Origin of the sequence: Actinomadura harenae (genome assembly GCF_003696215.1) — a bacterium.
Lineage (GTDB): Bacteria > Actinomycetota > Actinomycetes > Streptosporangiales > Streptosporangiaceae > Spirillospora > Spirillospora harenae.
Map to the genome: position 1 here is coordinate 1 of NZ_RFFG01000031.1, position 56,909 is coordinate 56,909.

At 73.1% G+C, this 56,909-nt stretch carries 50 protein-coding genes and 2 pseudogenes (1 of these 52 running past the window's edge); 38 read left to right on the top strand and 14 right to left on the bottom strand.

The window, feature by feature from the left end; genetic code table 11:
• The 4 genes and pseudogenes from EBO15_RS18530 to EBO15_RS18540 form a co-directional block, all read right to left on the bottom strand.
• Window positions 1-533: pseudogene (locus EBO15_RS18530) on the bottom strand (DUF4253 domain-containing protein); the annotation flags it as partial.
• 85 nt (window positions 534-618) lie between these two features.
• Window positions 619-789, bottom strand: a complete 171-nt coding sequence (locus EBO15_RS44255) for a hypothetical protein (protein WP_158628271.1) — start codon at window positions 787-789, stop codon at window positions 619-621.
• Window positions 790-826: 37 nt separating this feature from the next.
• Complete coding sequence (locus EBO15_RS18535) at window positions 827-3,217, bottom strand: ABC transporter permease (RefSeq protein ID WP_122195666.1); 2,391 nt, start codon at window positions 3,215-3,217, stop codon at window positions 827-829.
• Window positions 3,214-3,942, bottom strand: coding sequence for an ABC transporter ATP-binding protein (locus tag EBO15_RS18540; protein ID WP_199744645.1), 729 nt, complete (start codon window positions 3,940-3,942; stop codon window positions 3,214-3,216). Before EBO15_RS18540 ends, EBO15_RS18535 begins: the two co-directional genes overlap by 4 nt.
• A gap of 145 nt (window positions 3,943-4,087) precedes the next feature.
• Here EBO15_RS18540 and EBO15_RS18545 point away from each other — a divergent pair, with 145 nt between their 5' ends.
• The 3 genes from EBO15_RS18545 to EBO15_RS18555 are packed head-to-tail and all read left to right on the top strand — an operon-like array spanning window position 4,088 to window position 6,866.
• The gene (locus EBO15_RS18545; RefSeq protein WP_122195737.1) at window positions 4,088-5,326 is read left to right on the top strand and encodes a sensor histidine kinase; all 1,239 of its coding nucleotides are present in this window, start codon (window positions 4,088-4,090) and stop codon (window positions 5,324-5,326) included.
• Entirely contained in the window at window positions 5,314-5,952 is a 639-nt protein-coding gene (locus tag EBO15_RS18550) for a LuxR C-terminal-related transcriptional regulator (RefSeq protein WP_122195667.1), read from the top strand. The genes EBO15_RS18545 and EBO15_RS18550 overlap by 13 nt, the downstream gene beginning before the upstream one ends.
• Before the next feature lie 32 nt (window positions 5,953-5,984).
• Complete coding sequence (locus tag EBO15_RS18555; RefSeq protein WP_122195738.1) at window positions 5,985-6,866, top strand: alpha/beta hydrolase; 882 nt, start codon at window positions 5,985-5,987, stop codon at window positions 6,864-6,866.
• Here the strand turns inward: EBO15_RS18555 and EBO15_RS18560 are convergent, their stop codons facing one another.
• Window positions 6,867-7,799: a LysR substrate-binding domain-containing protein gene (locus EBO15_RS18560; RefSeq protein ID WP_122195668.1), complete on the bottom strand. Its 933-nt coding sequence runs from the start codon at window positions 7,797-7,799 to the stop codon at window positions 6,867-6,869.
• A 138-nt stretch (window positions 7,800-7,937) separates the two neighbouring features.
• Between EBO15_RS18560 and EBO15_RS18565 the strand changes: the two genes are divergently transcribed.
• The 10 genes from EBO15_RS18565 to kynU all read left to right on the top strand — a co-directional run bounded on the left by EBO15_RS18565 (window position 7,938) and on the right by kynU (window position 17,658).
• Window positions 7,938-9,374 carry a 2-hydroxymuconic semialdehyde dehydrogenase gene (locus EBO15_RS18565; RefSeq protein ID WP_122195669.1) on the top strand — a complete coding sequence of 479 codons (1,437 nt, stop codon included), beginning with the start codon at window positions 7,938-7,940 and terminating at the stop codon, window positions 9,372-9,374.
• Window positions 9,375-9,384: 10 nt separating this feature from the next.
• On the top strand, window positions 9,385-10,200 hold the full coding sequence (locus tag EBO15_RS18570; protein ID WP_122195670.1) for a 2-keto-4-pentenoate hydratase: 816 nt from the start codon (window positions 9,385-9,387) through the stop codon (window positions 10,198-10,200).
• Complete coding sequence (locus EBO15_RS18575; RefSeq protein ID WP_233616281.1) at window positions 10,197-10,943, top strand: 2-keto-4-pentenoate hydratase; 747 nt, start codon at window positions 10,197-10,199, stop codon at window positions 10,941-10,943. The genes EBO15_RS18570 and EBO15_RS18575 overlap by 4 nt, the downstream gene beginning before the upstream one ends.
• Window positions 10,943-11,371 carry a RidA family protein gene (locus EBO15_RS18580; protein WP_122195671.1) on the top strand — a complete coding sequence of 143 codons (429 nt, stop codon included), beginning with the start codon at window positions 10,943-10,945 and terminating at the stop codon, window positions 11,369-11,371. Before EBO15_RS18575 ends, EBO15_RS18580 begins: the two co-directional genes overlap by 1 nt.
• The gene (locus tag EBO15_RS18585; RefSeq protein WP_122195672.1) at window positions 11,368-11,940 is read left to right on the top strand and encodes a 3-hydroxyanthranilate 3,4-dioxygenase; all 573 of its coding nucleotides are present in this window, start codon (window positions 11,368-11,370) and stop codon (window positions 11,938-11,940) included. The genes EBO15_RS18580 and EBO15_RS18585 overlap by 4 nt, the downstream gene beginning before the upstream one ends.
• 127 nt (window positions 11,941-12,067) lie before the next feature.
• On the top strand, window positions 12,068-13,138 hold the full coding sequence (locus EBO15_RS18590) for an amidohydrolase family protein (protein ID WP_122195673.1): 1,071 nt from the start codon (window positions 12,068-12,070) through the stop codon (window positions 13,136-13,138).
• Window positions 13,135-14,493, top strand: coding sequence for a carboxylesterase/lipase family protein (locus tag EBO15_RS18595; RefSeq protein WP_122195674.1), 1,359 nt, complete (start codon window positions 13,135-13,137; stop codon window positions 14,491-14,493). Before EBO15_RS18590 ends, EBO15_RS18595 begins: the two co-directional genes overlap by 4 nt.
• Window positions 14,436-15,353, top strand: coding sequence for an acetaldehyde dehydrogenase (acetylating) (locus EBO15_RS18600; protein WP_122195675.1), 918 nt, complete (start codon window positions 14,436-14,438; stop codon window positions 15,351-15,353). Before EBO15_RS18595 ends, EBO15_RS18600 begins: the two co-directional genes overlap by 58 nt.
• Entirely contained in the window at window positions 15,350-16,378 is a 1,029-nt protein-coding gene (gene dmpG / locus EBO15_RS18605) for a 4-hydroxy-2-oxovalerate aldolase (RefSeq protein ID WP_122195676.1), read from the top strand. The genes EBO15_RS18600 and dmpG overlap by 4 nt, the downstream gene beginning before the upstream one ends.
• Window positions 16,375-17,658: a kynureninase gene (gene kynU / locus EBO15_RS18610; protein ID WP_122195677.1), complete on the top strand. Its 1,284-nt coding sequence runs from the start codon at window positions 16,375-16,377 to the stop codon at window positions 17,656-17,658. Before dmpG ends, kynU begins: the two co-directional genes overlap by 4 nt.
• Window positions 17,659-17,683: 25 nt before the next feature.
• Here the strand turns inward: kynU and EBO15_RS18615 are convergent, their stop codons facing one another.
• Complete coding sequence (locus tag EBO15_RS18615) at window positions 17,684-18,094, bottom strand: luciferase domain-containing protein (RefSeq protein ID WP_147481543.1); 411 nt, start codon at window positions 18,092-18,094, stop codon at window positions 17,684-17,686.
• A gap of 131 nt (window positions 18,095-18,225) precedes the next feature.
• Window positions 18,226-19,689: a threonine/serine exporter family protein gene (locus EBO15_RS18620; RefSeq protein ID WP_233616282.1), complete on the bottom strand. Its 1,464-nt coding sequence runs from the start codon at window positions 19,687-19,689 to the stop codon at window positions 18,226-18,228.
• A gap of 239 nt (window positions 19,690-19,928) precedes the next feature.
• On the opposite strand from EBO15_RS18620, the gene EBO15_RS18625 reads away from it, so the two are divergent.
• Window positions 19,929-21,431, top strand: coding sequence for a S15 peptidase family protein (locus tag EBO15_RS18625; protein WP_122195679.1), 1,503 nt, complete (start codon window positions 19,929-19,931; stop codon window positions 21,429-21,431).
• On the opposite strand, the gene EBO15_RS18630 is transcribed toward EBO15_RS18625, so the two are convergent.
• The gene (locus EBO15_RS18630; protein WP_122195680.1) at window positions 21,425-22,165 is read right to left on the bottom strand and encodes a TetR/AcrR family transcriptional regulator; all 741 of its coding nucleotides are present in this window, start codon (window positions 22,163-22,165) and stop codon (window positions 21,425-21,427) included. The genes EBO15_RS18625 and EBO15_RS18630 overlap by 7 nt on opposite strands.
• Entirely contained in the window at window positions 22,162-23,385 is a 1,224-nt protein-coding gene (locus EBO15_RS18635; protein WP_122195681.1) for an acyl-CoA dehydrogenase family protein, read from the bottom strand. Before EBO15_RS18635 ends, EBO15_RS18630 begins: the two co-directional genes overlap by 4 nt.
• 46 nt (window positions 23,386-23,431) lie before the next feature.
• Here EBO15_RS18635 and EBO15_RS18640 point away from each other — a divergent pair, with 46 nt between their 5' ends.
• Window positions 23,432-24,229, top strand: coding sequence for an SDR family oxidoreductase (locus EBO15_RS18640; RefSeq protein ID WP_122195682.1), 798 nt, complete (start codon window positions 23,432-23,434; stop codon window positions 24,227-24,229).
• Between the two features lie 55 nt (window positions 24,230-24,284).
• On the top strand, window positions 24,285-25,241 hold the full coding sequence (locus EBO15_RS18645; RefSeq protein WP_122195683.1) for a quinone oxidoreductase family protein: 957 nt from the start codon (window positions 24,285-24,287) through the stop codon (window positions 25,239-25,241).
• 44 nt (window positions 25,242-25,285) lie between these two features.
• On the opposite strand, the gene EBO15_RS18650 is transcribed toward EBO15_RS18645, so the two are convergent.
• Complete coding sequence (locus EBO15_RS18650) at window positions 25,286-25,954, bottom strand: response regulator (protein WP_122195684.1); 669 nt, start codon at window positions 25,952-25,954, stop codon at window positions 25,286-25,288.
• Between the two features lie 56 nt (window positions 25,955-26,010).
• On the bottom strand, window positions 26,011-27,303 hold the full coding sequence (locus EBO15_RS18655; RefSeq protein WP_122195685.1) for a sensor histidine kinase: 1,293 nt from the start codon (window positions 27,301-27,303) through the stop codon (window positions 26,011-26,013).
• 230 nt (window positions 27,304-27,533) lie between these two features.
• Here EBO15_RS18655 and EBO15_RS18660 point away from each other — a divergent pair, with 230 nt between their 5' ends.
• The 4 genes from EBO15_RS18660 (at window position 27,534) to EBO15_RS18675 (ending at window position 32,716) form a co-directional block, all read left to right on the top strand.
• The gene (locus EBO15_RS18660) at window positions 27,534-29,006 is read left to right on the top strand and encodes a sugar porter family MFS transporter (RefSeq protein WP_122195686.1); all 1,473 of its coding nucleotides are present in this window, start codon (window positions 27,534-27,536) and stop codon (window positions 29,004-29,006) included.
• A gap of 295 nt (window positions 29,007-29,301) precedes the next feature.
• A complete protein-coding gene (thrS, locus tag EBO15_RS18665; protein WP_122195687.1) occupies window positions 29,302-31,269 on the top strand; it encodes a threonine--tRNA ligase in 1,968 nt (655 codons plus the stop codon).
• A 38-nt stretch (window positions 31,270-31,307) separates the two neighbouring features.
• Window positions 31,308-31,913: a hypothetical protein gene (locus EBO15_RS18670; protein WP_122195688.1), complete on the top strand. Its 606-nt coding sequence runs from the start codon at window positions 31,308-31,310 to the stop codon at window positions 31,911-31,913.
• 266 nt (window positions 31,914-32,179) lie between these two features.
• Window positions 32,180-32,716 carry an HIT family protein gene (locus EBO15_RS18675; protein ID WP_233616289.1) on the top strand — a complete coding sequence of 179 codons (537 nt, stop codon included), beginning with the start codon at window positions 32,180-32,182 and terminating at the stop codon, window positions 32,714-32,716.
• 13 nt (window positions 32,717-32,729) lie between these two features.
• Here EBO15_RS18675 and EBO15_RS18680 read toward each other — a convergent pair whose 3' ends face one another.
• Together EBO15_RS18680 and EBO15_RS18685 are read right to left on the bottom strand one after the other, a co-directional pair.
• The gene (locus EBO15_RS18680; RefSeq protein WP_158628272.1) at window positions 32,730-33,596 is read right to left on the bottom strand and encodes a polysaccharide deacetylase family protein; all 867 of its coding nucleotides are present in this window, start codon (window positions 33,594-33,596) and stop codon (window positions 32,730-32,732) included.
• Between the two features lie 138 nt (window positions 33,597-33,734).
• A complete protein-coding gene (locus EBO15_RS18685) occupies window positions 33,735-35,903 on the bottom strand; it encodes an elongation factor G-like protein EF-G2 (protein ID WP_122195690.1) in 2,169 nt (722 codons plus the stop codon).
• Window positions 35,904-36,148: 245 nt separating this feature from the next.
• Here EBO15_RS18685 and pgsA point away from each other — a divergent pair.
• From pgsA to EBO15_RS18775, 18 genes and pseudogenes are all read left to right on the top strand, one after another.
• Window positions 36,149-36,754: pseudogene (gene pgsA / locus EBO15_RS18690) on the top strand (phosphatidylinositol phosphate synthase); the annotation flags it as partial.
• Between the two features lie 227 nt (window positions 36,755-36,981).
• Window positions 36,982-37,890, top strand: a complete 909-nt coding sequence (locus EBO15_RS18695; RefSeq protein WP_199744648.1) for a phosphatidylinositol mannoside acyltransferase — start codon at window positions 36,982-36,984, stop codon at window positions 37,888-37,890.
• A complete protein-coding gene (locus EBO15_RS18700; protein WP_122195692.1) occupies window positions 37,887-39,059 on the top strand; it encodes a glycosyltransferase family 4 protein in 1,173 nt (390 codons plus the stop codon). Before EBO15_RS18695 ends, EBO15_RS18700 begins: the two co-directional genes overlap by 4 nt.
• Window positions 39,060-39,184: 125 nt before the next feature.
• On the top strand, window positions 39,185-39,721 hold the full coding sequence (locus EBO15_RS18705; RefSeq protein WP_122195693.1) for a LemA family protein: 537 nt from the start codon (window positions 39,185-39,187) through the stop codon (window positions 39,719-39,721).
• 96 nt (window positions 39,722-39,817) lie between these two features.
• The gene (locus tag EBO15_RS18710; protein WP_122195694.1) at window positions 39,818-40,843 is read left to right on the top strand and encodes a DUF3048 domain-containing protein; all 1,026 of its coding nucleotides are present in this window, start codon (window positions 39,818-39,820) and stop codon (window positions 40,841-40,843) included.
• Between the two features lie 182 nt (window positions 40,844-41,025).
• Window positions 41,026-41,949, top strand: coding sequence for a pyridoxal 5'-phosphate synthase lyase subunit PdxS (pdxS, locus tag EBO15_RS18715; RefSeq protein ID WP_122195695.1), 924 nt, complete (start codon window positions 41,026-41,028; stop codon window positions 41,947-41,949).
• Between the two features lie 197 nt (window positions 41,950-42,146).
• Window positions 42,147-42,770 carry a DUF6928 family protein gene (locus EBO15_RS18720; RefSeq protein ID WP_122195696.1) on the top strand — a complete coding sequence of 208 codons (624 nt, stop codon included), beginning with the start codon at window positions 42,147-42,149 and terminating at the stop codon, window positions 42,768-42,770.
• Between the two features lie 103 nt (window positions 42,771-42,873).
• Window positions 42,874-43,491 carry a pyridoxal 5'-phosphate synthase glutaminase subunit PdxT gene (pdxT, locus tag EBO15_RS18725; RefSeq protein ID WP_122195697.1) on the top strand — a complete coding sequence of 206 codons (618 nt, stop codon included), beginning with the start codon at window positions 42,874-42,876 and terminating at the stop codon, window positions 43,489-43,491.
• Between the two features lie 2 nt (window positions 43,492-43,493).
• Window positions 43,494-44,246 (top strand): YebC/PmpR family DNA-binding transcriptional regulator, encoded by a 753-nt coding sequence (locus EBO15_RS18730; RefSeq protein ID WP_122195698.1) that lies wholly within the window; start codon window positions 43,494-43,496, stop codon window positions 44,244-44,246.
• An 83-nt stretch (window positions 44,247-44,329) separates the two neighbouring features.
• Window positions 44,330-45,487, top strand: a complete 1,158-nt coding sequence (locus EBO15_RS18735; RefSeq protein ID WP_122195699.1) for a GNAT family N-acetyltransferase — start codon at window positions 44,330-44,332, stop codon at window positions 45,485-45,487.
• Between the two features lie 108 nt (window positions 45,488-45,595).
• On the top strand, window positions 45,596-46,207 hold the full coding sequence (ruvC, locus tag EBO15_RS18740; RefSeq protein ID WP_122195700.1) for a crossover junction endodeoxyribonuclease RuvC: 612 nt from the start codon (window positions 45,596-45,598) through the stop codon (window positions 46,205-46,207).
• Window positions 46,204-46,809, top strand: coding sequence for a Holliday junction branch migration protein RuvA (gene ruvA, locus EBO15_RS18745; RefSeq protein WP_122195701.1), 606 nt, complete (start codon window positions 46,204-46,206; stop codon window positions 46,807-46,809). The genes ruvC and ruvA overlap by 4 nt, the downstream gene beginning before the upstream one ends.
• Window positions 46,806-47,876, top strand: coding sequence for a Holliday junction branch migration DNA helicase RuvB (gene ruvB, locus EBO15_RS18750; RefSeq protein ID WP_122195702.1), 1,071 nt, complete (start codon window positions 46,806-46,808; stop codon window positions 47,874-47,876). The genes ruvA and ruvB overlap by 4 nt, the downstream gene beginning before the upstream one ends.
• A gap of 236 nt (window positions 47,877-48,112) precedes the next feature.
• Window positions 48,113-48,622 (top strand): preprotein translocase subunit YajC, encoded by a 510-nt coding sequence (yajC, locus tag EBO15_RS18755; RefSeq protein ID WP_122195703.1) that lies wholly within the window; start codon window positions 48,113-48,115, stop codon window positions 48,620-48,622.
• A 102-nt stretch (window positions 48,623-48,724) separates the two neighbouring features.
• Window positions 48,725-50,518, top strand: coding sequence for a protein translocase subunit SecD (gene secD / locus EBO15_RS18760; protein WP_233616283.1), 1,794 nt, complete (start codon window positions 48,725-48,727; stop codon window positions 50,516-50,518).
• A 2-nt stretch (window positions 50,519-50,520) separates the two neighbouring features.
• Window positions 50,521-51,693, top strand: coding sequence for a protein translocase subunit SecF (secF, locus tag EBO15_RS18765; protein WP_122195704.1), 1,173 nt, complete (start codon window positions 50,521-50,523; stop codon window positions 51,691-51,693).
• 142 nt (window positions 51,694-51,835) lie between these two features.
• Complete coding sequence (locus tag EBO15_RS18770; protein ID WP_122195705.1) at window positions 51,836-52,360, top strand: adenine phosphoribosyltransferase; 525 nt, start codon at window positions 51,836-51,838, stop codon at window positions 52,358-52,360.
• A gap of 890 nt (window positions 52,361-53,250) precedes the next feature.
• Window positions 53,251-55,425, top strand: a complete 2,175-nt coding sequence (locus tag EBO15_RS18775; RefSeq protein WP_122195743.1) for a RelA/SpoT family protein — start codon at window positions 53,251-53,253, stop codon at window positions 55,423-55,425.
• Window positions 55,426-55,494: 69 nt separating this feature from the next.
• Here the strand turns inward: EBO15_RS18775 and aspS are convergent, their stop codons facing one another.
• On the bottom strand, window positions 55,495-56,909 hold the 3' portion of the coding sequence (aspS, locus tag EBO15_RS18780; protein WP_122195706.1) for an aspartate--tRNA ligase. Its footprint extends 361 nt past the window's final position; only the last 1,415 of its 1,776 coding nucleotides appear in the window; the start codon falls outside the window, past its right edge — the gene reads right to left on this strand; the stop codon is at window positions 55,495-55,497.

Below are 56,909 nucleotides of genomic sequence, written 5' to 3' on the forward strand. Positions count from 1 at the left end.
CGCTCGACCGCGACCAGGCCGAGCGACAGGCCGCGCGCGGCGAGGACGCGGGCGTGCCGGTCGGCGGCGGCGTCCGGGTCGTCCAGGGCCGGGCCCGCGGCGGCCGGGCCGGGGCAGTGCCGCCCGTAGGGCTCCAGGTCCTTGAAGTCCTCGGGGGCGGCCTGCTCGGCGAAGTCGCTCCACACCTCGTACATGAACGCGGCGGAATCGTAGTTGCCGATCTCGGCGACCGGCTCGGGGGCTATCTGCCCGGCGGCCCACGGCTGGTCCGACTCGTCCAGCAGGACGGGCCAGAGGCCGGAGCGGGCGTGCTCGGCGCGCACCCGCGCCCAGAGGGAGCCGTCGACGGGGTCGTCGCTCAGCCAGAGCGCGGGCGCGCGGATGAACTGCCGCTGCGGGAAGCCGGGGTCGGGCCAGACCACGTCGCCGGGCGGCAGCGCGACCGACAACGCGCGGTCCGCGTCGCCGTCGGGGAAGAGCTTCGGGAGGTCTCCCGGCAGCCGCTCTCGGAGGTCGAGGTCCAGGTCGTCCATATCACGCCGTTCCGGTCCAATTCGTGCCAACACCGATCTTGGCACTCCAGGATCGTAACGGCGACCGCGCGGGCACGGGCACGGTTCACCGCTCCCGGCGGCCCCGGGCGAGGTATTCGATCAGAAGCCCGACCAGGCCGAGGCCGGTGAGGGAGCTGACGACGATCTGGTGCCAGGTGTTCGGGTACGCGAACTGGTAGACGACGTTCACGGTCAGCAGCATGACGAACAGCGTCCAGCGGGCGCCTGCGCTCATGGGAGGACTCCTTCTTTGTGTGGGGTTCGGGGTGGGTTCAGTGGAGGAACGGGAGGGACGGGGCGGAGGGGATGGGCTGCCCGGTCACGACCACGGCGAGCGCCACGGTGGTGACGGCCGCGACCGCGAGCCCGGCGACCGCGCCGGTGCCGAGCACGATCGCGCCCTCCAGCCGGACCGACCCGCGCACCTGCGCGCGGGTCGCGCCGACCTTGTGGAGCAGCGTGAGCTCGCGGCGGCGCGAGGCGGTCGCGAGCGTGCGCGTGGTGACGACGCCGACCAGCACGAACCCGCCGATCGCCGCCACGATGATCTGGCTGATCAGCTCCTGCGTCCGCAGCTCGCGGGAGGTCGCCTCGCCGAAGGACGCGCGGTCCAGGGCGCGTACGCCGGTGAAGCGGGAGGCGACCGCGTCGAGCGCGCGGAGCGTCTCGGGCGAGCAGGGCCCGGAGCAGCGGACGAGCACGTGGTCGTCCAGGGGAGAACCGGCGTGCGCGGCGACCAGGTCGCGGGGGAGCAGCACCTGGCCGAGGCCGAGTCCGCGTTCGTAGACGGCCACGACGCGGGCCTCGATCCGGGTGCCGTCGCCGAGGAACAGCGTCCGCGACGAGCCGAGCTTTGCCCCGCCGGGGAGGTCCTTGCTCAGCGCGACGGTCGTGCCGGTCAGCGCGTCCAGGCTGCCCTTGGTGACCTTCGCGTCGAGGGTCTTCGACGCGTCCGCGCCGAGGCCGCGCGCGGGGTAGGTGCGCAGCTTGACGTCGCCCACCTCGCGCACCGGCAGGTGCACGGTCATGCGGTGGACCGGCGTCACGGCCGTCACGCCGGGGACGCCCCGGACCGCGTCGGCGACCCCGGACGGCACGCCCGGCCCGGACGACACGAGGACCCGGTCCGCGCGGTCGGCGGCGGCGGCCTGCGCGGCCGTCGCGTCCAGGACCGTCGCGATGCCCGACAGCTGCACCACCGCGAACGCGATGACGAGCGCGACCGGCGTCAGCACCGCCCCGGCGCGCGGGGAGGCGGCCTCGGCGGCCTGCCGGGCGAGGCGTCCGGTGACGGGCGCGAACCGGGCCACGGCCCCGCCCAGCACGCGCGCGCCGAGCTGAGCGATCACCGGCGACAGCAGCGCGACGCCGGCCATCAGCGCCGTGATCATGCCGCTGATGGAGGCCGCCGCGATCGCGCCCGACATGCTCAGGGACAGACCGAGCGTGCCCACCCCGCCCGCCAGCAGCAGCGCCCCGACCGCGGACCGCCAGCGCGCCGGCGCCGACGGGTCGGCGGCGGTCTCGCCGAGCGCCTGGACGGGCCGGATCCCCGACAGGCGCAGCGACGCCAGCAGCGCCACCAGCACCGTCGTGACCACGGTGATCGCGAACGAGGCGAGCGCGGGCAGCGGGCTCACCGCGAGCGCGAACCCGGAGGGCAGCACGCCCTGGCCGCGCATCGTCGCGTGCAGGGCGGCCCCGGCGGCCAGGGACAGCGCCCCGCCTGCCGCGGCGGCGGGCAGCGCGGTGCGCACGGCCTCGCGGACGACGCGTCCGCGGACCTGGTTCGGCGTCGCGCCGACCGCGCGGAGCAGCGCGTACTCGCGGGACCGCCGCCGCGCCTGGAGCCCGAGCAGGCCGCCGACGACGATCAGCGCCACCATCAGCGACGTCGAGCCGACCGCCGCGGAGAGCTCCACGATGTCGGGCCGGACGGAGGCGACCGCCGGGTCCTCGGCGTCGCCGCGCGCGGAGCCGGTCAGGACGGACAGGCCGGGCGCGGCGGAGCGCAGCGCTCCGGTCTTGGTGCCGTGGTCGGCGAGGACGCCGAGCGCGGTCGCGAAGCCCGGGTGCCCGCTCAGCACGGCCGCCGCGTCCGGCGCGAAGTACGCCGAGGCGGGGCCGCGGCCGACGAGGCCGGTGACGCGGTAGGGCGCGGGCGCGCCGTCCGCCTGGAGCCTGACGGCCTGGCCGACCTTCGCCCCCGCGGACGCGGAGAGCACGACCTCGCCCGGCGCCTGCGGGGCGCGTCCGGAGGTGAGCGTGATCCCGCCCAGCGCGGCCGAGTCCCAGCCGTGCCCGGACAGGGTGGTTCCGGTGGTGGTGACCAGCGGGAACGACACGTCCGCGATGACCGCGCGGACGCCGGGGACCCGCCGGAGGCGGTCGGCGGCCGAGACGGGGATGCGCGGCAGCTCGGTCCTCGGCGCGTACTGCATCTTGGGCTTCGAACCGGGCGACTTCGTCCGGATCCCGACGCGTCCGGGCGTGGTGACGACCGCGTGCGCGGCGCCGTACCGCTTCACCGGGCCGTGCGCGCGGAGACCGGACTCCAGCAGCACCCCGAACGCCCCGACCAGTACGGTCGAGAGCAGCAGGGTCACGAAGATCCCCAGGGACGCGCCCTGGAAGTCCTCCTTCTTCGGCCGGAGCGACCTCACGCGGTCACCCCGTCCCAGCGGGCCAGCACGGACGCGACGGTGGGGGAGCGCAGCTCGTCCACGATCCGGCCGCCGTCCAGGAACAGCACCGAGTCGGCCCAGGCCGCGGCGACGGGGTCGTGGGTGACCAGCACGACCGTCTGCCCGGCCCGGTCCACGGCCTCGCGCATCAGGCGCAGCACCTCGCGGGCGGTGCGCGGGTCGAGCGCGCCGGTCGGCTCGTCGGCGAACACGACCTCCGGCTCGGTCACCAGGGCGCGGGCCAGCGCCACGCGCTGCTGCTGCCCGCCGGACAGCTCGTTCGGACGGCTCCGCAGCCGGTCGGCGAGACCCACCCGGCCCAGCACGGAGGCGACCCGGCCCGCGTCCACCGCGCGGCCGCCGAGCCGCAGCGGCAGCGCGACGTTCTCCTCGACGTCCATGGACGGGATGAGGTTGAACGACTGGAACACGAACCCGATCCGCTCGCGCCGGAGCCGCGTCAGCTCCGCCTCCCGCAGGCGGCCGAGGTCGGTGTCGCCGATCCACACCGTCCCGGACGTCGGGCGGTCCAGGCCGGACGCGCAGTGCAGGAAGGTGCTCTTCCCGGAGCCGGACGGACCCATCACGGCGGTGAAGCCGCCGCGGGGGAACGCCCACGAGACGCCGTCGAGCGCCCTGGCCTGCCCGTAGGCCTTGGTCACCATGTCGAGGCGCACCGCCGGGCCGGCGTGCGTCATGGTCATCGCGCTGTTCACGTCCTCGACGCTACGGACGCGGAGATCGTCCGCCATCAGGGCGCGGCCCCCTCCCCATGGTGTAGCCAGCCCCACCATGGGACGGGGGCCGGCCCGGTTCGGCGGGGTCCGCGGGTGGAATAGCGTGGGCGGCATGAGGGGGCAGCTGCGGCGTTCGGGACAGGCCATCGTGTACCTGGCGGTGGGCCTGGCGACCGCCGCGCCCGCGCTCCTGGGCTTCTACCTGGTGCCGCTGCTGTTGCTGCTCGGCGTCCTGTTCGTGGCGCTGCCCTGGTTCCCCATGCTGATGCGCCCCGTCCAGATGCTGGCGGACGTCGAGCGCCGCCGCGCGTCCCGGTACCTGGGACGCGAGATCGCCGCCCCCGAGGCGCCGCCGTCGACCGGTTCGGCGGTCGAGGACGGGGTGCGCCTGATGCGCCACCCGGCGACGTGGCGCACCCTGGCCTGGCTGCTGATCCACGGCATCCTCGGCCTGATGACGGGCCTGCTCGCGGTGCTGCTGGCCCCGTCGGCGATCTACTCGCTCACGCTGCCGCTGTGGTGGCGGTCGGTCGCCGAGGGGTCGGTGTCGGCGTTCGTCCCCCTCCACACCTGGGAGCAGGCGCTCACGCTGCCGTTCCTCCAGGCGGCCATGTACGGTGCCATCGTCGTGTGGGCGTTCCCGCCGATGGCGCGCGGCCAGGCCAGGGTCGCCGAACTGCTGCTGTCGCCGCCGCGGCGGCGTGTCGATCTCCAGGCCCGGGTCGAGGAGCTGACCGAGACCCGCTCCGGGGCCCTGGAGGCGCACGGCGCGGAGCTGCGCCGCATCGAGCGCGACCTGCACGACGGCACCCAGGCCCAGCTCGTCGCCGTCGCACTGAGGCTCGGGCTCGCCGACCGCCGCTTCGAGGCCGACCCGGCCGCGTCCCGGGAGCTGTTCCTCGCCGCCCGGGACGGCGTGGAGGAGGCGTTGATGCAGCTCAGGACGGTGATCCGCGGCATCTACCCGCCGATCCTGTCCGACCGCGGCCTCGGCGGGGCCGTCCGCGCCCTGGCCGGGGCGCAGCCGATCCCGGTCCGGCTGGACGTCCCGGCGGCCGGCCTGCGCGCGCCCGCCGCCGTCGAGGCCGCCGCCTACTTCGTCGTCGCCGAGGCCCTGACGAACGTCGCCAAGCACGCGGGCGCGGCGAGCGCCGAGGTGTCCGTTCAGCGGCTCGGCCCGCTGCTGCGCGTCCGGGTCGCCGACGACGGCAAGGGCGGCGCGGACGAGATCAAGGGCAGCGGCCTGGCCGGGATCCGCCGCCGCGTCGCCGCCCTGGACGGAGAGACCCGCATCGACAGCCCCGACGGGCGGGGCACGACCCTGGAGGTGGACCTGCCGTGCGGATCGTGATCGCCGAGGACAACGTGCTGCTCCGGGAAGGGGTGATCATGCTCCTGGAGTCCGGCGGGCACGAGGTCGTGGCCTCGGTCGCCGCCGGGCCCGAGGTGGTGCCCGCGCTCCTGGAGCACCGCCCGGACGCCGCCGTCCTCGACGTCCGGCTGCCGCCGGGCTTCCGCGACGAGGGCCTGCGGGCGGCGATCGCGGCGCGCCGGGCGATCCCCGGGCTGCCGATCCTCGTGCTGTCGCAGTACGTCGAGGAGACCTACGCGGCCGAGCTGCTCTCCGACGGCGGGGGAGCGGTCGGCTACCTGCTGAAGGACCGCATCGGCCGGGTGGACGAGTTCCTCGACGCGCTCGACCGGGTGGTGTCCGGCGGCACCGCGCTGGACCCCGAGGTCGTCGCGCAGCTCATGTCCGTCCGCCGGGACCCCCTGAACACCCTCACCCCGCGCGAGCGCGAGGTGCTCGGCCTGATGGCCCAGGGCCTGGACAACACCACGATCGCGACCACCCTGGTGATCACCGAGCGGTCGGTCGGCAAGCACATCGGCGCGATCTTCGCCAAGCTCGGGCTGCCCCCGTCCGACAGCGGCCACCGCCGCGTCCTCGCCGTCCTCGCCTACCTCAACGCGTGATCGCGGGGCCTTCCCGGCATAGTGTGATCTTCATGGACCTGCGTGATGATCTGACCGAGGGCCTCAGCGACGAGCAGCTCGACGTCGCCTACAACGTGCGGCGCAAGGCGGGCGAGGACTTCGTCCCGCTCATGGAGCGCTACCGGTCCGACTCCGACGCGGCCGTGGACGGCCTGGCGGGCACCCCCGGCGTCGTCTACGACGAGGACGGCGGCGAGCGGCTGGACGTGTGGGGCACCGAGGACGGCGAGCTCCGCCCGGTGTTCATCTTCTTCCACGGCGGCTTCTGGTTCGCCGGGGCGAAGGAGGACACCGCCTTCATGGCCCGGATGCTGCACGGCCGGGGCGTCGCGACGGTCGTCCCCGAGTACACCCTCGCTCCGAAGGTGACGGTCGGGGAGATCGTGCGGCAGGCGCGGGCGGCGGTCGCCTGGGTGTGGCGGCACGGCCGCGAGCACGGCCTCGACCCGGACCGGATCGTCGTCGGCGGCAGCTCGGCGGGCGGCCACCTCACCGGGATGACCATGGTCGAGGGCTGGCAGGACGGGCTGGGCCTGCCCGCCGACGTCGTCAAGGCCGCGATGCCGTTCAGCGGCCTGTTCGACCTGCGGCCGATCGTCCGCACCTACGTCAACGAGTACGCGCGGCTCGACGAGGAGACGGCCGTCCGGCTGAGCCCGGCGTTCCAGCCGATGGGACGGCGCTTCCCGGCCGTGTTCGCCGTCGGCTCGGAGGACGGCTCGGGTTTCGTCGAGCAGACCCGGCGCTTCCAGCCGCACTGGGGCGACGAGGGCGAGCTGCTGGTGGCGTCCGGGCTGAACCACTTCGACCTCGTCCTCGAGCTGGAGGACCCGGACACCGAGGTCAGCCGCGCCCTGCTCGGCCTCTTCGCGGCCCTCGGCCGGGAGGCCTGATCAGGGCCGTTCGATGATCTCGGCCGCCTGCGTCCGCAGGTGGTCGAGCATCAGCCGCGCCGACGGCGTGAGCGGCCGCTTGTCCGGGATCGTCACGCCGACCTGGCGGCGCACCGGGTCCAGCGGCACCGGCAGCGGCGCGACGCCCGCGTCCGTCCGGGCGACCAGGTCGGGCAGCGCCGCGATCATGTCGGTGTCGCGGACGAGCGTCCGGACGGTCAGCACCGACGTGCACTCGACCAGGTCGGAGGGCAGTGGCAGGCCCCGGTCCCGGAACACGTCCTCGAGCTCGCTGCGCAGCGCGGTCTGCTGGAGCGGCAGCACCCACGGGTAGTCGAGCAGGTCGGCGAGGGTCAGGCCCGGGCGGTCGCGGGCCGGGTGCCCGGCCCGCGCGACCAGCCGCACCGGCTCCCCGTACAGGACGATCTGCCGCAGCCCCGGCTGGTCGCCGATCGGGTTGAGCCGTCCGAGGACCATGTCGATCTCGCCGTCCAGCAGCCGCGGCACCTGCGCGTCGAACGTCGCCTCCTGGACGATCACGGTGATGCCCGGCCGCTCCCGCTTCAGCGCCGCGATCGCGCGCGGCAGCAGCACGTTCGACCCGGCCAGCAGGGTGCCGATGGTGACCGTCCCGACCTGGCCGTCGGCCAGGCCGGTGATCCGCTCCCCGGCGCGGCGCAGCTCGGCCAGGACGGCCCGGGAGTGCTCCACGAACGCCTCGCCGAACAGCGTCGGCGTCACCCCGCGCGGCCCCCGGGTGAACAGCTCCACGCCGAGGATCCGCTCGACCTCGCGCAGGCTGCGGGTCACCGCGGGCTGGGCCAGGTGGAGGTGCTCGGCGGCGCGCAGGACGCTGCCGTGGTCGGCGATCGCCACCACCAGCACCAGATGCCGCAGCTTGAGCCGCCCGTTCAGCAGGTCGATCGCGCGCATGCCGCCTTCCTACCAATAACCCCCTTGATATAGCAAGAGTGCCAATGGGTATTGGACGTGCATAGCTGGCGGAGAGATGATCGCGGTGTCGGGACGACGGTTCCGGACGACCCCGGACGATCCTGGAGGCGAGACGGCATGCGGGTGCGGCACTACGTCGGCGGCGAGTTCCGGACGGACGGCGCGCCCTTCCCCCTGGTCGACCCGGTGACGGGCGGCGAGGCCGGGACCGCGCCCGAGGCGCCGCAGGCCGTCGTGGACGAGGCCGTCCGGTCCGCCCGCGCCGCCCTGTCCGGCGAGTGGGGCGCCACCTCCCCCGAGGAGCGGTCCGCGGCGCTCCGCCGGATCGCCGACGGCATCGACGCCCGCTTCGAGGAGTTCGTCGACGCCGAGGTCCGCGACACCGGCAAGCCCCGCGAACTGGCCGCGACCGTGGACATCCCGCGCGCCGCGGGCAACTTCCGCGCCTACGCCGACCTGCTGTACGGCCGTCCGGAACGCGCCTACACCACGACCGTCCCCGGGTGGAGCGGCGGCACCGGGCAGGCCCTCAACTACTCCGTCCGGCGGCCCCTCGGCGTCGTCGCGGTCATCTCCCCCTGGAACCTGCCGCTGCTCCTGCTGACCTGGAAGGTCGCCCCGGCCCTGGCCGCCGGGAACGCCGTGGTCGCCAAGCCGTCCGAGGAGACCCCCTCGACCGCGACGCTGCTCGCCGAGGTGATCCACGACGCCGGGCTGCCCGCCGGGGCGTTCAACCTCGTGCACGGGCACGGCGCGGACGCCGCCGGGGCGTTCCTCACCGGCCACCCGGGCGTGGACGCGATCGCGTTCACCGGCGAGTCGGCGACCGGCGCGGCGATCATGCGGAACGCCGCCGACCACGTCACCCCGGTCTCCTTCGAGCTCGGCGGCAAGAACCCGGCGCTGGTGTTCGCCGACGCCGACCTCGACGCGGCCGTGGACGGCACCGTCCGGTCGTCCTTCACCCACTCCGGGCAGATCTGCCTGTGCACCGAGCGCGTCTACGTCGAGCGGCCCGTCTTCGACGCGTTCGTCGAGCGGCTCGGCGAACGCGCCCGCAAGCTCGACGGCTACGGCCCGATGATCTCCGCCGAGCACCGCGACAAGGTGCTGTCGTACTACCGCCTCGCGGTCGAGGAGGGCGCGACGGTCGTCGCGGGCGGCGGCGTCCCGGTCTTCGGGGACGGCCGCGACCAGGGCTTCCACGTCGAGCCGACCGTCCTGACCGGGCTGCCCGAGCAGGCACGGACCGTCCGGGAGGAGATCTTCGGGCCGGTCTGCCACGTCGCGCCGTTCGACACCGAGGAGGAGGCGGTCCGGCTCGCCAACGACAGCGAGTACGGGCTCGCCGCGACCGTCTGGACCCGGGACCTGTCCCGCGCCCACCGCGTCGCGCCCCGGATCGAGTCGGGCATCGTGTGGGTGAACTGCTGGAACCTGCGCGACCTGCGCACCCCGTTCGGAGGGGTGAAGGCGTCCGGGATCGGCCGCGAGGGCGGCGAGTACTCCCTGGACTTCTTCTCCGAGCCCGTCAACGTCTGCATCCAGATCTGAGAGCGAGACCGTGACCGAGACCGCGACAACCGCCGTCGAGCAGGCGGCCGACCGCATCCTCGCGGCGTACGCGAGCGGGACGCCGTGCGCGCCCGTCCGCGACCTGGTCGCCACGCCGGACGAGGCGTACGCCGTGCAGGAGCGGCTGACCACGACCTGGCTGGGCGAGGGCCGCCGCCTGGCCGGCCGCAAGATCGGCCTGACGTCGCAGGCCGTCCAGCGGCAGCTCGGCGTCGACACCCCCGACTTCGGGATGCTGTTCGCCGACATGGCCGTCCCGGACGGCGCGGAGATCCCGGCGGGCGCGGTCATGCAGGCCCGGGCCGAGGCCGAGGTCGCGCTCGTCCTGGAGCACGACCTGACGCACGAGCGGCACACCGTCGCCGACCTGATCCGGGCGACCGCGTTCGCGCTGCCCGCGATCGAGATCGTCGGCAGCCGGATCCGCGACTGGGACATCACGCTCGCCGACACCGTCGCCGACAACGCGTCCTGCGGCATGTACGCGCTGGGCAACCGTCCCGTCCGGCTCGCGGACGTCGACCTGCGGCTGTGCGGGATGGTGCTGGAGCGGCGCGGCGAGCAGGTCTCGACCGGCACCGGGACGGCCTGCTTCGGGCACCCGCTGAACGCGGCGCTGTGGCTCGCCGACATGCTCGTCCGGGTCGGGCGCCCGCTGCGCGCGGGCGACACCGTCCTCACCGGCGCGCTCGGCCCGATGACGGCGGTCGCGCCCGGCGACGTCGTGGAGGCCCGCATCGACGGACTCGGCGACGTCCGCGTCGCCTTCGGACAGGAATCCGCGAAGGAGGAGGACGCGTCGTGACGGACGTGAGGGCGCTGGCCGCCCACCTGGACGGGGCGCGCCGCGACGGCCGCGCGGTCGGCATGCTCAGCGCGTCCGAGGCGGGCCTGGACGTGCCCGTCGCCTACGACGTGCAACGTGCGGGCATCGAGCTGCGGCGCAAGCGCGGCGAGCGGTTCGCGGGCGTGAAGATGGGCTTCACCAGCCGCGCGAAGATGGTCCAGATGGGCGTCGACGACGTCATCTGGGGCCAGCTGACCGACCGGATGCTGGTCGAGTCCGCGGCCGACGTGTCCGGGCTGATCCATCCGCGCGTCGAGCCGGAGATCGTCTTCCTCATCGGCCGGGACGTGACCCGCGCCGCCGACGTGGACACCGCCGTCGCCGGGATCGCGGTCGGCTACGAGATCCTCGACTCCCGCTACGACGGCTTCAAGTTCACCCTGCCGGACGTGATCGCCGACAACGCGTCGGCGTCCGGGTTCGGCGTCGGCGCCTGGCACAGCCCCCGGGACGTCGCGAACGTCGGGATGCTCCTGGAGATCGACGGGCGCGTCGTCCAGACCGGTTCGTCGGCGGCCATCCTCGGCGACCCCGTCCGGGCGCTGCGCGCCGCCGCGCGGCTCGCGACCGACGCCGGGATCGTGCTGCGGGCGGGCGACGTCGTCCTCGCCGGGGCCGCGACGGCCGCCGTCCCGCTGCCCAAGGACGCGCACGTCCGCGTCACCGGCGCGGGCCTCGGCTCCGTGGAGGTGACGACCTGATGAGCGACGCGATCCTCGTCGAGGGGAAGGCCAAGCCGCGCGGGAGGTTCCCGCACCTGAGGCGGGCGGGCGACCTCGTGTTCGTGTCGGGGACGAGTTCGCGGCGTCCGGACGGGACGTTCGCCGGGGCGAGCGCCGACGCGATGGGCGTCACCGACCTGGACGTCCGCGAGCAGACCCGCGCGGTCATCGAGAACATCCGCGACCTGCTGAGGGCGGCCGGCGGCGACCTGTCCGACGTCGTGAACGTGACGACCTACCTGGTCAGCATGAACGACTTCGGCGGCTACAACGAGGTCTACGGCGAGTACTTCGACGAGACCGGGCCCGCCCGCACCACGGTCGCGGTGCACCAGCTCCCGCACCCGCATCTGCTGATCGAGATCTCGTGCGTCGCGCACATCCCTCAGGAGGAGACCGGGACATGACGCTTCCGAAGATGGTCCACGGGACGCCGTTCAACTTCCAGGCGTGGATCGCCGAGCACGAGCACCTGCTGAAGCCGCCGGTCGGCAACAAGCAGGTGTTCGAGGACGCCGGGATGATCGTCATGGTGGTCGGCGGCCCGAACCAGCGCACCGACTTCCACGACGACCCGCGCGAGGAGTTCTTCTACCAGCTCAAGGGCAACATGGTGCTGCGCGTGATGGAGGAGGAGGGCAGGCCGCCGGTCGACGTGCGGATCAACGAGGGCGACGTGTTCCTGCTGCCCCCGCACGTCCGGCACTCGCCGCAGCGGCCCGAGCCGGGCTCGGTCGGGCTGGTCGTGGAGATCGCCCGCCCGGAGGGCGAGCTGGAGTCCTTCGAGTGGTACTGCACCGAGTGCCACCACCTGGTGCACCGCGCCGAGATGCAGGTCCGGTCGATCGTGGACGACCTGCCGCCGGTGTTCCAGTCCTTCTTCGACGGCGACCGCAAGTGCCCGAACTGCGGTGCCACGCACCCGGGCAAGCGGTGGCCCGAGGCGATGGTCCCGACTACGGCGCCGCGCGCCTGACCCGACCCTGGCGCCCCGCGCCCGACCCGAGACGACGGCGCCCCGCGCCTGAGCCCGACGACAGCGTCCCTCCCGGCGGCCCGCACCGCCGGGGGCGGCGCGAGCACGCCCGGAAACGGAGGTCCCCGTGAGCGTCTTCGATGTCCACGCGCACGTCTTCCCGCGCATCACCCGCGCGGAGGGACGGCTGCTGAGCGACGCGGACGAGCCCTGGTTGCGCGACCACGGCGACGGCACCGGCATGATGATGTGCGGCGCCGCCGAGTACCGCCCGGTCGACGAGGGCCTGTGGGAGCCCGCCCGCCGCCTCGCCGACATGGACGCGTCCGGGGTGGACGTCCAGGCGGTCTCGTCCACGCCGCTGATGTTCGGGTACGAGGCCGACCCGTCCCGCGCGGCCGCCTGGTGCGACCTGGTCAACGACCGCATCCTGCGGTACTGCGCGGCCGACCCGGCGCGGCTCCTGCCGCTCTGCCAGGTTCCGCTGCAGCACACCGCGACGGCCTGCGACGTCGCGACGCGCGCCGCCGCGGCCGGGCACCGGGGCGTCCACATCGGCAACCACGTGGGCGAGCGGAACCTGGACGACGGCGCGATCGCCGAGTTCCTGGCGCACTGCGCCGGCCTCGGGCTGCCCGTGCTCGTCCACCCGTGGGACATGATGGCGACCGACCGGATGCGCGGGCACATGCTGCCGTGGCTGGTCGGGATGCCCGCCGAGACGCAGCTCGGCATCCTCGCCATGATGCTCGGCGGCACGTTCGAGCGGCTTCCGGAGACGCTGCGGCTGTGCTTCTGCCACGGCGGCGGCAGCTTCGCGTTCCTGCTTGGACGCGCCGACAACGCCTGGCGGAACCGCGACATCGTCCGCGCCGACTCGCCGCGCCCGCCGTCGGAGTACACCGACCGGTTCCACGTGGACTCGGCCGTGTTCGACCCGCGCGCGCTGCGGCTGCTCGTGGACGTCATGGGCGTCGAGCGCGTCATGCTCGGCACCGACTACCCGTTCCCGCTGGGCGAGAAGGACCCGGGTTCGGCCGTCCGCGCCTGCGCGGGCCTGTCCGACGCCGACCGCGCGGCGATCCTGGGCGGCAACGCCGAGCGGTTCTTCGCCCGCGCGGGAGCCCCGGCGGACGCCTCAGGAGACGTCCCAGGGGGCGCCCCGGCGGGCCGTCCGCCGGCGGGGCTCTCCTCATGACGGCGGTCGCGACCGCCACCGGGACGGTGCGCGGCGGCCCCGACGACGGGACGACCCTGTTCGCGGGCGTCCCCTACGCCGTGCCGCCCCGCCGGTTCGCGCCGCCGGAGCCGCCAGTCCCGTGGGTCGGCGTCCGCGAGGCCCGTGTGTTCGGCCCGCCCGTCCCGCAGCGTCCGGGCCGGATGGGGTGGGTGCCCGGCCTGGAGATCGACCCGGAGGCCGGGCGCGAGGGCCGCCTCACCCTGAACGTCTGGACGCCGGGGGTGCCCGGGGTGCCCGGGGTGCCCGGGGGATCAAGGGTGCCCGGGGGATCAAGGGTGTCCGGGAGGACGGGGGTGCCCGGCCGCCGCCCGGTCCTGGTGTTCCTGCACGGCGGCGCGTTCGTGTCCGGGTCCGGCGCGCAGCCGATGTACCGCGGGACGGTCCTCGCCCGCGACCACGGCCTGGTCGTCGTCACCGTCAACTACCGGCTCGGCGTCCTCGGCTTCGGCCACGACGACGAGATCCCCGCGAACCTCGGGCTCCGCGACCAGGTCGCGGCCCTGGAATGGGTCCGCGCCAACATCGCCGGGTTCGGCGGCGACCCGGACCGGGTCACCCTCGCCGGGCACTCGGCGGGCGGGATGAGCGTGCTCGCGCTGATGGCCGCGCCCAGCGCGCGGGGCCTGTTCCACCGCGCGGCGGTGATGAGCGCCCTGCCGTACGGCTTCGCGACCGTGGCGCGCGCCCGCGCGTTCACGACCGCGTTCCGGCGGGCCCTCGGACGCGCGCAGCCGCGGTCCGCGCCGCTGCGGGCCGTCCTCGCGGCCGAGGGCGAGGCGGCGCGGACGCTTCCGCCCGTCGAGGGCGTGCTGCCCGTCGCGCCGGTCGTGGACGGCTCGTTCCTGCCCCGGCACCCGATGGACGCGGTCCGGTCCGGCGCCGTCCCGGACGTCCCGCTGCTGGTGACGACCACCGCGGAGGAGACGCGGCTGTTCGCCGCGATCGACCCGGCCACGCTGTCGGCCGCGGACGCCCGCACCGAGCTGGTGTGGCGCCGCCCCGCCGACGAGCTGGCCCGCTGGCACGCCGCGCACGGCGGCGAGGTCCACCGCGTCACGTTCGCGCACCGCTCGCCGTTCGCCCACCGGGGCGTGGCGCTCGGCGCGGCGCACCTGGTGGACGTCCCGTTCCACCTCGGCACCCTCGGCGACCGGAGGCTGGCCCCGCTCACCGGGACCGGCCCGGACGTCGCCGCCCTCGGCACGGAGACCACCACGGCCTTCGCCGATTTCTGTCACGGAAGGGAGACTGTGCCATGCCGGACGCGCAGCGCGTCGCGATCATCGGATCGGGCAACATCGGCACCGATCTGATGATCAAGGTGCTCCGGACGTCGGACCTGCTCGACGTCGCGGTGCTCGCGGGGATCGACCCGGACTCCGACGGGCTCGCCCGGGCCCGCCGGCTCGGCGTCGCCACGACCCACGAGGGCGTCGAGGGCCTGGTCGCGATGCCGGAGTTCGCGGACGTCACGGTCGTCCTGGACGCCACGTCCGCCAAGGCGCACCGGCACAACGCCGAGGTCCTCGCGCCCTACGGGAGGCGCATCGTCGACCTGACCCCGGCGGCGATCGGCCCCTACGTCGTCCCGCCCGTCAACCTGGACGAGCACCTCGACGCCCCCAACGTCAACATGGTCACCTGCGGCGGCCAGGCGACCGTGCCCGTCGTCGCGGCCGTGTCGCGGGTGACGCCCGTCCGGTACGCCGAGATCGTCGCGTCCATCGCCTCCCGGTCGGCCGGGCCGGGCACCCGCGCGAACATCGACGAGTTCACCGAGACCACCTCGCGGGCGCTGGAGGAGGTCGGCGGCGCGGCGAAGGGCAAGGCGATCATCGTGCTGAACCCGGCCGAGCCGCCGCTGATCATGCGGGACACGGTGTACTGCGTGACCGGCGACTGCGATCCCGAGCAGGTCACCGCGTCGATCGAGAAGATGATCGGCGAGGTCGCCGCGTACGTGCCGGGCTACCGGCTGAAGCAGAAGGTGCAGATCCGCCCGCTGGACGCCGCCGACCCCCTCGCCGCGCTCGCCGGGGGCGGACCCGGGAACCTGGTGTCGGTGTTCCTCGAGGTCGAGGGCGCCGCGCACTACCTGCCCGCCTACGCCGGGAACCTCGACATCATGACGTCCGCCGCGCTGCGCGTGGCAGAGAGGCTGGCGACCCGATGACCGCGGCAGAGAGCGTCGAGCTGTACGTCCAGGACGTGACGCTGCGGGACGGCATGCACGCCATCCGGCACCGCTACACCGTCGACCAGGTCCGGGAGATCGCCGCCGCGCTGGACGCGGCGGGCGTGGACGCGATCGAGATCGCGCACGGCGACGGCCTCGCCGGGTCGAGCGTGAACTACGGTCCCGGCGCGCACCTGGACGAGGAGTGGATCGCGGCGGCCGCCGAGGTCATGCCGAACACGAGGCTCACGACGCTGCTGCTGCCCGGCATCGGCACGATCGCCGACCTCAAGCGCGCGCACGAGCTCGGCGTCCGGTCGGTGCGGGTCGCGACGCACTGCACCGAGGCCGACATCTCCGCCCAGCACATCGCGACCGCCCGCGAGCTCGGCATGGACGTCGCCGGGTTCCTGATGATGTCGCACATGGCCGACGCCGCGACGCTCGCCGGGCAGGCGCGGCTCATGGAGTCCTACGGCGCGCACTGCGTCTACGTGACCGACTCCGGCGGACGGCTGACCATGGACGGCGTCCGCGACCGCGTCCGGGCCTACCGGGACGTCCTGTCCGACGAGACCGAGATCGGCATCCACGCCCACCACAACCTCGGCCTCGGCGTCGCGAACTCGGTCGTGGCCGTCGAGAACGGCGTCCGCCGCGTGGACGCGTCGCTCGCCGGGATGGGCGCGGGCGCCGGGAACTGCCCGCTGGAGGCGTTCGTCGCCGTCGCCGACCTCATGGGCTGGAAGCACGGCTGTGACGTGTTCCGGCTGATGGACGCCGCCGACGACATCGTCCGGCCGTTGCAGGACCGGCCCGTCCAGGTGGACCGGGAGACGCTGACGCTCGGCTACGCGGGCGTGTACTCGTCCTTCCTGCGGCACGCCGAGGACGCGGCCCGCCGCTACGGCCTCGACACCCGGGAGATCCTGGTGGAGGTGGGCCGCCGCGGCATGGTCGGCGGTCAGGAGGACATGATCGTGGACGTGGCACTCGACCTGATCGAAGGAAAGAAGAAGTGACCGACGAGGCCGGGACCCGCGGAGCCGGGACCCTGGAGGGGGAGGCGCGCCGCCTCGACGCGGCCGACCCGCTCCCGACGCTGCGCGCCGAGTTCCTGATCCCGCCCGCGCCCGGCGGCCCCCACGAGGAGGCCGCGTACTTCGCGGGCAACTCGCTCGGCCTCCAGCCGAAGGCGACCGCGGCGCGGCTGGCCGAGGAGCTGACCGACTGGTCCCGCCTCGGCGTGGAGGGGCACACGCAGGCCCGGCGCCCGTGGGTGTCGTACCACGAGCTGCTGACCGAGCCCGCCGCGCGGCTGGTCGGCGCGCTCCCGCACGAGGTCGTCGCGATGAACTCGCTGACGGTCAACCTGCACCTGCTGATGGCCAGCTTCTACCGCCCGGCGGGGGAGCGGACGCGGATCGTCATCGAGGACGCGGCGTTCCCGTCGGACTCCTACGCGGTCGCGAGCCAGGCCGTCCACCACGGGCTCGACCCGGCGGAGACGGTCGTCCGGCTGAGGCCGCGCCCGGGCGAGGACACCCTGCGCACCGAGGACGTCGCCGACTACCTGCGCCGCGAGGGCCACCGCGTCGCCCTGCTCATGCTCGGCGGCGTGAACTACCTGACCGGCCAGCTCATGGACATGGCGGCGCTCACCCGCGCGGGCCACGAGGCGGGCGCCGTCGTCGGCTGGGACCTGGCGCACGCCGCCGGGAACGTCCCGCTGAGCCTGCACGACTGGGACGTCGACTTCGCCGCCTGGTGCACCTACAAGTACCTCAACAGCGGGCCGGGCGCGGTCGCGGGCGCGTTCGTCCACGAACGGCACGTCCGCGACACCGCGCTGCCGCGCCTGGACGGCTGGTGGAGCACCCGCGCCGACATCCGCTTCCGCATGGACCCGGACGTCGACCACCCGCCGACCGCCGACGCCTGGGCCCTGTCCAACCCGCCGATCATGGCCCTCGCGCCGGTGCTGGTCTCCCTGGAGATCTTCGACCGGGTCGGCATGGCCGCGCTGCGCGCCAAGAGCGAGCGCCTCACGGCCTACCTCGCCGGACGGCTCGCCCCGGTCGGCGGCGTCCAGGTCATCACCCCGGACGATCCCGCGCAGCGCGGCACGCAGCTCTCACTGCGCGTCGCGGACGCGGGCGCCCTCGTGAAGGCCCTCGCGGACGAGGCGGGCGTCATCGCCGACGCCCGCGAGCCCGACATCGTCCGGCTCGCTCCCGTCCCGCTCTACTGCACCTTCCACGACTGCCACCGCGCCGCCGAGGCCCTGGCCAGGCTCACCTGACCCGAGCCCCAGAGCCGAGCCCGGTTCAGCCGGTCCGGGACGCCGCGCCGCACGGCGCCGCGTCCCGGACCGTCCCGGTCGCCTTGAGCGCCACGCTGGTCAGGGCCAGCGCCAGCGCGAGGTCGGAGTCGGTGTCGAGGCGGACCGCGGCCCACTCGCCGCCCGGCCGCACCCGGACCCGGCCCGACCCGGCGAGCGTCTCGCCCAGCCGGTCCAGCACCGGACGGGTCAGCCGGAACTCGGCCTCGTCCCCGCCGTGCAGGTGCAGCACCTGCCGTCCGCCGGCCGCCAGCGCGGTGCCGAGCCCGCAGTCGGCGGGGACCACCGTCACATCGGGCCAGGACCCCACCTGGGCGAGCAGACGGCCGCCGATACCCCCGGTCGTCGTCGCCGCAGTCGTCGCTGTCGTCGTCGCGCCACTCCCGTCGGCTGCCACGCACGCATCGTCCCGCCGTGACTACGCCGAGGGGAACCGCCCGAGTCGAAATCGTTACGCCCAGACGTCCGCCAGGTGCCCGGACACGCGGTGGGACCTGCCGAAACGTCCCGCGTGGGACGCCCGGGACGTCAGGTGCCGACGCGCCTCGGCGGACGCAGGACGCGCCGCGCCGGACGGGCGAGCCGGAGCAGCTCCCCGCCCACGTAGACGCCCGCGCCGATCGCCAGCGCCGTCGCGAGCGCCTCGGCGAGCACCACCGCGGCCACCCCGGTCCGCCCGGTCGTGAGCTCCAGCATGCCCCGGTACATCAGCGTCCCCGGCATCAGCGGCGCGATGCACGGCGTCACGCAGACCAGCGCCGGGACGTGGATGATCCGCGCGTAGGCGGTGCCGAGCAGCCCGACGACGGTCGCGGCGACGGCCGTGGCGGGCGCGGCGGGCAGGTCCAGCCCGCGCATCTCGACCAGGACGGCCCAGGCCAGCATCCCGCCGAGGGCGACCGGCGGCAGCAGCCGTCCCGACACCAGGTGGTAGACGGCGAACGTCACCGCGATCGCGCCCGCGCCGAGCGTCTGCGGCGCGGCGATCAGGGTCGGCGCGGTCGGGAGGTGCGCCAGCGAGATCGGCACGCCGTTGCGGGCGGCGACGTAGGTGACCGCGCCGATGCCGCTCAGGATCGCGACGATGACGAACAGCACCTCCACCAGCCGGGTCGTGCCGGTCACCAGGTCCCCGGCGATGCCGTCCTGCATGGACACCACCAGCGCGCGCCCGGGGATCAGTGCGATGACCACGCCGATGATGACCGTCCCGGACCGCACGGGCGCGTCCGTCGCCACCAGCAGGACGGTGACCAGCGTCCCGATCGCGGCGGCCAGCGCCATCTGGAAGAAGTCGGCCATGCCGCGGCGGCCGAGCCACGCGCCGGTCCGGTCGCCGAGCAGCGTCGCGACGAACGCGGCGAGCGCCGCGTACACGCCGCCGCCGACGAGCACCGCGCCCGCCGCGCCCAGCACCGACAGCGCGGTCGCCTGCACCCACGGGGGATAGGCCGTCGGGTGCCCGATGATGTCGCTGAGCCGGAACTTGGCCTGCTGGAAGCCGAGCAGCCCGCCGGCCGCCTCGCGGACCATCTGGTCGACGGCGACGAGCCGCGTGTAGTTCGGCGTCCGCCGCCGCACGCGCCGTTCCGCCGTCACCGGGGGACGGTCCCCGCGCGGCATGTAGGACATCCCGACGGCGGCGAGCGTCACGTTGTTCTCGGTGTGGGGCAGCCCGTACGCGCGCGCGATCCGGCCCATGGCCAGGTCGACGGACTCGGCGGTGTCGCCGCCCGCCAGGAGCAGCTCCCCGACCCGCAGCGCCAGGTCGAGCGTGGCGTAGGCGTCCGTCCCGACACCGGGCTCGCGCGAGCCGCGCAGCGCCGCCTCCATCGCGGCCAGCGGGTTCTCGCCGGTGGTGCCCGTCCCTCCCGTGTCCGCCGGGTCCGTCCAGGCCGGTCCGTCCGGTCCGTCGCGGTGACGATCATCCGATCCGTTCCCGGCCGCGTCGGCTTCGGCGGGGCCGCCGGCCTCGCCGTGATCCTCGTCCACTGACCCCCCGGGCTCCGATGCGACCTGCGGCGACGCTAAGGCCCGGGTGCGCGGGGACCGTGGCGGGACGCGGGGAGGCGGCCGACTCTTTGCCCGCGCATGATCGTCGATCGGGCCGTCCGGCACCACGCCAGCGGTTCGTGGCGGATTCTCAGGGATTGCCCAGAAGGGAGGCGGGGGTGTAGCTACTGGGATCCGGATCAGTGATCGATTACCCCCTTGGACATCGGAGTTCCCCCATGCCCCGTGGACCCCGCCGGGCCGCCGCCGTCGCGGCGACCGCGCTGACCGCAGCCCTGCCCCTGGTGACGGCCGTGCCCGCGCACGCCGACGACGCGCCCGCGCCGCGCACGGTGAAGATCGCCTCGTTCGACGGCGTCCGCATCACCACCAACTTCTTCCCGGCCAGGGGGCTGGCCGCCGGGTCCAAGGCCCCGACCGTCCTGCTCGGCCACGGCTGGGGCGGACGCGCCGAGACCGACCCCGCCAAGGGGCAGCTCGCGCTGCTCACCGGCGCCGGGTACAACGTCGTGACCTGGAACGCGCGCGGCTTCGGCTCCGACGGCGCGGCCAACGTGGACACCCCGGCCGTCGAGGGCCGCGACGTCATGAAGATCATCGACTGGACGGCGGCGCAGCCCGAGGTCCAGCTCGACCGCCCCGGCGACCCGCGCCTCGGCATGGCGGGCGGCAGCTACGGCGGCGGCATCCAGCTCGTCGTCGCCGGGATGGACCGCCGCGTCGACGTGATCACCCCGACCATCGCGTTCCAGAGCGTCGAGCGCAGCCTCTACCGGGACGAGGTCTACCGCGCGGGCTGGGGCTCCCTGCTCTGCCTCGGCGGCGTCATGAACGGGAACCGGATCGCCGGGAAGGTGCTGGAGGGCTGCGCGTCCGGGACGCTGAACGGCACGCTGTCGCCGTCCGTCCAGAAGCGGTTCATGCAGGCGGGCGCGGGCGACCTCGTCGACCGCGTCAAGATCCCCACCCTCGTGATGCAGGGCACCGTCGACACGCTGTTCACCCTGCGCGAGGGGCTGTCGTTCTACAAGCCGATCAAGGCGCACGGTGCGCCCGTGAAGATGATTTGGTTCTGCGGCGGGCACGGCACCTGCACGACCAAGCCGGGGTCGGCCGACCACCTGAACCAGGCCACCCTCGCCTGGTTCGCCCGCTACCTCAAGAAGGACGCCTCGGTGAAGACCGGCGCGGGCTTCGAGTACATCGACCAGGACGGCGTGTACCGGACCGCCGCGTCCTACCCGGCCCCGGCCGAGGCGCCCCTGCGCGCGTCCGGCAAGGGCCACCTGAACCTCAGCTCGCTGGACACCTCCGGCTCCCAGACGGTCGCGCAGCCCGCCAAGAACGGCCTCACGGTCGCGATCCCGTCGCCGAAGAAGGACGGCCAGGCCGTCGGCGTCCCGCACCTGAAGCTCACCTACCAGGGCCGCGCCCTGCACCCGAAGACCGCCGTCTACGCCCAGATCGTGGACGTCGACACCGGGCTCGTCGTCGGCAACCAGGCCACCCCGGTCCCGATCACGCTCGACGGACGCCGCCACACCGTCGACCGCGACCTGGAGGCCGTGTCCTGGAAGGTCGGCCCCGGCCACCGGCTGGCGCTCCAGATCACGCCGGGCACGGCCCTGTTCACCCCGCAGAAGGCTCTCGGCTGGCTGGACGCGTCGAACGCCTCCCTGACGGTCCCGACCGTCCAGCCGGGCCCCGTCGCGGACTACTGAGCCGAGCGCTCCTCCCCGGAGGACTCGTCCCCGGAGGACTCCTCCCCGGGGGGCTCCTGCCCCTCCGGGGGACGCAGGCGCTCACCGGTGCGGAGGCGGTCAAGGCCGAGCCAGATGAACTCGACCGCCATCGCCTCCGCCCGGTCGCGCGGGGTGCCCGGGTGCTCCAGCCACCACGACACCATCGACAGCATCGACCCGTACATCAGCGGGACGAGCAGCCGGGCGCGGTGCTCGTTGACCGCGAGCTCGGCGGGGGACAGGGCGGGATCGGCGCGGCGCCGGATCAGCAGCAGGTCGGCGAACGAGGAGCCCAGGCGGTCGCGCAGCTCGCGCAGGCCGGGCCCGACCTCCGGCTTGTCCAGGTGCCGGATGACCAGCGTCCAGGCGTCCGGCTCGTCGGTGGCGTAGTCGAACAGCACCCGCACCATGGCCCGGATCCGGTCGACCGAGTCGTCCTCGGCGCGGACGGCGGCGCCGAGCCGTCCGGTCAGCTCCGCGACGACCGACCCGACGACCTCGGCGAACAGCTCCTCCTTGGACGCGAAGTGCTGGTACAGCAGCGCCTTGGAGACGTCCGCTGCGGCCGCCACGTGCTCCATCTGGGTCGAGTGGTACCCGCGCCGCCCGAACTCCCGCAGCGCCACCCCGAGCAGCTGCTCCCGCCGCCGCGCCTGCGGCATTCGCCGCCGCGTGCCCGGGCTCGCGCCCATGCCCCCCGTGGTGTTGTTCATCGTGCGGTGAACTTACCCAACTCCGCGCGTGCGACGGACCGGACGTGCACCTCGTCGGGGCCGTCCGCGAGGCGGAGCGTGCGCAGCCCGGCCCACATCGCGGCGAGCGGGGTGTCGTCGGAGACGCCCGCGCCGCCGTGGATCTGGATGGCCCGGTCGACGACCTCGAGGGCGACCCGCGGCGCGACGACCTTGATCGCGGCGACCTCCGAGCGGGCCGCCTTCACGCCCTGCTTGTCGATCAGCCACGCGGTCTTCAGGGTGAGGAGGCGCGCCTGCTCGATCGCCATCCGGGACTCGGCGATCTGCTGCCGGACGACGCCCTGCGCGGCCAGCGGCTTGCCGAACGCGACCCGGTCGATCGCGCGGCGGCACATCAGCTCCAGTGCCCGCTCGGCGATGCCGAGCGCCCGCATGCAGTGGTGGATGCGGCCGGGGCCGAGCCGGGCCTGCGCGATCGCGAAACCGCCGCCCTCCTCGCCGACCAGGTTCTCCACCGGGACGCGGACGTCGGTGAACCGGATCTCGCAGTGCCCTTCCTGGTCGTGGTAGCCGAACACGGGCAGCGACCGGACGATCTCGACGCCGGGCGTGTCCATCGGCACCAGCACCATGGACTGCTGGAGGTAGGGGTGGCCGTCCGGGTCGGTCTTGCCCATCACGATCATGATCTTGCAGCGCGGGTCGGCCGAGCCGGTGATCCACCACTTGCGGCCGTTGATGACGTAGTGGTCGCCGTCGCGCTCGATCCGGGTGGAGATGTTGGTGGCGTCCGAGCTGGCCACGTCCGGCTCGGTCATCGCGAACGCGGACCGGATCTCGCCGTTCAGCAGCGGCTTCAGCCACCGCTCCTTCTGCTCGGGGGTGCCGAACAGGTGCAGCACCTCCATGTTGCCGGTGTCGGGCGCGGCGCAGTTGAGCGCCTCGGGCGCCAGGTGCGGGGAGCGCCCGGTCACCTCGGCGAGGCCGGCGTAGTCGGTGTTGGTGAGACCGTGCGCCGGGTCGGTGCTGTCGGGGAGGAACAGGTTCCAGAGGCCGCGCTCGCGCGCTTCGGCCTTCAGCTCCTCGACGACGGGCGGCAGGTCGTGCGGCCGTCCGGCGGCGATCAGCTCCCGGCGCTGCTCGGCGTACACCGGCTCGGCGGGGTAGACGTGGGCGTCCATGAAGTCCTGCAGGCGGCCGAGGTACTCCTCGGCGCGGGGGCTCAAACCGAAGTCCATGGAGCTATAGTAACTGACGGGTCAGTTACTTACGAGGTGAGGTGCCATGACGGCGTTCCAGGGACCAGCGGACCCCGGCTCGAGCGGACGCGCGGGAGGGCCGGAGAGCGGGCGCGCGGGGAAGGTCGCGCTCATCACCGGCGGCGCGAACGGCATCGGCGCGGCGGCCGCCCGGCGGCTGGCCGGCGAGGGCGTCCACGTCGTCCTGGCCGACGTCGACGAGGACGCCGGACGGCCCCTCGCCGCCGAGCTGGACGGCGCGTTCGTCCGCTGCGACGTCCGCGAGCCCGCCGACAGCGAGCGCGCCGTCCAGACCGCCGTGGACACCTTCGGCGGCCTCGACCTGGCGTTCCTGAACGCGGGCGTGATCAGCGGCTTCGGCCTCGGCGACGACTTCGACCCCGCCGCCTACCGCCGCGCGATGTCCATCAACGTGGACGGCGTCGTCTACGGCGTCCACGCGGCCCTTCCCGCCCTGCGTGCCCGGGGCGGCGGCGACATCGTCGCGACCGCCAGCATGGCCGGGCTCACCGCCACGCCCTTCGACCCGGTCTACGGCGCGAACAAGGCGGCCGTCATCGGGCTCGTCCGGGCGCTCGGGGCCGCGCACCGGGCCGAGGGCATCCGGGTGAACGCCCTCTGCCCGTCGTTCGCCGAGACCGACATCATCGCCACGATCAAGGACGAGCTGGAACGCCAGGGGTTCCCGGTCCTGCCCCTCCCGGACGTGGTGGACGCGTTCATGGCAATCTTGGACGGGGACGGCGCCGGTGAAGCCTGGTACGTGGTGCCCGGCCGCCCGTCCGAGCCGTTCCGGTTCCGCGGCGTCCCCGGGCCCCGCTGAGCCCGCCGAGAAGCCGAGCCCCCCGAGAAGCCGAGCCCGCCGAGTAGGAGAGCAGATGCGCGCCATCCAGATCACCGAGTTCGGCGGGCCCGAGGTCCTCACACCGGTCGAGCTGCCCGACCCGGTGCCCGGCGACGGCCAGACCCTCGTCGAGGTCGACCGGGCCGGGATCAACTACGCCGACACCCACCAGGCCGAGAACAGCTACCTGTCCCGGCAGACCCTGCCGATGGTGCCCGGCGGCGAGGTCGTCGGCCGCACCCCCGACGGACGCCGTGTCGTCGCGCTGCTCGGCACCGGCGGCTACGCCGAGAAGGCCGTCGCGCCGCTCACGACCGCCTGGGACGTCCCGGACGCGATCGACGACGTCACCGCGCTCGGCATGGTCGTCCAGGGCGTCAGCGCCTGGCTGCTGCTGCGCCGCAGCACCCACCTGGCCCCCGGCGAGTCGGTCGTCGTCCACGCGGCGGCGGGCGGCGTCGGGACCCTCGCCGTCCAGCTGGCCAAGGCGTGGGGCGCGGGACGGGTCATCGCGACCGCCTCGTCCGCGGAGAAGCGCGCCCTCGCACTGGACCTCGGCGCCGACATCGCCGTGGACCCGAAGGAGCCCGACCTCAAGGCCGCGCTGATCGAGGCCAACCACGGGCGCCGCGTGGACGTGGTGCTGGAGATGACCGGCGGCGCCGTGACCGACCAGAGCCTCACCGCGCTCGCCCCGTTCGGCCGCCTCGCCTTCTACGGCATGGCGTCCCGCGAGCTGCCCAAGCCCGTCCAGCCCGCCAACCTCATGTCGCACTCGACGACCGTCGCGGGCATGTGGCTGGCGCACGTGTTCCAGCTGCCCGGGGACGTCATGGGCGCCGCGCTGGACGAGCTGTTCGGCCTCGCCGCGTCCGGGCGGCTCAAGGTCGTCGCGGGCGGCGAGTACGGCCTGTCCGAGGTCCGCCGGGCCCACGAGGACCTGCGGTCCCGCCGCACGACCGGCAAGCTCGTCCTCGACCCGTCCCGCTGACGGGACGGCCGCACCCGGGCCGTTCGCCACCCGGACGGGACGGCTCAGTCGCCGACGACGCCGTTCTCGTAGGCGAACACGACGGCCTGGGTGCGGTCGCGCAGCCCCAGCTTCGTCAGGACGTGCCCGACGTGCGTCTTGACCGTCTGCTCGGCCAGCACCAGCTCGGCGGCGATCTCGGCGTTCGACATCCCGCGCGCGATGAGCCGCAGCACGTCCCGCTCGCGCGGGGTGAGCGCGGCCGTCGCCGCCGGACTCGGCCGCTCGTGCCGACGGCGGCGCGCGAAGTCGGAGATCAGCCGCCGGGTGATGGACGGCGCGAGCAGCGCGTCCCCGGACGCCACGACCCGCACGCCCTGCACCAGGTCGGCGGCCGGGGCGTCCTTCAGCAGGAACCCGCTGGCGCCCGCGCCGAGCGCCTCGTAGACGTACTCGTCCAGGTCGAAGGTGGTCAGGACGAGCACCTTCGGGGCGTCCGCGTCGTTCTTGTCCGGGTCGCCGGCCAGCTCGGCGGTCGCGGCGAGGCCGTCCATCTCGGGCATCCGGATGTCCATGACCACCACGTCCGGGGCGAGCTCGCGGGCGAGGTCGACCGCCTCCCGGCCGTTCCCCGCCTGCCCCACCACCTCGATCTCCGGATCCGACGACAGCAGCGCCGCCAGTCCGTCGCGAATCATCACCTGGTCGTCGGCGATCAGCACCCGAATCGTCACGAGATCACCCTAGGGCGTCCCCCGGGCGCGAACACCCCGGTTCGTTCCGGTGCGGGTCAGTCCGGCTCTCCGTAGGGGAGTTCCGCGGACACCGCCCAGCCGGGACGGCCGTCCCCGCGGGGACCGGCCCTCAGGGACCCGCCCAGCATCGCGACCCGCTCCCGCATCCCGACCAGCCCGTGCCCGCCGCCGGACGACTCGGGCGTGCCGTCCGGCCCCGGCCCCTCGTCCCGGACGGCCACGTCGAGCGCCTCGTCCCCGTAGCCGATCTCCACCCGCGCCGCCCCGCGCGGCGCGTACTTGGACGCGTTGCTCAGCGACTCCTGGACGATCCGGAACGCCGACAGGTCCACGCCCGTCGCGAGCGGACGCGGCATCCCCGTCACCGAGCTCGTCACCGTCAGCCCCGACCGCCGCGCCGCCTCGAGCAGCTCGTCCAGCCCGGCGAGGCCGGGCTGCGGGGCCCGCTCGGCCGCCTCGTCCTCGGCGCGCAGGAGCCCGACGACCCGCCGGGTCTCGGTCAGCGCCTGGCGGGCCGCGTCCCGGACCACCACGAACGTCGCGCGGGCCTGGTCCGGCAACTCGGGGATCTTGTAGGGGGCCGCCTCGGCCTGCATCGCGATCACCGACATGTGGTGCGCGACCACGTCGTGCAGCTCCCGCGCGATCCGGGCGCGCTCCTCCAGGACCGCCTGCCGGGCCAGGTCGCGGCGGTGCAGCTCCTCCTGCTCGCGCAGCGCCCGCTCGGCGATCCGCCGTCCGCCCACCGCGTCCCCGAACACCAGCGCCAGCAGCGCCAGCGTGGAGAGGATCAGCCCGAACCAGACCGGCATCGCCACCATCGTGGCCGGGCCGACGACCCCGGCCACGCTGACCAGGCCGACGCCGGCCACGACGGTCCGGTCCCCGGCCATCCCGATGCAGAACAGCACGACCATGAACGCCAGCCAGGCGGTCGGCGTCCACGGCCAGAAGTGCGGGCCGCCGATCACCAGCGCGCCGAGCAGCAGCCCGGCCGCCATGATCCGCCACGCCAGCAGCGGCCGGAACAGCGCCACAGCCAGTGGGGCGGCCTGGAGGAGGCCGAGGAACACGCTCTCGTCGCCCGACCGGTGCGAGACCGAGATCGGGATGGCGATGGTCCCGCCGGTCAACCCGATCGCCAGGAGCGTCACGAGCACGATCAGCGGCACACGCGAACGCCGCCTGCGCGGCAGGGACGGGCGCACCGCGTGGGGTCCGGTCGCGACGCCGGGCAGCACCGCGCGGCGCAGCGCCGCCCGCACCAGGTCGGCGCCGGCCGGCGCGCCGGACGCGGCGGCGGAGGAGGAAGAAGGCTGGTCGCTCATTTCCCTGGAGACTATTCCGCCCGAGGTCACGGCCGCCTGCCTCCGGAGAGGGAGATCACGACCCCACCTCGGGTATCGGACGGCCGGCCCGCGGGATCCGGTCGGCGCGGATCCGGTCCGCGGCGATCCCGGTCCGTGTCGATCCGGTCCGTGTCGATCCGGGCGGACCCGGCCGAACCTTGGCCGTCCGCCGGGAGTGACCGATCCTTTCCGGGGAAAAGATCACCGACATGACTACGGAGGGCAGGGAGACCGGCACGTCGACCAGTACCGCCGCGCACGGGCACTCCGCCGCCGTCGCCGTGATGCTCGCCGGGGCCGCCGCGCTGGGCGGGTTCCTGTTCGGCTACGACTCGTCGGTGATCAACGGGACGGTGGGGGCGCTCAAGGAGCAGTTCCACCTGAACTCGTTCTGGATCGGGTTCGTGGTCTCCTCGGCGCTGCTCGGCTGCGCCGCCGGGGCCTGGTGCGCCGGCCCGATCGCCGACCGGGTCGGCCGGGTCAAGGTCATGGTCGCCGCCGCGGTCATCTTCGTGGTGAGCGCGGTCGGCTCCGCCCTGGCGTTCAGCGCCGCGGACCTGACGTTCTGGCGCGTGTGCGGCGGCCTGGCCATCGGCACCGCGTCGGTGATCGCGCCCGCCTACATCGCCGAGATCGCCCCGGCGAACCTCCGCGGACGGCTCGGCTCGCTCCAGCAGATGGCGATCGTCCTCGGCATCTTCTCCGCGCTGGTGGTGAACTACATCATCGCCCGGGTGTCGGTGGGCGGCGCGACCGGCCACGTCCCCTGGGGCGGTTCGGCCTGGCGCTGGATGTTCGCCGCCGCGACGGTGCCCGCCATCCTGTACGGCGTGGTCTCGCTGGTCATCCCCGAGTCCCCCCGCTACCTGGTCAAGAAGCGGGAGCTCGCCCGCGCCCGGCAGGTGCTGCGGAAGGTCACCGGACGCGGGGACGTGGACGTCAAGATCGGCGAGATCGTCAGGTCGATCGCCTCGGACCGCCCGGTCCACCTCCGGGACCTGCGGGACGGCCGGTTCGGGCTGCTGCCGATCGTCTGGATCGGCATCCTGCTGTCGGTGTTCCAGCAGTTCGTCGGCATCAACGTGATCTTCTACTACGGGACCACGCTGTGGCAGGCCGCCGGGTTCGGCGAGAACGACGCGATGCTCACCTCGGTGATCAACTCGCTGGTCAACGTCGGCTCCACGCTCGTCGCGATCGCGCTCGTGGACAAGATCGGACGCCGCCCGCTGCTGCTGTTCGGCGCCGCCCTGATGGCGGTCACCCTCGGCGTCATGGCGGTCTGCTTCGCCACCGCGCCCGTCGTGCACGGCAACCCCAAGCTCGGCGACGTGGCCGGGCCGGTCGCGCTGGTCGCCGCCAACCTGTACGTGTTCGGCTTCGCCTCCACCTGGGGGCCGGTCGTCTGGGTGATGCTCGGCGAGATGTTCAACAACTTCATCCGGGCCTCGGCGCTCGCGGTCGCCGCCGCCGCCCAGTGGATCGCCAACTGGCTGATCACCGTGACGTTCCCGTGGCTGTCCGGGCTGTCCCTCGGCCTCGCCTACGGCCTCTACACGCTGTTCGCCGCGCTCGCGTTCTTCTTCGTCTGGCGCAGCGTCCCCGAGACCAAGGGCCGCGAACTGGAGGACATGGACAAGCTCCAGTCGCCCTCACAGCACTCCAGGCCGTCCACCACGTGACCGAAGCCCGTGCCCGGCGCCCATCAACCGGCGCCCATCAACCGGCGCCCCTGACCGGCGCCCATAACGGGCGCCCTGCCCTCGGGACGCGCGTAGTACACTCGCCCCTGTGAGAGCCGTGCTCGCCGCCGTGAAGGCGCTGACGACCACGCCGGGTCCGTCCCGGCGTCACGGCCGCACGTCCTGATCTTCGAACTGCGGTGAGGCCCCGGGAGCGAGCTCCCGGGGCCTCACCGCGTTCAGGGGTCCCGGTCGATACCATTCCGAAACCCGACCAGAAACGCGAGGAGACACCGTGTCAGAGCTGCGCATCACCCTCGACGGGAGCGAGCGGGTGGTGCCCGCGGGCACGACCGCCGGCCAGGCCCTGGAGGCCGACGGCCGCACCGTGATCGCGGCGCGGGTCAACGAGCAGCTGCGCGACCTCGAGCACCAGGTGGCCGAGGGCGACGTCGTCGAGCCGGTCGAGATCGGCTCGGCGGACGGCCGCGCGATCATGCGGCACTCCGCCGCGCACGTGATGGCCCAGGCCGTCCAGGAGCTGCACCCCGAGGCGAAGCTCGGCATCGGCCCGCCGGTCGAGAACGGCTTCTACTACGACTTCGACGTCGCCGAGCCGTTCACCCCGGACGACCTGAAGCGCATCGAGAAGCGGATGCGCGAGATCGTCAAGCAGGGCCAGCGGTTCTCCCGCCGGGTCGTCTCCGACGACGCGGCGCGCACCGAGCTCGCCGCCGAGCCGTACAAGCTGGAGCTGATCGGCCTCAAGGGCGCGGCGTCCGCCGACGACGGCGCGAACGTCGAGGTCGGCGCGGGCGAGCTGACCATCTACGACAACCTCGACGCCAAGTCGGGCGACCTGCGGTGGAAGGACCTCTGCCGGGGTCCGCACCTGCCGACCACCCGGGTGATCCCCGCGTTCAAGCTGATGCGGTCCGGCGGCGCCTACTGGCGCGGCAGCGAGAAGAACCCGCAGCTCCAGCGCATCTACGGCACCGCGTGGGAGACCCGCGAGCGCCAGGACGAGTACCTGGCGATGCTCGCCGAGGCCGAGAAGCGCGACCACCGCCGGCTGGGCGCCGAGCTCGACCTGTTCTCCTTCCCGTCCGAGCTGGGCAGCGGCCTGCCGGTCTTCCATCCCAAGGGCGGGATCATCCGCAAGGAGATGGAGGACTACATGCGCCAGCGGCAGCTGGACGCGGGATACGAGTTCGTCAACACCCCGCACATCACCAAGTCGTCGCTGTTCGAGATCTCCGGGCACCTGCCCTACTACGGCGAGGACATGTTCCCGCCCTTCGAGCTGGACGGCGTCGACTACCGCGTCAAGCCGATGAACTGCCCGATGCACAACCTGATCTTCCGGGCCCGCGGCCGCTCCTACCGCGAGCTGCCGCTGCGGCTCTGCGAGTTCGGGTCGGTGTACCGGTACGAGAAGTCCGGCGTCGTGCACGGCCTCACCCGCGTCCGCGGCATGACCCAGGACGACTCGCACATCTACACCACCAAGGAGCAGATGGGCGACGAGCTGAAGTCGCTGCTCCAGTTCGTCCTGAGCGTGCTGCGCGACTTCGGGCTCCGCGAGTTCTACCTCGAGCTGTCCACCCGCGACGAGTCCGACAAGTTCATCGGCGAGGACGCGGACTGGGAGGAGGCCACCGAGGCGCTGCGCCAGGCCGCGCTGGACTCCGGCCTGGACCTCATGGACGACCCGGGCGGCGCGGCGTTCTACGGCCCGAAGATCTCCGTGCAGGCGCGCGACGCCATCGGCCGCACCTGGCAGCTGTCCACCATCCAGCTCGACTTCAACCAGCCGAAGCGGTTCGGCCTGGAGTACCAGGCGGCGGACGGCACCCGGCAGCAGCCGGTGATGATCCACCGGGCGCTGTTCGGGTCGGTCGAGCGGTTCATGGGCGTCCTGATCGAGCACTACGCGGGTGCGATGCCGCCGTGGCTCGCCCCGGTGCAGGTCGTCGGCGTCCCGATCGGCGACGCGCACGTCCCGCACCTGGAGAAGGTCGCCGCAGCCCTGCGCGAGCACGGCATCCGGATCGACGTGGACGCCTCGTCCGACCGGATGCAGAAGAAGATCCGCAACGCGCAGAAGCAGAAGATCCCGTTCATGCTGCTCGCGGGCGACGAGGACGTGAGCGCCGACGCCGTCTCGTTCCGGTACCGCAACGGCGAGCAGAAGAACGGCGTCGCCATCCCGGACGCCGTGGACGAGATCGTCAAGGCCGTGCGCGAGCGCGTCCAGGTCTGATCAGCCGCACGTCAGCACCCCCCCGGAGAGTACGCAGCATGAAGACCAGCAGCCCGCCGTCCGCCGGACCGGGCGTGACGGCGGCCCGCCTCCTCGGCTACGGGGGCGCGGCCCTGCTGGTCTCGGCGGCCCTGGCGGTCCTGGTGTTCCAGGCCTTCGGCGGACGGCACGGGTCCGGGCCGTCCGCCTCCGGGACGGGCGGCCAGGGCCCGTCGGGCGGCGCGCCCGGCGGTGCCGTGTCCTCGTCGGGGCCGGTGCAGCAGCCGCAGGGCGGGGGAGGCGGGCAGTCGCCGTCGCGTCCGGGGACGTCCCCGGGGACGACCGCGCAGCCCGGCGACCAGGGCGCGCCCATGCCCGGCACGGACGGCGCCGTCGGCTTCGACTACTGCCCGCAGGGCACGGCCTCCTACCGCGCCGGGGGCGCCTCCGGCGTCGAGGTCGCCGTCACCGTCGGCGGCGCCGGCGTGGTGAAGGCCGAGGTCACCGTCGCGGGCCACGGCCCGCTGAGCGACCAGGCGACCGTCCGGGCGGCGGGCACGCGGACCTTCCACTTCGCCGTCGCGCCCACCCTGGTCCGCCGCGTCAAGATCACGACCCTGTCGGTCGGCGTGGACATGCAGACCTGCTACGCCCGCCCCGCCTGACGCCCGCCCCGCCGGGCGCCCGGCCCGCCTGGAGGTCGGCCCGTCTGACGGCTGTCCCGTCTGACGGCCGGGCACCCGGGCCACGCCGCCTGAGCTGGGCGCCCGTGACCCGGCGGCGGCCGGTCCGGAGTGCCTCTCTATGCTGGCTGGTCAGGCCGTCAGCAAAGGAGAGCGCCGCCTTGAGCGTAGAGCCGGAGGGCCCCGTGGTGCCGGAGGTGCGCGGCAGCGCGCCCGCGACGGGGGAGGCGGGCCCGCCCGGACCCGAGATCGAGGAGGAACGCGGCGGAGCCGGCGTTCCCGACGCCTTCCAGCGCCTCTGGACGCCGCACCGGATGGCCTACATCAAGGGCGAGAACAAGGCGTCCGGCGAGGACGGCGGCTGCCCGTTCTGCGAGATCCCCAAGATGGGCGACGAGGACGGCCTGGTCGTGGCGCGGGGGAACGGCGTCTACGCGGTGCTGAACCTCTACCCGTACAACTCCGGGCACCTCATGGTCGTCCCGTACCGGCACGTCGCCGACTACACCGGCCTGGACGAGGACGAGTACACCGAGCTGGCCGTGTTCACCCGCCGGGCGATCACCGCCCTGCGCGCGGCGAGCGGAGCGCAGGGCTTCAACGTCGGCATGAACCTCGGCCAGGTCGCGGGCGCGGGCATCGCCGCCCACCTGCACCAGCACGTCGTGCCCCGCTGGGGCGGGGACACCAACTTCATGCCGGTCGTCGGCCACACGAAGGTCCTGCCGCAACTGCTTCACGACACCCGGCGGCTGATCGCCGACGCCTGGCCGGACGGGTCCTGACCCGTCCCCGGGATCAGTGCCCGGTGAGCGGCGACGGCGACCGGGACGGCTTCTGCGGCGCCTGGGCGGGCGGCCCGGACGCGGCGACCAGCTCGGAGACCGTGACGAACTCGAAGCCCTTCGCGCGCAGCCCCTGGATCATCTTCGACAGGTTCCGCAGCGCCACGAGCCGGTCGGGGTTGCCGTGGTCGTGCGCGAGGACGATCGTCCCCGGCGTGACGTTGTTCACGATGTAGTCGACCAGGCCCTGCGGGTGGTTCTCGTAGGTCTTCTCGAGCATCTTGATGCCCCAGAGCGTCAGGTCGTAGCCGAGCTGGCCCGCCGCGCTCATCGTGGTCCCGCCGAGTTGCCCGAAGGGCGGCCGCAGGTGCCGGGGCTCCTTGCCGGTGATCTGGGCGATCGCCTTGTGCGCCCGGTGGATCGCGTCCACGGCCTCGGCGTGGGTCAGGCGCGACATGTCCTTGTGCGCCCAGGTGTGGTTCCCGGCCTCGTGCCTGTCCATCCGGCCGTGGATGATCTTGGCGTTGGCGACCGCCCGCTCGCCGACCATGAAGAACGTGGCCTTGGCCTTCTCGGCGTCCAGGATGTCGTGGACCATCCCGGTCCAGTTCGGCATCGGGCCGTCGTCGAAGGTCAGCGCCACCAGCTTCTGCGAGGTGTCGACCGACCAGGTCACGTCCACGTGCCCGTGCGCCGGGCGCCACGGCCCCGCGACCGGGATCGCCATGGCCGACTTCGGCGTCCCGTCCGGGACCGCCGCGACGGCGGCGGCCCCGCCGGCCGCCCCCACGGCCAGGCCGCCCACGGCCAGCCCCGCGCCCTTGATGATGTTGCGGCGGCTCGGTTTCTCCCGGCCCCGCTCGTCCCCCGTGTTTGTCACAGCTGAAAAGAATCTCATAGTTCGCCGAGAATTCCCCAGCGGGGTGACCAAGCTGTGAGAAAAGCGGAGAAAGGGGGCCGTCCGCGCGGGGACGGCCCCCGATCACCGGGATCGCTCAGCGGCCGGCGGGGAACCCGGTCAGTCCGCCTTCTCCTCCTCGGCGACCTTGTCCGCCAGGTGCGACGGCAGCGGCTCGTACCGCAGGAACGTCCGGTGGAAGCTGCCCGTGCCCTGCGACAACGACCGCAGGTCGATCGAGTACCGGGTGATCTCCAGCTGCGGCACCTCGGCGCGGATCACCGTCCGGCCGCCCGCCGCCAGCGTCTCCGTGCCGAGCACCCGCCCGCGCCGGGACGTCAGGTCGGACATCACCACGCCCATGTACTCGTCCGCGATCAGCACGCTGACCTCGTCCACCGGCTCCAGCAGCAGCACCGGGACCTTGCCCGCCGCGTCCTTCAGCGCCATCGAGCCCGCCGCCTGGAACGCCATGTCGGACGAGTCGACCGAGTGCGCCTTGCCGTCGTACAGCGTCACCCGGATGTCGACCAGCGGGTACCCGGCGGACACGCCGCGCTCCATCTGCTGCCGGACGCCCTTCTCCACCGAGGGGATGAACTGCCTCGGGACCACGCCGCCGACGATGCGGTCCACGAACTCGAAGCCCTCCCCGGACGGCAGCGGCTCCACCTCGATGTGGCAGATCCCGTACTGGCCGTGCCCGCCGCTCTGCTTGACGTGCCGCCCGAGCCCGTCGGTCTTGCCCCCGAACGTCTCGCGCAGCGGGACCCGCAGGTCGATCCGCTCGACCTCGACGCCGTACCGGGACGCGAGCCGGTCGATCAGCACGTCCGCGTGGGCCTCGCCCATGCACCACAGGACCAGCTGCCGGGTCTCGGCGTTGTTCTCCAGGCGGAGCGTCGGGTCCTCGGCGACCAGCCGCCCGAGTGCCTGCCCGAGTTTGTCCTCGTCGGCCTTCGACTGCGCCCGGATCGCGACCGGGAGCAGCGGGTCGGGCATCGACCACGGCGCCATGACCAGCGGGTTCGCCGGATCCGACAGGGTGTCGCCGGTCTCCGCGCGGGCCAGCTTGGCGACCGCGCAGACATCGCCCGCCACGCACTCGGTGACCGTCCTGGGGGTCTTGCCGAGCGGCGAGCTGATCGCGCCGATCCGCTCGTCCACGTCGTGGTCCTCGTGGCCCCGGTCGGTCATGCCGTGCCCCGAGACGTGCACGGTGCTGTCCGGGCGCAGCGTCCCGGAGAACACCCGGACCATCGAGATCCGGCCCACGTACGGGTCGGACACGGTCTTGACGACCTCCGCGACCAGCGGCCCCTCGGGGTCGCAGGCGATCGGGCGCGGCGGGCCGCCCGCGACCGGCGCGACCTCCGGGCACGTGTGCTCCAGCGGGGACGGGAACGCCTCGGTCACGACCTCCAGCAGCTCGGCGATCCCGATGACCGGGCCGGGCTGCTGGCCGTGCGGCACCGAGGTCGCGAGGACGGGGTAGAAGCTGCCCCGCGCGACCGCCTTCTCCAGGTCCTCGATGAGGGCCTTGACGTCGATGTCCTCACCGGCGACGTACCGGTCCATGAGCGACTCGTCCTCGCTCTCCTGGATGATCCCCTCGATCAGCGAGGCCCGCTGCTCGGCGATCCGGTCCAGGTAGGCCGGGTCCGGGGCGCACTCGACCCGCTCCCCGGTGGCGTAGTCGAAGCACCGCTGCGTCAGCAGCCCCATCAGCCCGGTCAGCTCCTCGCCCTTGGACACCGGGAAGTAGCAGGGCAGGACCCCCTCGCCGAACGCCTCCCGGAGGTGCGTCAGGGTGTCGTCGAAGTCGCCGCGCTGCTGGTCGACCTTGGTGACCACGACCGCGCGCGGCATCGACACGGCCGCGCACTCGTCCCACAGCATCCGGGTGAGCCCGTCGACGCCGTCCACGGCGGAGACCACGAACAGGGCGGCGTCGGCGGCGCGCAGCCCGGCCCGCAGGTCCCCGACGAAGTCGGCGTACCCGGGCGTGTCGATGAGGTTGACCTTCACGTCGCCGTACTCGAACGGGGCGAGGGCGAGGTTCACCGAGCGCTGCTGGCGCACCTCGACGTCGTCGAAGTCGCTGACCGTCGTGCCGTCCTCGACCCTTCCCGCGCGCTGGATCGTCCCGGTCGCGGCGAGCAGGGCCTCGGTCAGCGTCGTCTTCCCCGCCCCCGAGTGGCCGACCAGCGCGACGTTGCGCACGTTGCCCGGCCGGTCGGCCTCCGGTGCCCTGCCATGGCCACCCGGGTGGCTTGCTCTGTCCGTCATGACACACCTCCTCGGGCGGGCTCCCGCCATGGGAGCCCGTCACGCTCCTCCTGGTGGTTCTGCCCGGAGTGAGCGGCGTCACATCCGTCTCCTCACCCTTTCCCGTGTCGGCGCGGATCACAAGGGGTGAGGTGGTATTGATGAGCACTACGATGGGCGCGCCGCGCGGCGCGCGCTGGGCCGCCCTTGTCCGCCCCCGCGATGCCCGGCCCTCGAACTCCCGAAGCCTCGATGAACGGACGGCGATGCTCAACAAACTGCGGCCCGCGTTGGGCCGCGTCCTGACGCCCATCGGACGTGGAGTGGCGCGCACCGGCGTGACGCCCAACACGATCACGGTCGTCGGCACGGCGGGCACCGTCACGGGGGCGCTGGTCTTCTTCCCTCAGGGGCACTACTTCTGGGGCACGATGGTGATCACGGCCTTCGTGCTGTTCGACATGCTGGACGGCGCGGTCGCCCGCGTCACCGGCAAATCCTCGAGGTTCGGGGCGTTCCTGGACTCCACGATGGACCGGGTCGCGGACGCGGCGATCTTCGCCGGGCTCATGGTCGGCCTGTCCCGGGACGGCCGGGACGACCTCGCCGCCGTCGCCCTGTTCTGCCTGGTCGCCGGGGTCGTGGTGTCCTACGCCAAGGCCCGCGCGGAGGGCCTCGGCTACACCTGCAACGTCGGCATCGCCGAGCGGTCCGAGCGGCTGATCATCGTTCTGGTCGCGGCCGGGTTCGACGGCCTCGGCGTCCCCTACATCCTGACCTTCGCGCTGTGGCTGCTCGCCGTGCTGAGCACGGTCACCGTCGGGCAGCGCTTCGCGACCGTGTACCAGCAGGCCAACGCCGGTCCGGGCGAGCCCCCGGCGCGGCCGGTGCCCGGCTCCGGCGCCGACGGCGTGCCCGGGGCGGACGGCGTGCCCGGGGCGGAGTCCGGCCGGGAGCCCGCCGCGGAGACCCCGGAGCCGTCCGGGGAGACCGCCGAACTGAACGAGGAGCGGCACGCGCCGGGACGGCGCGCATGACCGCCACCGGGACGGAGGGGGACCGTCCCGGCGCCCGGCCCCCCGGACGCGGCGAGCGGGCGATGGCCCGGCTCACCGATTCGGCGTACGCGCTCGGCTGGACGGTCGTCCGCAAGATGCCCGAGCGCCTCGCCCGCGCGCTGTTCACCCGGATCGCCGACCGCGCCTGGCGCAAGCGCGGCGCGGGCGTGCGGCAGCTGGAGCGCAACCTCTGCCGCGTCCTCGGCCGGGACGAGCCGGACGCCCGCGTCCGGCTGATGTCCAAGCGGGTCATGCGGTCCTACTTCCGGTACTGGCTCGAGGTGTTCCGGCTCCCCGAGTACTCGCGGGAGCGGATCGTCGGGCACATGGCCATCAGCGGCCACGAGTCGATGCTCGCGACCCTCGACGCGGGCCGCGGGGTCGTCCTGGCCCTGCCCCACATGGGCAACTACGAGCAGGCGGGGGCCTGGCTCGTTCATATGGGCCACCCGTTCACCACGGTCGCCGAGCGCCTCAAGCCCGAGTCCCTTTTCGACCGGTTTGTTAAGTTTCGTGAGAGTCTGGGAATGGAGGTCCTGCCGCACCAGGGCGCGTCCGCCTTCGGACGGCTCGCCCAGCGGCTCCGCGCCGGACGCCCGGTCTGCCTCGTCGTCGACCGCGACCTCACCGAGTCCGGGATCGACGTGGAGTTCTTCGGCGAGACCGCCCGGATGCCCGCCGTCGCCGCCACCCTCGCGATGCGGACGGGCGCGGCGCTCCATCCGGTGACACTCTGGTACGAGGGCGAGGACTGGGGGGCCCGGGTGCACGACGAGATCACCGTCCCCGCCGAGGGGGACCGGCGGGAGAAGGTCCAGGCCATGACCCAGGAGCTCGCCCGGGTCTTCCAGCAGGGCATCACCGAGCACCCCGAGGACTGGCACATGCTCCAGAAGGTGTGGGTCGCCGACCTCGACCGGCCGGCCCGTCCGGCGGGGGACGCGCGGTGAGGGTCGGGATCGTCTGCCCGTACACCTGGAACGTCCCCGGCGGGGTGCAGCAGCACGTCCGCGACCTCGCCGAGGCGCTGATCGGGTACGGCCACCACGTGTCGGTGATCACCCCGGCCGACGACGACGCCCGGCTGCCCGAGTACGTCGTGTCCGCCGGACGCGCCGTCCCGGTGCCCTACAACGGCTCGGTCGCCCGGCTGGCGTTCGGGTTCCTGTCCGCGAGCCGGGTGCGCCGCTGGATCCACGAGAACGCCTTCGACGTGCTGCACGTCCACGAGCCCGCCGCGCCGTCCCTCGGCCTGCTGGCCTGCTGGGCCGCCGACGGCCCGATCGTCGGCACCTTCCACGCGTCCTACACCAAGTCGCGGGTCGTGTCGGTGACCGCGCCGATCCTCCAGTCCGCGCTGGAGAAGATCACCGGCCGGATCGCGGTGTCCGAGGCCGCCCGCAAGACCCTCGTCGAGCACCTCGGCGGGGACGCGGTGCTGATCCCCAACGGCGTCGCCACCGAGCGGTACGCGATGGCCGAGCCGCTGCCCGGCTGGCCCGGCCGCGACACCACCGGCACCGCCCCCGGCGCGCGCGCGGACGGCGGCGTGCTCGGCTTCCTCGGACGCATGGACGAGCCCCGCAAGGGCCTCCAGGTGCTCCTGCGCGCCTTCGAGATCCTCGGTCCGCAGCGCCCCGGCCTGCGGCTTCTGGTCGCGGGGCCCGGCGACGCCGACGACGTCGTCGCCCGCGTCTCGCCCGCCCTGCGCGACCGGGTCGTGGTCCTCGGCATGGTCAGCGAGGCGGACAAGGTCCGCGCCTACCACTCGGTGGACGTGTTCGTCGCGCCCAACACCGGCGGCGAGAGCTTCGGGATCGTCCTGGCCGAGGCCATGTCGGCGGGCGCCCCGATCCTCGCCAGCGACATCGAGGCGTTCGACCGGGTGCTGCTCGGCGGCCGCGCCGGGGCCCTGTTCCCGGTCGGCGACGCCGCGGCGCTGGCCGCGTCCGCCGGCGAGCTGCTGGACGACCCGGCCCGCCGCAAGCAGCTGTCCGCCGAGGCCCGCGCCGCCGTCCGCCGCTATGACTGGTCGGCCGTCGCCCGGGACGTCCTGCGCGTCTACGAGACCGTCGCCCTGCCCGGCCGGACCGTCGTCGAGTCCGGCCGCGGGGCCTGAGAGGGCCCGCCCGGGCCGCCCGGAGACCACGCCTGAAGAGCACACCCGAAGATCACACCCGAAGATCACGCCTGAAGATCACGCCTGAAGATCACGCCTGAAAGCACGACTGACAAGGACCCGCGATGCTGCCGGACTGGATCTACGACGTCGTCTTCGTCGTCGCCGTGGTCTTCCTCGTGGGCGTGTACGTGTCGCGGCGCGCCACCCGGCTGGACCGCCTGCACGTCCGCGTCGAGACCGCCCGCGCCGCGCTGGACGCCGCGCTGGTCCGCCGGGCCGCGGTCGCGCTGGAGCTGGCGGCGTCCCGGCTGCTGGACCCGGCCACCAGCCTCGTCCTGGCGACCGCCGCGCACGAGGCCCGCACCGCCGACGCCGAGTCCCGCGAGTTCGCCGAGAGCGACCTGTCCCGGGCCCTGCGCGCCGTGGTGGACCAGCCGGACTTCACCGCGACCGTGTCCGCCCGGCCGGAGGGGGAGGCCGTCCTGGAGGAGCTCGCGGCCGCGTCCGCCAAGGTCGTCTACGCCCGCAGCTTCTACAACGACGCCGTCGCGTCCGCCCGGACGGCCCGCAGGAAACTGCTGATCAGAGTGCTGCCGCTGGCCGGACGCGCCGCCTGGCCGGGCTTCTTCGAGATCGACGACGACCCGCCCCGCCCCTAGGCTCCGCCCCACTCCGGGACGGAACGGGCGAGCGGCGTCCCGTCGGGGCGTCGGCTACCCTCGGGGCCGATCACGTCGTCGAACCGAGGAGAAGGCGTGGGTTTCGCCCGAAATCGGACCCTGCGAACGTGGACGGCCGCCGGGATCGGGGGCGCGCTGCTCTGCGGGACGCTCGCCGCCTGCGGCGGGGGCGGCAAGGGCTCGTCCACGGAGTCCCTGAAGCGAGGCCCGAGCGGCACGCCCACGACCCTCGGCTACCACCCGCTCAACGGCGGGAAGACGGGCCTGAACAACCCGGTCCTCGCCGTGAAGATCGAGAACACCTCGCCGGCGATGCCGCAGAGCGGCGTGTCCGCCGCCGATCTCGTCTACGTCGAGCAGGTCGAGGGCGGCGAGACCCGGCTGATGGGCGTGTTCTCGTCCCGCCTGCCGAAGCGGGTCGGGCCCGTCCGCAGCGCCCGCATCTCCGACCTGCACCTGCTGCCGCAGTTCGGCCGCCCGGCGTTCGCGTTCTCCGGCGTCCAGAGCAAGATGAAGAAGTACATTCGCAAGGCGCCCGTGTACGACATCTCGCAGGACAACGGCGGCAAGGCCTACGTCCGGGACAACTCGCGCAAGATCCCCTACAACCTCTACGCCGACCCCAAGGACCTGCTCGCCCAGGCCCCGAAGGCCCAGCCACCGCAGGACGTCGGGTTCCGCTTCGGCCCGGCCCCGGACGGCGGCACGCCCACCGCGTCCTTCAGCGCCAAGTGGCCCGCCGCCGACATGGAGTTCACCTGGTCGGCCAAGGAGAAGCGGTGGCTCGCGTCCTTCCACGGGCGCCCCGACATGGACGCCAACGGCGGACGCGTCGGAGGGCAGACCGTCGTCGTCCAGCGCGCCAAGACCACCCGCTCCCAGTTCCACGACTTCCTCGGCGCCTACACGCCGCTGATCCACACCACCGGGACCGGCACCGCCACCGTCTACCGCGACGGCAAGGCCTTCGACGCGAAGTGGTCCCGTCCCGCCGAGGACAAGGGCACCACCTTCACGACGGCGGACGGCAAGCCCCTGAACTTCGCACCGGGACAGGTCTGGATCGTCCTGGTGAACGATGGAAAGCCCTACATGCCGTAGAGGTCCGAAACCGCGTGGGACAAGGCGCTCCGGCCCGTCCGGACGGCGTAAGGCGTGTTCTTCGTATGGCTGTCGTACATGCCGTAAGGCCCGGCCGGGCGCCGCTGACACTCTGCCGGGTCGAGGGGCGTCCCTAGCAGGCAATATCATGTGATCAGACTTGTCGTCCGCCCACGTGAGGAATGCCCGTGTCCACTCCCAGCAACGCCCCTGAGAACACCGCCCCCGCGACGGGCACCGCCCGCGTCAAGCGTGGCATGGCGGAAATGCTCAAGGGCGGCGTGATCATGGACGTCGTCACGCCCGACCAGGCCAAGATCGCCGAAGACGCCGGCGCGGTCGCCGTCATGGCGCTCGAGCGCGTCCCGGCCGACATCCGCGTCGAGGGCGGCATCTCCCGGATGAGCGACCCCGACATGATCGACGGGATCATCAACGCGGTCTCCATCCCGGTCATGGCCAAGGCCCGCATCGGCCACTTCGTCGAGGCCCAGGTGCTGCAGTCGCTCGGCGTCGACTACATCGACGAGTCCGAGGTGCTGACCCCGGCCGACTACGACAACCACATCGACAAGTGGGCCTACACCGTGCCGTTCGTGTGCGGCGCCACCAACCTCGGCGAGGCGCTCCGCCGCATCACCGAGGGCGCGGCCATGATCCGCTCCAAGGGCGAGGCCGGCACCGGCGACGTCTCCAACGCCACCACCCACATGCGCAAGATCCGTGGCGAGATCCGCCGCCTGCAGAACCTGCCCGAGGACGAGCTGTACGTCGCGGCCAAGGAGCTCCAGGCCCCGTACGAGCTGGTCAAGGAGATCGCCGAGGCCGGCAAGCTCCCCGTCGTGCTGTTCACCGCGGGCGGCATCGCCACCCCGGCCGACGCCGCGATGATGATGCAGCTCGGCGCCGAGGGCGTGTTCGTCGGCTCCGGCATCTTCAAGTCCGGCAACCCGGCCCAGCGCGCCGAGGCCATCGTGAAGGCCACCACCTTCCACGACGACCCCGACGTGATCGCCCGCGTCTCCCGCGGCCTCGGCGACGCCATGGTCGGCATCAACGTCGCCTCCCTCGGCGAGGACCAGAAGTTCGCCCACCGCGGCTGGTGACCTCCGCGGGCGGCCGGTGACCACTCCGGCCGCCCGTCCGCGCGCCGCGTCCCGCCGGGACGCGGCGCGCGGCCCGGCCGCTCCTCTTTCGGCTCCGGCCTGCCCGCGCCCGGCGGGAGGGTTTACGCTGGCCGCGCGGCCGGTGGGACCCGGAACCCCCGTGGGCGGCGACCGGCCGCGGGAGGGGATGGACGAGCATGGGGTGGACCGTCGCTCTGGCCTGCGCGACCACCGGTGAGCCCGCCGAGGTGTTCCGGCCGGGCCTGACCCCCGACGCCGCCGCCGGCGCGGACCTCGCCCGGCGGCTTTACCCGGACGCGACCCTGGTCGAGACCGGCGAGACCGTCCTGGACTTCGCGCTCTGGCCCTACGAGGACGAGCTGTTCGTCGGCGCGTTCGAGGGGGCGCTGCTGGTCTGCGACCGGCGCCTGTTCGGCCTCGACGACGACGCCCGCCGGATCGCCGACACCGTGGCCGCGGCCCTGCCCGGGGCCCGCTGCGGCGTCCTGGTCCTGCAGAACGTCGCGTCCGGCTGCTGGTTCCGCTGGTACGAGGAGGGCGGCCTGCGCCGCGAGGTGTTCGTGACCAGCGAGGACGGCGTGGTCATCGACCAGGGCGGCCGGATGCCCGCCGAACGCCCCTACTGGACGGCGATCGACGACGGCGCGTCCGACGTGCCGCTGCCGTTCTCGCCCGAGGAGTTCGGCCTGGCCATCGCCCGCGAGCACATGGTGGGCCGTGACCTGGCCTCACTCGGCCCGGACGGCTTCCTGCCGCTCGAACTGCCCCTGCGCCGCTTCCGGCTCCGCCGACCGGCCTAGCCCCCGGCCGCGACCCCTCGGGAAGGGACCGCGGGCCCAGGGGCGTTGTAAGGAACGTTTAGGGTCATAACGACCCTCCGAGATCTCCCCGGAAGGACCATCGGTGACCACTGTGCCGACGATCGGCGTGCTCGCCCTGCAGGGCGACGTGCTCGAGCACGCGCGAGCGCTGGAGGGCGCCGGGGCGCGGACCCTGACCGTCCGCCGCCCCGAGGAACTGGAGCGCGTGGACGGCCTGGTGGTGCCCGGCGGCGAGTCCACCACCATGTGGCGGCTCGCCCGGGCCTTCGACATGCTCGAACCGCTGCGCAAGCGGATCGAGGCCGGGATGCCCGCCTACGGCTCCTGCGCCGGCATGATCATGCTGGCGGACCGGATCGAGGGCGGCGTGGCCGGGCAGGAGACGGTCGGCGGCATCGACATGACGGTGCGCCGCAACGCCTTCGGTCGGCAGGTGGACTCGTTCGAGGCGCCGGTCCCGCTGACCGGCATGGGGGACACGCCGTTCCACGCCGTGTTCATCCGCGCTCCCTGGGTGGAGGGCGTCGGTGACGCGGTCCAGGTGCTGGGTCGTGCCGAGAGCGGCCCGAACGTCGGTAGGATCGTCGCCGTCCGCCAGGGCCGCCTCATGGCGACCTCGTTCCACCCTGAACTGACGGGCGACCACCGCGTGCACCATTACTTCGCCGATCTGGTGCGCCGGGCGATCGAGGAGGATTAAGCATGTCCGGCCATTCCAAGTGGGCGACGACCAAGCACAAGAAGGCTGCCCTCGACGCCAAGCGCGGCAAGCTCTTCGCGAAGCTGATCAAGAACATCGAGGTCGCGGCGCGTACCGGCGGCGGCGACCCCGAGGCCAACCCCACGCTGTACGACGCCATCTACAAGGCGAAGAAGAGCTCCGTCCCGAACGACAACATCGAGCGCGCGCGCAAGCGGGGCGCCGGTGAGGAGGCGGGCGGCGCCGACTGGCAGACCATCATGTACGAGGGCTACGCGCCCGGCGGCGTCGCGGTGCTCATCGAGTGCCTCACCGACAACCGCAACCGCGCCGCCTCCGAGGTCCGCGTCGCGCTCACCCGCAACGGCGGCTCGCTCGCCGACCCGGGTTCGGTCGCGTACATGTTCAACCGCATGGGCGTCATCATCGTCCCCAAGGAGGGCACCTCCGAGGACGACGTCATGATGGCGGTCCTCGAGGCCGGCGCCGAGGACGTCAACGACCTCGGCGACCAGTTCGAGGTCGTCTCCGAGGCGGGCAAGCTGCTCCCCGTCCGCAAGGCCCTGCAGGAGGCCGGCATCGACTACGAGTCGGCCGAGAGCAAGTTCCTGCCGACGATGTCGGTCCCGCTCGACGAGGAGAACGCCAAGAAGGTGTTCCGCCTCCTCGACGCCCTCGAGGACTCCGACGACGTCCAGGAGGTCTACGCGAACTTCGACGTTTCAGACGAAATCATGGAGGCGATCGACGCCTGACGCGTCGCACGCGCCTTCGCGGACGCCGTCTCCCGGACACCGGGGGGCGGCGTCCGTCGTTTTGGTTGCCTAGGGTGGGGATCATGGAAATTCGCGAGCTGACCCCCGATGACCTCGATGCCGCCCTGGACAACCGTGTTCGCTCCTTCGGACCCGTGCCGGAGGCCGACGTCGCCTCATGGCGGGACGGGTCGGCGAGCGTGATGGCGGCGGGACGCCAGCTCGGCGGCTTCGACGGCGACCGGCTCGTGTCCACCGCCCGCATGCTCCCGTTCCGGCAGTGGTGGGCGGGACGGGCCGTCCCGACGGGCGGACTGGCAGGGGTGACGGTCGCCCCCGAGGACCGGGGACGCGGCGCGGGCCGCGCGATCGTGACGGCCACCCTCCAGCGGTCCGTGGAGCTCGGGGACGCGCTGTCGGCGCTGCATCCGGCCACCACGGCCCTGTACCGGGGCCTCGGCTGGGAGCACGCGGGCGGGTTGCACCGGGTGACGTTGAAGACCGAGGGGTTGCGGGGCATCCGCGCCGAGCGGGTCCCGGTCCGGCGGGTGGGCCCGGAGGACGCCGAGGAGGTGGCGGCGACGGTCGCGCGCGTCCACGAGGCCGCCCGCGACTGCGGACCCGTCGACATGGGCGTCGACCTGTGGCGGACCCGGCTCAAGCACAGTGACTGGTTCGCCTATCTGGCCGAGGACGGGTTCCTGGCCTACCGGTGGAGCGCGGACAACGCCTCGCTGGTGATCGACAAGGTCGTGGCGGGCTCGGAGGGGACGGCGCGGGCGCTCTGGGCGATCGTCGGGTCCGGGGCGTCCACGGCCGAGACGGTGACGGCGAACCTCGCCCCGTACGACCCGGTGCTGTGGCTGGTCGGCGAGCGCGAGCACGACATGATCGACCGGACCCAGTGGATGCTGCGCGTCCTGGACGCGCCGAAGGCGGTCGAGCTGCGCGGCTACCGGCCCGGGGTGAGCGCGGAGATCCCGGTCCACATCACCGACGGGATCCTGCCCGCCAACACCGGCGCCTGGATGCTGACGGTCAAGGACGGCGAGGGCCGCCTCGAACCCGCCCCGGACGACCCGACGGCCGTCCGCGTGGGCCCGCGCGGCCTGGCGGCGCTGTACGCGGGCGTCCCGGTGAGCACGCTGCGCCGGGCGGGCCTCCTGCACGGCGGGGACGTCCGCGCCGAGGCGCTGGACGCGGTGTTCGCGGCGCAGCCGTTCGCCCTCGACTACTACTAGCCGCGACTACTGCCGGCGGCGGGGGCGGGCACGGCACGGCCTGCGCGCGCTCGTCGCCGGTGTCCGATAGCGTGGCGTCGGCCGAACACATGATCGAAGGGCGGGGCCGTGCGGGTGATGGGCGTGGACCCCGGGCTCACCAGATGCGGCGTCGGCGTCGTGGAGGGTGTTCCCGGCGCGCCGCTGAGCCTGGTGCACGTCTCGGTCGTCCGCACCGCCCCGGACGAGGACGTCGCGCTGCGGCTGCTCGGCATCGAGCGGGGCATCGAGGCGCTGATGGACGAGCTGTGCCCCGAGGTCGTGGCGGTGGAGCGGGTGTTCGCGCAGCACAACGTGAGCACGGTGATGGGCACGGCGCAGGCGGCGGGGCTGGCGATGGTCGCGGCCGCGCGCCGGGGCCTTCCGGTCGCGATGCACACGCCGAGTGAGGCGAAGGCCGCGATCACCGGCAACGGGCGCGCGGACAAGGCGCAGGTCACGTCCATGGTGACGCGGCTGCTGCGGCTCGACGCGCCGCCCCGGCCCGCCGACGCCGCCGACGCGCTCGCCCTGGCGATCTGCCACGTGTGGCGGGGCGGCGGGCAGGCGCGGCTGGCCGCGGCACGCGGGCCCACCGTCCCGGGACAGGCCGGTCCCACACAGGCAGAGATCAACGCCGCCCGGATCGCCGAGGCGCAGAAGGCGGCGCGTTCCCGTAGTCGAGGAGGATTCCCGAGATGATCGCGTTCGTCAGCGGCAAGGTCGCCGCCGCCGGGCCGGACGGCGCGGTGATCGACGTGCACGGCGTCGGCATGGCGGTGCAGTGCACCCCGGCGACGCTCGCCGGGCTCAAGGTGGGCGAGGACGCGCACGTCCCGACGTCGATGGTCGTGCGGGAGGACTCGCTCACCCTGTTCGGGTTCGCCGACGACGACGAGCGGCAGATCTTCGAGCTGCTGCAGACGGCGAGCGGCGTGGGTCCGCGGCTGGCGCTGGCGATGCTGGCCGTCCACTCCCCGGACGGGCTGCGCCTCGCGGTCGCGCAGGAGGACGTGACGGCGCTCACGAAGGTGCCGGGCATCGGCAAGAAGGGTGCGCAACGCATCGTTCTGGAGCTGAAGGACCGGCTGGGTGGCCCGGTCGGCGCGCCGGAGGTCCCGGGACGCCGTCCCGGGGCGGGCCAGGCGTGGCGCGCGCAGGTGCAGACCGGCCTGGTGAACCTCGGCTGGACGGTCCGGGACGCCGACGCGGCCGTGGACGCGGTCGCCGCCGACCTGGACGGCACCGAGGTCCCGCCGGTCGGTGAGCTGCTGAAGGCGGCGCTGAAGAAGCTGAGCCGATGAGCGAGTTCGGCGAGCGCCTGGTCGGCGGCGGGGCCGAGGGGCCGGAGGAGCAGGTCATCGAGGCCGCGCTGCGCCCCAAGCGGCTGGACGACTTCGTCGGGCAGGAGCGGGTCCGCGAGCAGCTGTCGCTGGTGCTGCGGAGCGCGCTGCGGCGCGGCCGCACGCCCGACCACGTGCTGCTGTCGGGCGGGCCGGGGCTCGGCAAGACCACCCTCGCGATGATCATCGCCGCCGAGCTGGGGCAGCCGCTGCGGATCACCTCGGGTCCCGCGATCGAGCGGGCCGGGGACCTGGCGGCCGTGCTGTCCACGCTGGCCGAGGGGGAGGTGCTGTTCCTGGACGAGATCCACCGGATGGCGCGTCCCGCCGAGGAGATGCTCTACATGGCGATGGAGGACTTCCGCGTCGACGTGGTGGTCGGCAAGGGGCCGGGCGCGACCGCGATCCCGCTCGACATCGCCCCGTTCACGCTGGTGGGCGCGACGACGCGGGCCGGGATGCTGCCGGGTCCGCTGCGCGACCGGTTCGGTTTCACCGGGCACATGGACTTCTACGTCCCGGCGGAGCTCGAGGTGATCGTCCAGCGGTCCGCGCGGCTGCTGGAGGTGGAGATCACCGACGAGGGCGCGGCGGAGGTGGCGTCCCGGTCGCGGGGCACGCCGCGTATCGCGAACCGGCTGCTCCGGCGCGTCCGCGACTACGCCGAGGTGCGGGGCGACGGCACGGTGACGCTGGAGACCGCCCGCGCCGCCCTCGCGCTCTACGAGGTGGACGAGCGGGGGCTGGACCGTCTCGACCGGGCCGTCCTGGGGTCGCTGCTGCGCAAGTTCGGCGGCGGTCCGGTCGGCCTGTCCACCCTGGCGGTGTCGGTGGGGGAGGAGCCGGAGACGGTCGAGGTGGTGGCCGAGCCCTTCCTGGTCCGGCAGGGCTTTCTGGCCCGCACGCCTCGTGGACGCATCGCCACGCCCGCCGCGTGGGCGCATCTGGGCCTCACCCCGCCCCCGACCGCCCCGCTGGCCGGAGTGGCGCTGTTCGATCTGGACGAGACGGCCGATGAGCCCGGGTAGCGGGGGGCTCCGGCGGTGTCCGAGGGTGACGTGACCGGGGTGACATGATCACGGCTGCGTGATCAGGGCGTAACGGGTTGGGAACTTCCCTGGAGTGCCGCTCGTCACGTCGTTGCCGGGGTCTCGCGTACTCTCTAGACTCCGGGACTTGGTCACACCGTCCACCAGCCGACGGTCCCGAGACGCGGCCTACCGGCCACAGGCTGGGCAAACCGAAATCGGAAGGACGCCCCTTAATGGGCAGCGACATTCACACCCTGGCAGCGAGTTCGGGGGGCAGCGGCGCGTTCAACCTGCTGCTCCTCCTGGCCGTTCCGCTGGTCTTCTACTTCCTGCTGATCCGCCCGCAGAGCCGGCGGCGCAAGGAACAGATGAACATGCAGAGCAGCATCGCGCCGGGCACCAAGGTCATCACCACCGCGGGCATGCACGCCACGGTGGTCGAGGTCCATGACGACGGCATCGTCCTGGAGATCGCCCCCGGCGTGGAGGCGAAGTTCGTCAAGCAGGCCGTCATGCAGGTCCTGAAGGACGAGCCCGCCGACGAGGAGCTCGACGGCGACGAGCCGGACGAGACCCCGGACGCCGCCGCCAAGGACGACGCCGCGTCGCAGGCGAAGGCCGTCGACGTCGACGACGTCGAGGAGGCCGGGAAGACCGCCGTGAAGGCGGGCGTTAAGGCCGACGCGAAGGACGAGGACGAGGCCCCCGCCCACGCGGGCAAGGCCGACAAGCCCTCCGCCTGACCCGCGGCGGCACCGACAAGACGGGAAGTTCGACGACCAGTGGCATCGTCTCGTAGCAATGTCCCCAGGCCGGGGCGCACACTTCTGGCGCTCTTCGCGGTCATGGCGGCCCTCACCGGCGTGATGTTCATGCAGGGAGCGGGGACCCCCAAACTGGGGCTCGACCTCGCGGGCGGGACGACCGTCACGCTGACCGCGCACACCGAGAACGGCAAGAACCCGCCGAGCAGCCAGATGGACCAGGCCGTCAAGATCATGACGCAGCGGGTCAACGGGCTCGGCGTCTCGGACGGTGAGGTCGCCAAGCAGGGCGGCAACAACATCGTGGTCAACCTGCCCGGGCAGGGCCAGGGGCGCGCGGCGGAGACGATCGGCTCCACCGCCAAGCTCCAGTTCCGGCAGGTGTTCGCGGAGGCGGGCGGCCTGCCCGCGCAGGCTCCGGCGACCACGCCGACGCCGACGTCCAGCCCGGGCGCCAAGGCGACCGGCACGCCGTCCGGCAAGGCGACCATCCCTGGCGCGGGCACCCCGTCGGGCAAGGCGACCGGTTCGGCCAAGCCGACCGACAAGCCGACCGGCACGCCGTCCGACTCGTCCACGCCGCGAGGCCGGGCGCTGTCGCAGGCGCTGACGGCCCCGACGCCGTCCACCTCGCCGAAGACCACGCCGTCCGGGTCGGCCTCGCCGACGCCGTCGGCCAACCCGTCCGCGCAGACGCCCGTCGCGCCGGACGGCAACGACTTCGCCGGCGTGGACGACAAGGCGGCCATCGCCCAGTTCCAGCAGACCGTCTGCGAGCCCAAGGGCGGCCCGACCGTCCCGGGCTCCAACGACGTGAACCGCAAGTGGGTCGTGGCGTGCGACGACAAGGCCGAGAAGGGGTCGGTCACCAAGTACCTGCTCGGCCCGGTGCGGGTGCTCGGCGAGGACGTCAAGTCCGCCAGCGCGATGCCGCCGGACACCTCGCAGGGCCAGTCGAGCTGGTCGGTCAACCTCACCTTCACCGGTAAGGGCGGCAACCAGTTCTCGCAGACCACCACCGAGGCGTCCAAGGCCTACCAGGCCAACCCGTCGTCCCCGCAGTCGCAGGTCGCGATCGTGCTGGACGGCCAGGTCGTGTCCGCCCCGTCCATCAACCAGGGACCGATCACCGGCGGCAGCGCCCGGATCGACGGCCCGGCGGAGAGCTTCACCCAGACCTACGCCGAGGACCTGTCCAACAAGCTCAAGTACGGCGCCCTCCCGCTCGAGTTCAAAATGAGCGCGATCGACGAGGTGTCGTCCACGCTGGGCGCCGACCAGCTGCGCGGCGGCCTGATCGCCGGCGGCATCGGCCTGGCGCTGGTCCTGCTGTACTGCCTGGTCTACTACCGGGGCCTCGGCCTCGTCGCGGTCGGCTCGCTGGTGGTCGCGTCCTGGATGACCTACGTCGCCGTCGTGATCCTCGGTGAGAACATCGGCTGGCGCCTCAGCCTGCCGCACATCATCGGCCTGATCGTGTCGATCGGCATCACCGCGGACTCGTTCATCGTCTACTTCGAACGGATCCGCGACGAACTACGCGCCGGACGGGCCCTGCGGCCGTCGGTCGAGGTCGCCTGGAAGCGCGCGCGGCGTACGATCCTGGTGGCGGACGCGGTGACCTTCCTCGCCGCGGTCGTGCTGTACTTCCTCGCCGTCGGCGGCGTCGCGGGCTTCGCGTTCGCGATGGGTCTGACCACGCTGATCGACGTGGTGGTGGTGTTCCTCTTCACCAAGCCGCTGATGTCGATGCTGAGCCGGACCGCGTTCTTCGGCAAGGGCCACAAGCTGTCGGGGCTGGACGCCGCGAGACTGCGCCGCACGGCGCAGACCCGCGCGAACGGCACCGCCCGCCCGACGAGCCAGGAGGTCTGATCATGGGACTGCGTGCGGTCATCTCCCGGATCTACCGGGGTGAGATCAGCGCCGACATCGTCGGCAGGCCGAAGGTCTGGTACTCGATCTCCGGCCTCCTGATCGTGTTCTCCCTCGTCGGCCTGCTCGTCCAGGGCCTGACCTTCGGCGTGGAGTTCAAGGGCGGCTCGGTCTTCACGATCGCCAAGGCGTCGCACGCCTCGATCGAGCAGGTGCGCGGGGCGGTCACCTCCGCCGGCGTGCACCAGGCGACCGTGCAGAAGGCGGGCGGCGACTGGCGCGTCACCACCGAGAGCCTGGACCCCAAGCACGTCAACGAGGTCAAGAAGGACGTCTCGACGAAGCTGGGCGTCTCCGAGAACCAGATCAGCAGTCAGATCGTCGGCGCGTCCTGGGGCGGTGAGATCACCAAGAAGGCGTGGCAGGCGCTCATCGTCTTCATGATCCTGATCATCGCCTACCTGTCGGTCGCGTTCGAGTGGCGGATGGCCGTCGCCGCGATGGTCGCCCTGGTGCACGACCTGATCATCACGGCCGGCGTCTACGCCTGGTCGGGGTTCGAGGTCACGCCCGCGACCGTGCTGGGCTTCCTGACGATCCTCGGGTACTCGCTGTACGACGCGGTCGTGGTGTTCGACATGATCAAGGAGGTCACGCGGCCTCTGAACGCCAAGTCGAAGATCACCTACAGCGAGGCGGCCAACCAGGCGCTGTCCAGCACCCTGGTCCGGTCCCTGAACACCTCGCTGGTGGCGATCCTGCCGGTCGCGGCGATCCTGTTCATCGGCACCACGCTGTTCGGCGCCGGCACCCTGAAGGACCTGTCGCTCGCCCTGTTCGTCGGCATGATCGTCGGCACCTACTCCTCGATCTGCGTGGCGACGCCGCTGCTGGTCCAGCTGAAGGAGCGCGAGCCGAGGTTCAAGGAGCTGCGGGCCAACATCGCCAAGCGCGAGCAGAGCCCGAAGCAGCAGGCCAAGGTCGCCAGGGCGACGGCCCGGCCGGCGGCGGACGACGACGAGGCGTCCTTGGACGACGACCCGTCGGACGACGTGCCCTCCGGCGGGACCGCGCAGGACGGGGTGCCCGCGGGCGTCACGCTGCGGAAGGTCATGCAGCAGGGGCCGCGCCAGCAGCCCAAGCGCGGCACCCGTCAACAGCGCCGCGGCAAGTAGGCTTCTGGGACGACCTGCTCGAACGAGCATGACGGCCGTGTCCGTCCCCCGGTTCACCGGGTGGGCGGCACGGCCGTCGCACTGTGCCGGGGCGGCCGCCCGTAGGCCGCCCCGCCCCGAAGGAAAACGCAAGAGGAGACCCGTGGACCTCGACAAGCTGATCCAGGACCGGATTCGCGACGTGAGCGACTACCCGAAGCCGGGCGTGCTGTTCAAGGACATCACCCCGCTGCTGGCCGACCACGTGGCGTTCGCCGGCGTGGTCGACACGGTGGTCAACCACTACGGCCGCGGCACGGTCGACAAGATCGTCGGGATCGAGGCGCGTGGTTTCATCCTGGCCGCCCCCGTGGCCTACCACATGGGCGCGGGCTTCGTCCCGGTGCGTAAGAAGGGCAAGCTGCCCGCGGCGACCTACGAGCAGAACTACGACCTCGAGTACGGCACCGAGACGATCGAGATGCACACCGACGCGTTCGCGCCGGGCGACCGCGTGCTGATCGTCGACGACGTGCTCGCGACCGGCGGCACCGCGTGCGCGGCGGCCGAGCTGGTCCGGCGCGGCGGCGGCGAGGTGGTCGGCCTGTCGGTGCTGATGGAGCTGGGCTTCCTCAACGGCCGCGACAAGCTGGACGGCCTGGACGTGCACGCCCTGGTGACCGTCTAGGAGCCCTCACCCTCCCGAAACGTGCGGAATGTCCCGTCCCGCAAGAATGTTCTACTGATCACGCACCCGAGATCGCCGATTCGGCCGGGTGCGAAAAAGGGGCCGGATACACTGGCCGAATCAGGGGACCGGCGGGGACGGGCGCTCCCGCCCGGCCACGTGGCGAGATCGCGCCCGCACGGCTTCGAGGAGGCTGGGTGCCCGGTGAGGTGGTATCAACCGACGCGGTGATCGGAGCGCGGACGGACGCCGAGCGTCCGGCCGTTCCGAACGGGGCCGCGGTGCGCGCTCCGGCCGCGCAGGCGAGCGCGCCCGCGCCGAACGGCGCGGCGGTGCCCGCCGACCCCCTCCCCGCGAACCCCGGTCCCACCCCCGCGCCCACGGATCCGGTGCCTGCGGATCCGGCGCTCAAGGGCCCCACGGGCAAGGGCTCCGCAGGTCAGGGCCCGGTATCCGCCGCCCAGACCAGGCCCGTCGACAAGGCCCAGGAGGCCCAGGAGGCCACGGAGAAGGCGTCCCCGGGCAAAGGTGGGGCAGAGGCCACCGCGTCCGCCCCGAAGGCCCAGGCGCCCGCTGAGACGCCGTCCGCGGGGAAGACGCGGCAGGCCGCGTCCACCGGCGGCGGCCCGGCGGAGCCCGCCGGGTCCACCCCCGCGAAACCCTCCGGCGAACCCTCCGGCGAACCCTCCGCCGAGTCCTCCACCAAGTCCTCTGCCAAGCCCCCCGTCAAACGGAGCACCGCCGCGGGCGCCTCGGCGTCCGGCGGGGCACCGGCCGCGGGCAACCCGCCCGAATCCGCTCCGGCGGGTTCCGGCACGGCCCCGATCCCACCATCAGCGGCCAGGGTGCGGCGCAGGCTCGCCCGGCTCGGATCCCAGCGCGGTCCCGCCATGAATCCGGTACTCGAACCACTCATCAAGACCGTCCGCAACACCCATCCGAAAGCGGACCTCCGGCAGATCGAGCGCGCCTACGACGTGGCCGCGCACTACCACCGGAACCAGAAGCGCAAGAGCGGCGACCCGTACATCACGCACCCGCTCGCCGTCTCGACCATCCTCGCCGAGCTCGGCATGAACACCGAGACGCTGTGCGCGGCCCTGCTGCACGACACCGTCGAGGACACCGAGTACACCCTCGAGGAGCTGCGCGCCGACTTCGGCGACGAGATCGCCGCCCTGGTGGACGGCGTCACCAAGCTCGACAAGGTCAAGTACGGTGACGCCGCCGAGGCCGAGACCGTCCGCAAGATGGTCGTCGCGATGTCCCGGGACATCCGCGTCCTGGTGATCAAGCTGGCCGACCGGCTGCACAACATGCGCACGCTGCGCTACATGCCGCGGCACAAGCAGGAGAAGAAGGCCCGCGAGACGCTCGAGGTCTTCGCCCCGCTCGCGCACCGGCTGGGCATGAACACGCTGAAGTGGGAGCTGGAGGACCTGTCCTTCGCCACGCTCTACCCGAAGCGGTTCGACGAGATCGCCCGGCTCGTCTCCGAGCGGGCCCCGCGCCGCGACGTGTTCCTCCAGGAGGTCATCGAGGCCGTCTCCGGCGACCTGCGCGAGGCCAAGATCAAGGCCACCGTGGTCGGACGGCCCAAGCACTACTACTCGATCTACCAGAAGATGATCGCCCGGGACGTCGACTTCGACAAGATCTACGACCTGGTCGGCATCCGGATCCTGGTGGACACCGTCCGCGACTGCTACGCGGCGCTCGGCACCATCCACGCGCGGTGGAACCCGGTCCCCGGCCGGTTCAAGGACTACATCGCGATGCCGAAGTTCAACATGTACCAGTCGCTGCACACCAGCGTGATCGGGCCCGAGGGCAAGCCGGTCGAGCTGCAGATCCGCACCTGGGGCATGCACCGCCGCGCCGAGTACGGCGTCGCCGCGCACTGGAAGTACAAGGAGGAGACGGTCGGCGGCCGGAAGGCGGCCGACATGCAGTGGCTCCGGCAGCTGCTCGACTGGCAGAAGGAGACCGCCGACCCGGCCGAGTTCCTGGAGTCGCTGCGCTTCGACCTGTCGGTGTCGGAGGTGTTCGTCTTCACCCCGAAGGGCGACGTGATCGCGCTGCCGCAGGGCGCGACGCCGGTCGACTTCGCCTTCGCCGTCCACACCGAGGTCGGGTACCGCACGATCGGCGCCCGGGTGAACGGACGTCTCGTGCCGCTGGAGTCCGCCCTCGACAACGGCGACACCGTCGAGATCTTCACCAGCAAGGCCGCGGACGCCGGGCCGTCCCGCGACTGGCTGAACTTCGTCAAGTCGCCGCGCGCCCGCAACAAGATCAAGCACTGGTTCTCCAAGGAGCGCCGGGACACCGCGATCGAGTCCGGCAAGGACTCCATCGCCCGCGCGATGCGCAAGCAGAACATGCCGCTCCAGCGCATGATGTCGGGGGAGGCGCTGCTCGTCCTCGCCCGCGACCTGCGCTACCCGGACATCTCGTCGCTGTACGCGGCGGTCGGCGAGGGGCACATCTCGGCGCAGAGCGTCGTCCAGAAACTCGTCGAGGCCCTCGGCGGCGTCGAGTCCGCCGACGAGGACATGGCCGAGATCGCCCTCCCGACGCGCCGCAAGCGCACCCGTCCCGCGGGGGACCCGGGCGTCGTGGTCGCGGGCGACGCGGACGTGTGGGTGCGGCTGTCCCGATGTTGCACCCCGGTCCCGGGCGACGACATCGTCGGGTTCGTGACCCGCGGCCACGGCGTGTCGGTGCACCGCGCCGACTGCGTGAACGTCGCGCAGCTCAAGGAGCAGCCGGACCGGCTCATCGACGTCCGCTGGTCGCCCGGCGAGGACTCGGTGTTCCTCGTCGCGATCCAGGTCGAGGCGCTCGACCGCCCGCGCCTCCTGTCGGACGTCACGCGCGTCCTGTCCGACCAGCACGTGAACATCCTGTCGGCGTCGGTCACCACCACCCGCGACCGGGTCGCCGTCAGCCGGTTCACCTTCGAGATGGGCGACCCGAAGCACCTCGGGCACGTCCTGAAGGCCGTCCGGTCCATCGACGGCGTGTACGACGTCTACCGCGTCACCAGCGGCACCAACCGCTGACCCGGAGACAAGAAGAGGGCTGGTCCGACAGTGTCGGACCAGCCCTTTCTCATGCCCTGGGGGTCGGGGTCAGGCGCTCTCGCCGGCCTTGGCCTCGTCGTCCTCGTCCTCGGGGACGAAGTCGATCCCGGCCTCGGCGCGCTGCTCCGGGGTGATCGGCGTCGGCGCGGCCGTCAGCGGGTCGTAGCCGGACGCGGCCTTCGGGAAGGCGATCACGTCGCGGATGGACGACTCGCCCGCCAGCAGCATGGCCGTCCGGTCCCAGCCGAACGCGATCCCGCCGTGCGGCGGCGGGCCGAACTTGAACGCCTCGAGCAGGAAGCCGAACTTCGACTCGGCCTCCTCCTTGGACAGGCCGAGGACGTCGAACACCTTCTGCTGCATCTCGGCCTGGTGGATACGGATCGAGCCGCCGCCGATCTCGTTGCCGTTGCAGACGATGTCGTAGGCGTTCGCGAGGACGGCGCCCGGGTCGGTCAGGACCAGGTCGGCGTGCTCGGGCTTCGGCGCGGTGAACGGGTGGTGCACCGACGTCCAGCCGATGTGCTCGCCCTTGTCGTCCTCGACGGACTCGAACACCGGGGCGTCCACGACCCAGCAGAACGCCCAGGCGTCCTCGTCGATCAGGTCCCTGCGGCGGCCGATCTCCAGCCGTGCCGCGCCGAGCAGCTCGCGGGTGGCGTGCGGCTTGCCGGCGCCGAAGAAGATCGCGTCGCCGGGCTCGGCGCCGACCTTGGCGGCCAGGCCCGACTTCTCCTCGTCCGACAGGTTCTTGGCGACCGGGCCGCCGAGCGTGCCGTCCTCCTGGACGAGGACGTAGGCGAGGCCGCGCGCGCCGCGCTGCTTCGCCCAGTCCTGCCAGCCGTCCAGCTCCTTGCGGGTCTGGGAGCCGCCGCCGGGCATGACGACCGCGCCCACGTAGGGGGCCTGGAACACCCGGAAGGAGGTGTTCGCGAAGTACTCGGTCATCTCGGTCAGCTCGAGGCCGAACCGCAGGTCGGGCTTGTCCGAGCCGTAGCGGGCCATGGCGTCGGCGTAGGTGATGTGGGGGATCTCGCCGATCTCGTGGCCGACGATGTCGCGCCAGAGCCGCCGGACGAGGTCCTCGGCGACGGTCAGCACGTCGGACTGCTCGACGAACGACATCTCGATGTCGATCTGGGTGAACTCCGGCTGCCGGTCGGCGCGGAAGTCCTCGTCCCGGTAGCAGCGGGCGATCTGGAAGTACCGCTCGAGGCCGCCGACCATGAGCAGCTGCTTGAACAGCTGCGGCGACTGCGGCAGCGCGTACCAGTGGCCCGGACGCAGCCGCACCGGCACCAGGAAGTCGCGCGCGCCCTCGGGGGTGGACCGGGTCAGCGTCGGGGTCTCGACGTTGACGAAGCCGTGGTCGCGCATGACGTCGTTGATGATGTACGAGCCCTGCGAGCGGATTCGCATGTCGCGGGCGACGGACTCGCGGCGCAGGTCGAGGTACCGGTACT

What these genes read in the sequence shown, in the direction of transcription:
- EBO15_RS44255 (WP_158628271.1), bottom strand. Translation starts at nt 789, where the DNA reads ATGAGCGCAGGCGCCCGCTGGACGCTGTTCGTCATGCTGCTGACCGTG.
- EBO15_RS18540 (WP_199744645.1), bottom strand. Translation starts at nt 3,942, where the DNA reads ATGACCATGACGCACGCCGGCCCGGCGGTGCGCCTCGACATGGTGACC.
- EBO15_RS18545 (WP_122195737.1), top strand. Translation starts at nt 4,088, where the DNA reads ATGAGGGGGCAGCTGCGGCGTTCGGGACAGGCCATCGTGTACCTGGCG.
- EBO15_RS18555 (WP_122195738.1), top strand. Translation starts at nt 5,985, where the DNA reads ATGGACCTGCGTGATGATCTGACCGAGGGCCTCAGCGACGAGCAGCTC.
- EBO15_RS18560 (WP_122195668.1), bottom strand. Translation starts at nt 7,799, where the DNA reads ATGCGCGCGATCGACCTGCTGAACGGGCGGCTCAAGCTGCGGCATCTG.
- EBO15_RS18565 (WP_122195669.1), top strand. Translation starts at nt 7,938, where the DNA reads ATGCGGGTGCGGCACTACGTCGGCGGCGAGTTCCGGACGGACGGCGCG.
- EBO15_RS18580 (WP_122195671.1), top strand. Translation starts at nt 10,943, where the DNA reads ATGAGCGACGCGATCCTCGTCGAGGGGAAGGCCAAGCCGCGCGGGAGG.
- EBO15_RS18585 (WP_122195672.1), top strand. Translation starts at nt 11,368, where the DNA reads ATGACGCTTCCGAAGATGGTCCACGGGACGCCGTTCAACTTCCAGGCG.
- EBO15_RS18595 (WP_122195674.1), top strand. Translation starts at nt 13,135, where the DNA reads ATGACGGCGGTCGCGACCGCCACCGGGACGGTGCGCGGCGGCCCCGAC.
- EBO15_RS18600 (WP_122195675.1), top strand. Translation starts at nt 14,436, where the DNA reads ATGCCGGACGCGCAGCGCGTCGCGATCATCGGATCGGGCAACATCGGC.
- dmpG (WP_122195676.1), top strand. Translation starts at nt 15,350, where the DNA reads ATGACCGCGGCAGAGAGCGTCGAGCTGTACGTCCAGGACGTGACGCTG.
- EBO15_RS18625 (WP_122195679.1), top strand. Translation starts at nt 19,929, where the DNA reads ATGCCCCGTGGACCCCGCCGGGCCGCCGCCGTCGCGGCGACCGCGCTG.
- EBO15_RS18630 (WP_122195680.1), bottom strand. Translation starts at nt 22,165, where the DNA reads ATGAACAACACCACGGGGGGCATGGGCGCGAGCCCGGGCACGCGGCGG.
- EBO15_RS18635 (WP_122195681.1), bottom strand. Translation starts at nt 23,385, where the DNA reads ATGGACTTCGGTTTGAGCCCCCGCGCCGAGGAGTACCTCGGCCGCCTG.
- EBO15_RS18640 (WP_122195682.1), top strand. Translation starts at nt 23,432, where the DNA reads ATGACGGCGTTCCAGGGACCAGCGGACCCCGGCTCGAGCGGACGCGCG.
- EBO15_RS18645 (WP_122195683.1), top strand. Translation starts at nt 24,285, where the DNA reads ATGCGCGCCATCCAGATCACCGAGTTCGGCGGGCCCGAGGTCCTCACA.
- EBO15_RS18655 (WP_122195685.1), bottom strand. Translation starts at nt 27,303, where the DNA reads ATGAGCGACCAGCCTTCTTCCTCCTCCGCCGCCGCGTCCGGCGCGCCG.
- EBO15_RS18660 (WP_122195686.1), top strand. Translation starts at nt 27,534, where the DNA reads ATGACTACGGAGGGCAGGGAGACCGGCACGTCGACCAGTACCGCCGCG.
- EBO15_RS18670 (WP_122195688.1), top strand. Translation starts at nt 31,308, where the DNA reads ATGAAGACCAGCAGCCCGCCGTCCGCCGGACCGGGCGTGACGGCGGCC.
- EBO15_RS18685 (WP_122195690.1), bottom strand. Translation starts at nt 35,903, where the DNA reads ATGACGGACAGAGCAAGCCACCCGGGTGGCCATGGCAGGGCACCGGAG.
- EBO15_RS18695 (WP_199744648.1), top strand. Translation starts at nt 36,982, where the DNA reads ATGGCCCGGCTCACCGATTCGGCGTACGCGCTCGGCTGGACGGTCGTC.
- EBO15_RS18705 (WP_122195693.1), top strand. Translation starts at nt 39,185, where the DNA reads ATGCTGCCGGACTGGATCTACGACGTCGTCTTCGTCGTCGCCGTGGTC.
- pdxS (WP_122195695.1), top strand. Translation starts at nt 41,026, where the DNA reads ATGCCCGTGTCCACTCCCAGCAACGCCCCTGAGAACACCGCCCCCGCG.
- EBO15_RS18720 (WP_122195696.1), top strand. Translation starts at nt 42,147, where the DNA reads ATGGGGTGGACCGTCGCTCTGGCCTGCGCGACCACCGGTGAGCCCGCC.
- EBO15_RS18730 (WP_122195698.1), top strand. Translation starts at nt 43,494, where the DNA reads ATGTCCGGCCATTCCAAGTGGGCGACGACCAAGCACAAGAAGGCTGCC.
- EBO15_RS18735 (WP_122195699.1), top strand. Translation starts at nt 44,330, where the DNA reads ATGGAAATTCGCGAGCTGACCCCCGATGACCTCGATGCCGCCCTGGAC.
- ruvA (WP_122195701.1), top strand. Translation starts at nt 46,204, where the DNA reads ATGATCGCGTTCGTCAGCGGCAAGGTCGCCGCCGCCGGGCCGGACGGC.
- ruvB (WP_122195702.1), top strand. Translation starts at nt 46,806, where the DNA reads ATGAGCGAGTTCGGCGAGCGCCTGGTCGGCGGCGGGGCCGAGGGGCCG.
- yajC (WP_122195703.1), top strand. Translation starts at nt 48,113, where the DNA reads ATGGGCAGCGACATTCACACCCTGGCAGCGAGTTCGGGGGGCAGCGGC.
- secD (WP_233616283.1), top strand. Translation starts at nt 48,725, where the DNA reads ATGGCGGCCCTCACCGGCGTGATGTTCATGCAGGGAGCGGGGACCCCC.
- secF (WP_122195704.1), top strand. Translation starts at nt 50,521, where the DNA reads ATGGGACTGCGTGCGGTCATCTCCCGGATCTACCGGGGTGAGATCAGC.
- EBO15_RS18775 (WP_122195743.1), top strand. Translation starts at nt 53,251, where the DNA reads ATGAATCCGGTACTCGAACCACTCATCAAGACCGTCCGCAACACCCAT.